The following is a 57671-nucleotide window of genomic DNA, read 5'->3' as shown; positions in this document are numbered from 1 at the left end:
ATATATGTCAAACATACTTTTTCAATGCTGTAGTGGCGGCAGAGACCTGGGCGGCTTGTTTGCTGGGGCCACTGCCTTTGCCGATGAGTTTGTCGTCTACATAGACACCTACGGTAAACTCTTTTTCGTGGTCGGGGCCTTCCTCGCTGAGCACGCGGTACGACGGTGTCGCCCCTACCTGCCCCTGTACAATCTCTTGCAGGCGCGATTTCGGGTCCATCCAGGAGCCAGTTTTCAAGATGTCATCGAACGTACTGAGAATGTTTTCGGTTATAAAGACCTTGCAGGCATCGTAGCCGCGCTCTAGGTACAGCGCGCCGATGATAGCTTCGAACGCATTTGCCAGTATCTGCGCCCGCGCCCGTTCTGTGCCATTCTTTTCGCCGCGGCTCAAGCGCAGTAGCGACTCAACACCAAGGCGTGCTCCAGCCGCACTAATACTTTCCGTGCGCACCAGCGAACTCCGCCAGTTGGTCAAAATTCCCTCTGGGTCTGGGTAGTTGGTGTAGAGAAATTCTGTGACTACCAGCTCAAGCACAGCATCACCCAGAAACTCCAGGCGTTCATTGTGTTCGCTGGCCGATTTTTTGTGTTCGTTTAGGTACGAACGGTGCGTAAACGCCGTTATAAGTACCTCTAGCCGCGTAAACGCGCCGCCCAAATACTTCTTGGCAAAATCTTGATACTGTGTCGTGTCCATAATGCGTGAGTTGTTAGTAGTTCGTAGTTAGCCCTTAGGGAAATCCCTAAATACCAAATACTAACTGCTAAATACTAGTTTGCTCTCCTTTCCCTTACTTTTTTCATACCAGCCAGCATAAGCTTGCCGATGTCCTCATAGGCAATTGCATCCACCGCTTCGGTGGCGGGCAGCCATTGAATATCACTCAGCCAATCTTCTGGGTGCAGGCGGTTTGTATTACCGAGCCCTTCCACCAAGTAGATGTGCATAGTCATAAGCACGAGTGTGTGGTTCCGCCTATAGCGAAAATTCACTTTTCCTAACCACTGCATAACCCGCATTTCTTGCAGGCCAGTTTCCTCACGAATCTCGCGTTCGGCGGTCGCTTTTGGCTCTTCGCCTTCTTCTACGTGACCTTTGGGGATAGTCCATCGGTTTTTTGCATCTTTAATAAGCAGTATTTCTACGCCACTCGTCTTTTCGTTGTGCCTAAATACTATGCCGCCAGATGTTGTTTCGCGCACCACCTCTTCTATAACGGGGCGGCGCGTTACAAACTTGCGAAAGCCCTCAATGGGTTTTTTTATGCCCTCCATAGCAGCGAGTCGTTTGCGCTTTGCTTCACCCATGGCTTAAGCCGCCTTCTTTGTAGGTTTTTTTGCTGTGGGTGATTTCTTTGCCGACTTTGCGGCCGTTTTCGTCTGGGATGAAGCCTTCTCCTCTGTGGGTTTTACTTCATTTGCGCCAGACTTGTTTTTCAGGGCCGTACCCAGTACGCCGTTAATAAACTTGCTACTATTGTCTCCACCAAAGGCCTTGGCGAGTTCAACGGCTTCATTTATAACCACTTTTGGCGGGACGTCTGGCTCGTGGTGCAGTTCGTACAGTCCCATACGCAAGACCACTCTGTCCATACGAGCAATTTGTTCTAGTGGCCACTCTGGCGCAAGCGGCCGGAGTTCGTCGTCGAGTTCTTTTTCGTACTTCTCGACACCTTTTACCAGTTCTTCTATGAAAAATACGTCGTCTACCGTAGATTCGTACCGTGCAATATTGCGTTTTAGCACTAAGCCGAGGTCAAAGGTTGTGTCGCCTGCTTCGCGGCGAAAATCTAGCTCATAGAGCGTTTGCAGCGCAACGATACGACCGAGGTGGCGGTTTGAAGCCATATGCTCGCTCCTTTAGTAATTACTTAGTAGCGGCCAGCTTCTTACCGCTTTCGCGGCGGGTCGTGTAGGCTTTTACTGGCGATTTTTTATTGACAGCTCGGGCGAGCTTAACTATGAGGTGGCTGCGACGCGCACCGGTAGCTCGGGGGCTGGTTCGTTTCTTTGGTTTACCCATAGATGTGCTAACTCCTTCTCGAAGTTTGTAGTTATTATTTGACCGTATTATACAGCAAATAGATAAACGTCTCAAGTACGAATTGACAAAAACTATACTTTTATGATATAATGCTATTTATGAAAAAAACTAAAGCTTATGAAAGTCCGGCTGCACTTCTTGCAGGAATTATCGATGGATTGACCGCCTCACAGCTTCGACATTCAAGTGCGGCCGGACGTGAACTTAGTATATTGCAAAGCACTGGAGTTAATGGCTTTGGTGGCAGACTACAACCCTTGTCACAAGAGAGCGCTGATGTCTTAGCCAGTGTAATACCTGCGAGTGAGCTGGAAACACGACGACAAAGACGAGCGAACGATGATGTTGTTGCGGTTGCAGTCGGTGCGGGGGTTATAAGAGCTATTCATGGGAGCTCAGCACCAGAAGCAGTTGATACATCATTTTTACAACACGCAGAGTCCGCACTAGACGTGGAGAATACACTACTTTCTAACCGTCCAGAGACTCATGAACCTTTCGACGCATCCGACGCATGTATTGTTGATACAGGGAGTCGTTCGCCACGTGTGCCAGTTGATGCCGACAAAGTACGTGGGGGGCTTTTCCTCCAAGGGCTTTTAGACCAAGGCTTCCGCCGAGGGTAGAACTTCAGATTATCTCACAACAAAACTAATAAGTTTTTTGGGGACGTAGATGATTTTTATGATTTCTTTGTCCTCAAGGTAGCCAGCGACTTTTTCGTCTCGTTTGGCGGTTTCTACAGAGGTGGCTTCATCGGCATTTGCCGCAACCTCTACGGTGCCGCGTAGTTTGCCATTTACCTGCACAGCTAGCGTAACGGTATCTTTTACCAAATACTGCTCGTCAAGTACGGGCCAGCTACCCCGCTGCACACTTGTGGTCCGCCCAAGGTCATGCCAGAGCTCGTCGGCAATATGCGGGGCAAAGGGCGCTACGAGCGCAACTAAGCTTTTGAGCGCAAAATTCCATGCATTCTGGTTCGCGAAGCCGTCTTTGGCTTTGAGCGCGTAAAGCGTATTCGTAACTTCCATCATGGCGGCAATTGCAGTGTTGTAGCGCTGCGCCTCTAGGTCGGCCGTCACCTTTTGGATAGCCTGATGAATGGCGCGCAAAACGGCCAATGACTGGGGTGTGCGGCTTTGGGTATCGGGCTTTGTTTGAACAGCAGGCGAACTTTGCTCTTTGCCCTCTGCGCTTTGCTCTAGGTATTCCTGCACAAGATTCCACACGCGGTTTAAAAAGCGGTAGGTTCCTGGCACACCCTGTGGGTCCCAGCGTACCCAGAGGTCAAGCGGCGCGGCAAACATGAGATACGTGCGCAGCGCGTCGGCACCGTAGCCCTGAGCAATAATTTCGAGCGGGTCAACACCGTTACCTTTGCTTTTACTAAACATGGTGCCGTCACTGGCTGTAACCTTACCGTTGAACAGAAAGCGTTTGAACGGTTCTGGGTCGGCCAGCATGCCGAGTTTATGGAAAAAGCGGGCAATAAAACGCACATATATGAGGTGTGCCGTGGCGTGGTCGCCACCGTTGTAAAAGTCTATGGGCATCCATTTGTTGGCCAATGCAGAGTCGAATGGCGCGTTACTATTTGCGGGGTCAAAATAGCGCAGCTCATACCAGCTACTGCAAATGTAGGTGTCGAGCGTGTCTGTTTCGCGCTCGGCCGGGCCGCCGCATTTGGGGCACGATGTGTTGAGCCATTCGCTAGCGCGGGCAAGCGCACTGCGGCCATCGCCACTCGGCGCAAAATCTTCCAGCTCGGGTAGTACAACCGGCAGCTCACTCTCTGGCACTGGTACAATGCCATCCACCGGACAATGCACAATGGGTATAGGCGCACCCCAGTACCGCTGCCGACTCACAGACCAATCACGGATTTTATACTGTGTTACCGCTTCTCCGGCTCCCTTCGCCACAAGTGCATCGAGCATTGCTTGACGGCCAACCTCAAAATCCATGCCATCGAATTCGCCAGAGTTAGCCAAGAAGTATTTTTTGCGATTTGGCTTAATCTCGTCTGTATAAGAGATAAATTCCTGTTGTTTTGTTGTATAGATAATGGGGAGACCAAATTTCTTCGCAAACTCATTATCTCGCTCGTCTTCGCCTGGTACACCCATAACGGCACCAGTTCCATAGCCCATAAGCACATAGTCAGCGGTCCAGATAGGAATCTTTGCTCCATTTAGAGGATTTATCGCATACAGACCTTCGATAGGTACGCCAGATTTGGTCTTATCTGCCAAACGCTCAAGTTCGGACTTGCGATTGACTCCCGCAATGTATTCCTCTATGTCCACTGCGTTATCTGCAAGCTGTCCGTAATGTGCTACCAGTGGGTGCTCCGGTGCCAGTACCATAAATGTAGTGCCAAATATCGTATCATGAGCCGTTGTGAATACCTCGACAAACTCATCTTTGGCCCCATGGCCCTCTACCACAAACCGGACGTTCGCGCCTTCGCTTTTACCTATCCAGTTTACCTGGGCGGTTTTGACCACGTCTGACCAGTCGAGGTCGTGGGTGGCCTGAAGCAGTTCATCGGCATAGTCGGTTATGCGGAAAAACCACTGTTTTACTTCGCGTTTTTGCACATCTGGGTCATCGGCTGCGTCGTGCCGCCAGCATTTGCCGTCCAAGACCTGTTCGTTTGCCAGCACCGTTTGGCACCTGGTGCACCACCACTGCATGCGAGCATCTTGGTACGCCATGCCCTGCTCGTACATCTTCCAGAAAATCCACTGCGTCCAGCGGTAATATTCCGGCAGGTGCGTGTTGATTTCTTTGCTCCAGTCGTTACTCCAGCCCATGGCTTTGTACTGGGTGTGGTAGCTTGGGATAATCTTCGCCATACTCTGCTGCGGCGACACACCAGCTTTAATGGCATAGTTTTCGGCAGGAAGGCCAAATGCATCCCAACCTACGGGGTGGTAGCTTTCAAAGCCCTGCTGGCGCTTGAACCGGGCCATGACGTCGCTGATGGTGTAGTTCATGGCATGGCCAATGTGTATACCCGCCCCGCTGGGGTAGTTGAACATGCTCATTGCGATGTATTTGGGCTTCGTGGAGTTTAGGTCGGCTTTGTAGACCTGCTCTTTGTCCCACTCACTTTGCCACTTTGGTTCGATTTCTTTCGGATTGTAGCGTTTCATAGACCTCTAGTATATCAGGGGTGGGTCAATTTCGCACCTTCTCGAGGGCGCTTAGAACTGTTTTAGGAAATTCGTAGTGAATGTGGTGGTGTGCGTGGCCTTTTCTGCGTGTCGAGCAAGCGCAAACGTAATCAGTTTTTCTACCAGCTCAACCCGACTAACGCCGGCCTGCTGCCAGTTGTGAGCATAGAGACTGCCAGGGAGCGGATTTACTTCGTTGAAATAGACTTTTTTAGCCTTGGTATCGACTAGCATATCGACACGGGCAATACCGTCGCAGCCAAGTGCTCGGTACACCCCTAGGCCTGTTTGTACAGCAGCGTCGAACAAGTCTTTTGGCAGGTTTGCAGGAATGTGGCTATAGCCCTGCGAGCCTTTTACGCTGGGCTTCCCGCCAGCTTTCGTGCCAAGTTTGCCGCCTTTTTTGCCACCGTGCATATACTTGCGCTCAAAATCAAAGAAATCTTCGTTGCGAGTGAGCGGCTGTTCAAGCACAGCAGGCTGCGGATTGGCATGCGGCCCCATAATGGGTAGCGTCACCTCAACCAAGTTGGGCACCGCTTCTTCGACAATGACTGTTGGGTCATAGTGCGCCGCAACCTCGAGCGCATTTGTCAGTTCTTTTTCATTCTTGACCCGGCTGACGCCAATGCTCGAACCAAGATGCGCTGGCTTCACAAACAATGGATAATGGAGTCCTTTGCACATGGTCTTCGTGGCAGCAGGATTTTTCGTAATGAGCACCGAGTCGGTATATATGCCCCTAGGGGTCAATATGCCCTCGGCGCTTGCAACCTTTTTGGCAAGCACTTTATCCATGGCAACCGCACTGGCCGCCACACCGCAACCAACATATGGTATGCCTGCAAGCTCAAACATCCCCATAAGTTCGCCGTCTTCGCCATGGGTACCGTGCATGGCGGGAAATGCAATGTCGACGGTAATTTCTTTGCGTTTCCCGAAACCGCTCGGGATGAGCAGTTTCATCCCATTGCCACAAATTACCCCTGTAGATTTCACCCGGGATAGTTTGTCCTGTACGGCTCCGTTCTGGTAGGTAGCTATATCTTTTAACTTTTCATGCACATACCAGCGCCCGTCTTTGGCGATATAAACTGGAATGACCGTATAGTTTTTAGCCAACTCCAGCGGCGCAATTACGCTTGTGAGGGCGGTAATAATAGATACATCGTGTTCGGCCGATTGGCCTCCGAAAAAGACTGCGACTGTTTTCATGATACTAGTATACCCTCCTATGCGTAGTTATCTGGCCAATCATTTTGCATAAGGACAAGGTCGCCCTTGGCCGTAAAGCTTGAAAGGTTCTGGTAAAAGCTAAGTGGGTCGGTTTCTATACGCACCTCACCGGCGAAGTCGGTGTCGCTCAATCCGGCCGCGATGTACTGGGTTACCGAATTTTTCATCAGCACAACTACGTCTGGCTCGGCCATTGCTATCGTACGGCCAAGAGCGCGGTGGATAGACGGCGAATCTTTACCCTGGTCTACAAGCCCAGGAGTTACGTATATTTTGCGCTTTGCCGGAAGTAGCTTCAGCAGCTCAGTTCCCGCCCGCACGCCCTCTAGATTACCGTTGTAGGTGTCGTCGATAATGGTCGCTCCGCCAAGCGAGTATGGTTGCATGCGGTGCTCAAATGGCTTCGTCTTCGCTATACCGCGTACGACCTGTTTTTCACTGAGACCGAGCTGCAAGGCAAACGCAGCAACAAACGCAAGCGGCCCAACCATATGCAAACCAACTAAACCGCTTTTCAGCTTTAGGCGTTTTTTGCCTTTCACCAGCTCAAACGACGTTCCTTCTAGGTTTGTCGTTGGCTTTTGGATACGCCAGCCCAGTGTGGTACTGCGGCTATAGATACGAAATTCTGGCCGCAGAAAACTATGGACTGCGTCTGAGTCAGCATTGACATATAGCTGCTCACTCGGCACAAAGCTGGCCAGTGAAAATATATCGTCTGCGGCCGCCTCAAGGGTTTTGTACTGGTCCAGGTGTGCCGGTGCGACCCCCGTTATGATAGCGTGAGTGGGCTGCACAACGCGGCTAAACAACGCGACGTCTCCGGGGCGACCTTCTCCGAATTCAACGATAACCACCTCTTCTTCTCCACTGAGGCTATGGGCAAAGCGCGCATGGGAACTAATGACATTCATATTACCCGGTGTGGCGGCTACTCGTTTTCCCTCTTGGAGCACCGTTGCTAGCAGCTCCTTCATACTGGTCTTACCGTAGCTGCCCGCGATGGCTATGCGCAAGCCCGGGTGAGCCTGAAATAGTTCGGCAGCCTGCTGGGCATTTTTCCGCTCGCGTGGCACACCTACCAAGATTCGACCCGCGACCACCCCAAGAGCTAATATGTGTGCCCAGACCACCGGGTATGCAACAAGCGCGGCCGCACCGTACCAAAATGCACCCGGACTATGGCTTATTCTGGCCGTACCCATATAGAGCAGAGCGAACGCAACGTGCCCAACAACACCGAGACTGATAATCAGCTGTATGAGACGTGCCGCCCGAGTATGCTCGAGCGTCCGACGGTGCATAACCCGCGAAAAATCTTGCGTTCGCCAGAACCACCGCAAGTATGGCAGCGGTTGGTATTCGGTATTTTGAAGCATGTACGCAAGTGTCGCGCTTAGGCGCGGGACCGAATACAGTGCCACGGCGCTACGGAGCCACTTATGCATGAAGGAAATCCTGAACCAACTGAAGTGTTTCCTCAGGCGCATCGACATACAGAAAATGCCCGGCATGTGGGATAACCTGCAACCGAGAGCCTTCTATGGCCTGCTCTAGCTGTTGAGCAATTGATAGCGGTGTCTGTTCGTCGCGGTCACCATACACGAGCAAGGTTGGCGTGCTTATGTATGCGGCGTCAGCTCTGACATCGTCACGAACAATTCGTTTAAAGGTTTCCTGCATATGCTCTGCGACCAGTAGGTCAGAACCCGCCTTGGCATACAATTTCGTGCGCAGTCTGCTGCGAACGCGGCGAGGAAGCGGTGATGCAACTATTTTTCCCACCTTGGCAATCACGTTCAAGCCATAGCTAGCGCGAGGGCTCCGCACGCCTGCACTCGCGAGCAGCACAAGCTTTTCAGCGGTAAAATGACCCTGGCCAATTCCTCGAACCGCAATCGCCCCACCGTTGGAGTGGCCAATTATTGCGTACGGCGAAAGTCCGAGTTTGTGTAAAAAATCTCGCACAAAAACGGCATACTCACTCAGGCTCCAAGCTTCTTTGGGCTGGCTGGTCCCCCCAAAACCCGGAAGGTCAGGTACGACGACATCGTACTGCGCAGCGAGTGACTGAGCTGTGCTATCCCAGCTAGCCCCTGTATCTCCCCAGCCATGGAGTAAGAGAATTACCTTACCTTTTCCGTGGCGTTTGTATTGCGTCACAATATCCTGTACGACAACCTGCATATGCTTCTAGTGTAGCAGCTGGGCTTACGCTTGTCTTGCCTTTTTGCGTAGCCACGCTGGGCTTTGCCGCACAAGGTTTTCCGCATCTTTGGGCTGGGCCAGAAGCTGCTTTACAACTTCCTCGGCAAAGACACCGTTTTGCGAACCCTTCACGAGCACCACCGCACGTTCCTGTAGGTGCTTTCTGACAAACGCCGCGCAAGCATCGGCCCCGGTAAAGCTGTGTACCCGGCAACCCCTCGCTTTCGCAGCCGGAGCTATCCAGCGCGCTGCATCGGCACCCAGCGTCAGAACGTAGTCGAGCTTATGAGCGTCACAGTATTCGCCCACTTCCTGGTGAGCCGTCTTTGCATACGCGCCCATTTCATTCATACTGCCCAGCACAGCGATACGCTGCGATGCCCGGGCCGCGTACAGAACATCGAGCGCCGCTTTTACGGCCACGGGCGAGGCGTTGTAGGTATCATCGATGATGCTCGTGTTCTTAATGCCGCCAAACACTCGCATTCGCCCCGCAAAGGGCTCAAGTTCTGAAAGCCCTTGCTTTATTGCAACCGTATCGAACCCAAGTAACCCCGCAACCGCTGCAGCGGCGAGCGCACACCGCGCGCCCTGTTCACCAAGGTACTGTATGTGTAGCGTGAGATTTCCCCCAGGAAGCACCATAGAAAGTTCCTGCCCGCTTAAACTCGATTTTGTCGTTTGCCCATAGTTCTCGGCGCTCCTGTCGCTGAGACTGTAGCGAAGGTAGGTTTCGCCTTGCACATAGCTGGCTGGGACGTCATCGCTACTAACGAGTACCTGTTTAGCGTAGTCAAAAATTTGTGTTTCTTCTGCTGCAACCGCAGCGAGGGAGCCAAAATTCTCCATGTGCTCGGGTGTTATTGCGGTGAGAACACATATGTCTGGGCGCAGATAGGCGAATTGCTTCATCTGGCCCGGTCCGTCTGTACCAATTTCGACCACGACAACATCATACGGATATGGCTGGGCAAGTGCGGCCGCATTTTCACCAAACACTTTCATCCAAGCAAATATGTTGTATAGAGCGGGCTGATTTTGCCCAAAAACACGAGCGGAACCGTCACCCTGTCGTTGTAGTTGCCCTTCTGGTATCGGACCCTTAGCCCCGTCCCCAGCAGCTCTGCAATCGCAAGTTTGGTGGATGTTTTGCCGACCGAACCGGCTACTGCAACCACCGTAAAGTGGTGTCTCCGTCGCAGCCGCATGACTTGCATTTCAAGCACTCTTGCAACTACTGCTTTCCCGGCTCGCTTTGGCGACGCTATGAAAGCGGTGGCTCGCCAAAGTCCCATCAAAAACGCAAATCCATATGCCGTTATGAGCGGATATGCCAGCAGAAGGGCCGCGCCAAAGGCCCAAACACCTGCGCTCCCTTGTGCAAACCAGTGTGTTAAAAGCCAAACACCACCCGTTATTTGACCAATCATGGCAGACACCAACACTACGACAAGCGGTATATCTGACCTATCTACTGCACTATGTACGCGGTATGTTTTTGTACGCGAAAACCATTTCACGTACGCTGCGAGTGAATCATCGTGCAGCCTGAGCGATGCAACCAGTTCTCGTGCAAGCCATAAGCTATAGAGTTTTCTGACCGTACGAACCAAATGTAGCCCCTTCACACAACCACCCCATCTCTGTGAGTTACTAAAGCGCTGAACCAGCAATATTCGGCAATAAGGTTTGCGCACCCAAAACGCTCTGGTCGAGTCCAAGCTGCTTCATAACATCGGCAACTGGCTTTGCTCCGGTTGGGGCGGTGATACTTACTTTTTTATCACTTGGTGTTACTTTTAGATTCATTTTTGCGGTGGTTCCAGTCATGTCAACGTCAAGTTTTACGGTCAGTTCGTTGGTTTTTGTGTTTACACTCATACCAATCATTGCCTTGCCTTTGTTGGCGCTATCACCAGAGTCAATCGTGAGCTCTAGTGGATAGACATCTCCCCCGGTATAATTTTGGGCAACGGTGAACGTACTTTTATCATCGCTAGAGGTAAACATCACGCTCTGAACCAGTTTGGTCTTCACATCGACATACATATCAAAGGTGTCATCTGCTTTCATTTTGTCGATAGAGCTCTTTAGCTCACTAACGTTCAGCATTTCACTTACTTTCTTGCCGCCATCTTGCTGTTTTGCCCAGTCGTTGAGCTTGCTTTCATCTAGTGCTTTCGCAACGGCTTCAACATATGCTTTTAAGTTATCTTTGTTATAGCCAGCCGTATAGTGGTTGACATCACGACCATTTTTGGTTTCTTTGCCTTCGTACTTTTTGTATGTTACAACCGCCTTTGCTTTGTCACCACTAAACAAATACTCTTTATTGACCTTTTGCATTCTGGTTAGGGCGTCTTTGAGCTGCTCTTCTGTGGGGGCTGCCGAGAGACTCGAATTTGTGCCAAGCTGTTCTTCCTGCAGATTCAAATAGGTGTCGAGCAAAGTATGATCTATACCAATCCACTGACTATCAAGTGCACCGTACTGCGGGCCACCGAGCCCTTCTAACATGCTCTTAACACCACTAACCTTCACATACATATCTGGCATGTCTGATTGCTCGGCATCCACTGCCACCATATCAGCGGTGAATTTTTGTCCCGAAACGTTTGCCTCAAGCATAAGTTTGGCATTTTTTTCGTCACCCTCACCTTTGATGGTTGCGTCTAGGCTCGCACCACTGCTTTGCAGAGTCATGGTACCATCGTACATTTGAGATGCCGAAGTTTTGGTATTTTCCATATAATCTACAAGTTTATCAACGGCCTGTCCGCTGCGCTGGAGGCTTGTGCTAAAGACTGACTCTGGTCGATTTGGTAGATACATAGCAAACACATAGCCACCGGCCAAAAGCAGCACTGCCGCCCCACCGACAAGCGCGGGTACAAACCATTTCTTCTTACCACCCGCCGACGCCCCGCCAGAGACTGGGCTAGACTGCATGCCATCAACAACAGGATTTCCGCTCACGGCTGGCGCAGATACTTGCGGTGCCGAAACAGAGCTCGCTTCTTGTGATTGTGGCGGTGCCACATCAGGGCTTACGGGTGCTGCAACCACCGGAGCTGTCGACTCCGTGCCATTTGCAGAACTGGTAGTATTAGTTGGCTTAGAAGGGTTTGTTGGCTCCATGCAAGTATATCTCCATACCGCTTACGTGATGATACAGCTAGTATACGCCTGTTTCTCAGGAATGGTAAAGAAAAAGCGCGTCTGGAAAATTCGCGCTATATGCGCTACACTACTCCTGTTGTTATTGAGGGGCTGTAGCTCAGTTGGCTAGAGCGCTTGCATGGCATGCAAGAGGTCTGGGGTTCGAGTCCCCATAGCTCCACCACTTAATTTGTTACACCAGAGGAACATTATGCCAACATCAGATAAGAACATTTCTTTTATGCGCGACGGAGAGTGGGGAACTTTTCATCCCGACGGGACATTAGTATTGCCTTCTGATGCAGATATAACCATCGTACGTGGCAACATGCCTCCGAGAGAAGATCTGGTCACAAAGGCACTACTCGACAGGCTTGGGTTTACACCGCCTAGCGATTAGCTGGCTTCGGGTGCTGGCATAACACCAGCACTTTTATCTTTGTGCTTCGTGCTTTCAAACCCGTGGAAACGTTCGAAGTGTACGTGGTTCACCACAGTGGTCATTTTGTGGCCGTCGTATTTGTGCAGTAGACTCCGGGCACGGCTAATACCTTTACGGTGATGGCCTCGGGCTTTTTCTCGTAGTGACATAGTCTTCCTCCTTTTGTTACACAAAATACAAAGCTGCTACTGCAGTACGGCAACCATTTTTCGCGGTAGTTCAGCGGTGATATCTTCTACAGACTCACGGTCAAATAGTTCGGTTATGGCCTGCCAAGCGGCTCGCACGTAGTCGCGAGCGCTGCGCTCATCAACATCATCTATATCCATAAACTGTTCAATAATATCGTCGTCAAGCGTGCTGGCCGTGGGCACCATGAGTGCTGCCGCACGAAGCTCCTCTGGGAGTTTTGCAGCAAAACCTCGGCGCGTGTGGTCGGTGAGGTGAACAGCCACGTTCTCTACCACAAGCTCAAGCGCATCTTGCGAGACTTCGTCATGCGCGTTTGCCATGTGTTTTATCTTTTTTATGAGAGAGTGATATTTCATTATGTATACCCCTTTCCATATACAACTATGCACCTTGTGGCTGAGTAAATGCTATGAGTTATATTACAAAATCCCAAAATAAAAACTCCATCTTTCGATGAAGTTCATATTTTGGTGGAGCTGGCGGGTACCGCCCCCGCGTCCGTCGGACGTATGGTCAGAATACTACAGGCATAGTCTATTTTAGTGTCTTAGCATTCGGGGTTAAAAACAGACAAACAAACCGAATGAGCAATCCTAATCTTAGCGCATGAGCCAGATGCTCTCACGCGAGCGTCCAGATATATAAAACGCTACTTTGGCTATCTGAAATCGTCAAAGGCGTTTCGTAGTGATTAAGCTACGAGATTAGCGGTAGCGCGAGTGCCAAAGAGGTTCAGAGCAACGCCCTGAAGACCAGCCTTAACACTAGCTACAGCTTGTTTGAAAGATTTTGCATCTATTCAATTTTGCCTATAACGCTGACAAGCGACCTGCAATCATAACCGAAAGGTACCAACGTCGAGCTTAAAATTCAGCCCCATCAGTCGGTATTATACCATAAGCTATAGCATTTAGGCAAGGGTTGTACCCTGGCGGTTTATACTAAGCCCCAATCCCTCCGACACCTCGGTGTGTAGAATTGGGGCATATGTGTATGAAGAAGAACCTAACCCGACATCAAGTTATTGCCTATCGTAAACGAGTGTTAACTGAAGCCGATGCGAAAGGCGCGGCAATCGCTGCCCGAATGTTTGGGATCCATCGGGATACTATCTATGCTTGGCGGATCGAACTGTTCCCGCAGAAGCCTGGACCAAAAGGCAGGGTATCCTGGCAGACGAATGAAGACATTGAGGATTTGGTGCTACAAATCAGGCTGGGACTATCCTATGGCCCGAAGCGAATCGTCGATGAGATGAGTGACTCTGGAATATCCATTGGCGAGAAAGCTGTCCGCGGATTATTGAACGAGCCGACCTCGTAAAGCACCAGAAACATCCAAAGAAAAAGCCAACGAGACCGTTCTACGCGCCCTATCCAGGCTACCGAGTGCAGATTGACACTAAGGCTGCACCGGTTCGTCCGGACGAAGATAAACGACGGAGTCGGAGACAGCAGTTTACAGCGATAGACATTGTCAGCAAGATCCGGTACCTGGCGGTCAAGGATGGCTTGTCGAATAGCAACTCAATCGCCTTTGTGCGTGAAGCCCTGGCGTTCTACGAATCGATTGGTATTACGGTGGAATGTGTCCAGACAGATAACCACTCCACGTTCACCAATTTGTCTACTGGCGGTAACAAAAAGCGTGACCATGAGCTCAGACGTATCCACCCGTTCACGCAGTACCTGCTCGACCGGGGCATCGAGCACAAGCTATCCCGACCGGGTACACCCCAACATAATGGTTTTGTCGAGCGGAGCCATCGGACAGACGAAGAAGAGTTTTACCACGTCACCAAAACGACCGAGCTTGATGTCGTCGCGTTCAACGAAGCAATGAAACTATGGCAGAACGAATACAATCGCGTGAGACGGCATAGCAGCTGCAATAACCTGCCGCCAATGGAGCACTATGAAGCGGTATGGAAAGGAACAGTAACTCATGTCTAAGTGTCTGGACAATTGGGGCTTAGTACATGTACCCTGGCGGTTCATTAAACTAAAACGGAACAACCCGTAAACTTGTAAGTGCAAACCTAACAAGTAAAGAGGAGTTGTTCCAATGTCTAAGCTACCAAAGTTTTCCAGTAATAAGAAGTACTGGATGTACCTTAACAGGTTAGTATTTGGTCAGCGGTGTCACTGTCCGCGCTGCGACGAGGTGCTACAGGAGAAGTATGTCCGCGGTTATCTGTGGTGCGCTGTTTGTCGCCACAAGTACCGGGCAACTGCCTGGCAGGGCTCCTGGCTGTATGGCATGAAGCTGAAGCCAAAACAACTGTTCGTCTTGCTCTGGTGCTGGCAACAGAAGAAAGGTCCGGAAGTAGCAACCCTCCTCGCGCAGGTGAGCTATACGACCGTCGCCCGCTGGTACGAACGGTTCCGGACGCAAATTCCGGACACAGCACCGCTTCTTACGCACCTTGTCCAGGTAGACGAGAGTTACTTTGGAAAACTGAAGAGCAAACAGCCGCAGCGCATCGTGGTCGGCGCAATCGAGCCTCATACTCGGAAACTTGCCCTCAGGATTACCGATAGCCGTGGCAAAGAAGCCTTAGAGCGGTTCGTCCAAGATTACGTCGTACACGGTAGTTTAGTCATCAGCGATAAATGGTGGGCATACGAAGAGCTGCCGCTCCTGGGCTATCTGCACGAGAGCCGTAACCACAGCAAAGGTGACTATGCCAGTACGAACCAAGGAGAGAATATCTGGAGCATCAGCAAACGACATGCCAGAAAGCTGTACGGCGGTAGGATACTGACACGACGTCTTGAAGCTCTGTGTCGGGAATGGATGGCGAGACACAACCAACCGTGGCTCTTTGAAAACCCAACGAACTTCTTACAGGCTACGCTTGTTCCATGTTAGTTGACTGAACCACCCTGGCCTGACTCGGCCTGCAGTACATCTTTCGGTATGCGGTAGAACACGTTAAACACAACTGCGCCAGCAAATACCAATGCCGCCGCGACAAGAACGGGCACGTTCACGCCCATGGTTGCGACGTATCCACCAATAACGGCTGGAATTGCCTGCGCAAGTGCCTGCACGCTAGCCTCAATGCCGAGCACTTCACCCTGCCGCTTCGGCCCAGCAGTCAGGCTCACTAGTGCCGAAGTGTTCGCTATAAACTGCCCGTTAAAAAGCGCAATAAACGGCGCTATTAAAAGAAGCTGTGCCGTATTCTCTGGGAGTACCTGCCCCAGCAGGGCTAGAGACATTCCGAACATCGCTACGCGAATGATGTTGTGCGGCAAAAACCGTTTGCTCAGGAAAGGTACGAGTACCCCCTGGCTTATGGCAATACATACCCCCAAATAGGCAAAGAAGTCACCAATGTTATTTGTCTTGAACCCAAGTTTCTCGATGAGCAGTATTTGAAAGAATGTGGTGAAAAACGTAAAACCACCCCAAAAGAGAAATTCGGCACTAAAAATAACCCGAAGACGCTTGTCAAGCGCGGCGCGGCGAATGTTGTCCAGCGACTTGTTCCAGACTAATTTTGCCTGTTTGTTTATGTGACGATGTGTCTCAGGTAACAGCAAGAGTAGTAGCGTTATATTCACAATACCCAGTCCAGCCGTAAACCAAAATGGCGTCGCCGGCCCGAACCATCCCGGTGAAGTAAACAGATTGAAAAAATCAACCCCGGGTGAAGCAAGCCGTGCGCCAATATAGGGGCCAAATACAAAGCCAATACCAAAGATTGCCCCTATCATGCCGAAATTCCGCGCTCGACGCTCCGGCGGCGTTATATCGGCTATGACAGCGCGCGCCACACTTATGTTACCGCCCGTTATGCCATCGAGTGCCCTGGCAGCGAACAAGAGCGGAATGTTTTTTGTTACAATCGCAAGCGCAAACAGCACATACCCAATAACTGTTCCGAGCAGACTAAACGCCAAAACTGGTCGACGCCCATACCTATCAGAAAGCTGGCCAAGTATAGGAGTTGCCAGAAACTGCATGAGTGGAAAGATTGCCGTAAGCCAGCCAAGCAAAATTAAGGAAGTGGAAAAGCTATAGCCCGCCGGTTCAAACATGTGGTAAATAAGCTGGGGCAGTACCGGAATAAGTATGCCCACACCCAGGACGTCTAGAAATAATGTCAGGGCCACAATAGGCAATGCCCGTTTTTCTGCGTTAGATACCGTTTGTTTTCTCTGCATCGTCTGATACTACGGTTTTTGCATACCCGAGTCAAACGCGACCAGGTAGAGCTGATGCCATTCCGTGAGCGAAAGTGTCTGGGCACGACGCGAAGGAGCCAGCTGTGCTGTCTCGAGCAAGACCGATACCTGTTGCTTATCGGCCCCAAGCCCGCCACTCAGGCTATTGAGAAGTGTTTTACGCTTTTGGCTAAAGCCAGCTTTTACTATTTTGAAGAACTGTTTTGTGTCGACATCATTAAAAAGTGGCTTTTCGCGGCGATGCAAAATAAGTACTTGGCTATCTACCTTTGGTGGTGGTGTAAATAACTTTGCGGGCACGAATGCGCCAAGGCTAACCTCACAGTAAAATTGGGTACTGACGCTCAAGAGAGACATCTTCCCGGGCTGCGCCACAACTCGCTCGGCCACTTCTTTTTGGATGAGCAGTGCCGCCGTACTGAAACGGTTTGGGCTTTCACACAAAACCCGTATAAGATTGCTTGTCAGGTAGTACGGTATATTTGCCACCACTTTGTATCCCTCTGGGAGCTGTTGTAAGTTAAACTGTAAAATATCCCCCTCTAACACCGTCAAATTCTGAATATCCTCCATTTTCAGAGGACTGTCCTTTGAGTGTCGGGTAAGGGTTTGTTTTAGGGTTTGCGCTAGGTGACTGTCGAACTCGACTGCGGTGACATGGGCACCCCGCTGCAGTAATCTGGCCGTGAGCGTACCAAGACCGGGGCCAATTTCTAGAACATTGTCTCCTATGGTCACCTGTGCGGCGTCACAGATTGAGTCAAGTGTAGGTTCGTCATGCAGCCAGTGCTGCCCGAGCGATTTTTTGGGAGACGTCTCTTTCACCTCTTCATTGTAGCAGTTTGCCCGTAATGCGCTTGCAAACCGGCTGTCTTACCACCAGTGTTTTGTCAGCCAAGCATTGTACGCCCCCTGCCAGCTACCATAGCGCCCAATGGCATAGCCACTAAAAAACTTCGTCTGACAAACAGCGTCGGCTTGCCAAGTAGGACACACTGCGGCCAGCTTGCCGGCAGGACAGGCCTGCCCCAAACCACCGCATCCTCCGGCATTCATGGCGGCCGCGTTCCATCGTGATTCTCGCGAGAAAATATAGTCAACATAGGCATAGTCGCTCTGTGATATTCCTGCAGCTGCCATTACGGCCACTTTATCGCTTGGAATATTTACCGTGTTACCTTTTGCAACTATCCGCTCCACCGGCTGCACCGTTACTACGGACTGCAATAGTTTACGACTTATCTCTTCGCCCTTTTGTACATTTATCTCGTAGGTTTGAACTCGTTTGCCAGCACTGCCTTCTTGCCGTACGGCCTGGCTGCCAAATGATAGCGACATATCTATGACATTTTTTACCGGAGCTGGTATGTCTTCTGTAACCGTAATCACCTGAACCCCATTACGCACTACCGCAACTTGCATGTTTGCGCTCAGAGGAGCAGTACTGGACGGCTTCACTGTGTCATCCGCACGGAGTGCTATGCCTTTTTCTCTGAGCAAATCGCCGACTGTTTCTGCCTGCGTGCGCAGCGAAAGCGGTTGCCCATATAACGTCAGCAGTATTGGTACCGCACGGTTCACTACAACGCGGTGACCTATGCCCTTCTGTAGCAAAAAATTCTTGGTAGGCTCGGCATCGACCGTATCTTCGCCGTAAAGATTAACCCCAGTTGCTGCTGCCATACTCCGGGGAGTCGCGGCGGCACTTTTTGCATACGTTACCTGCGCTCCATCGTACAGCGCAATCGGCACCGAGCGGTAGACATTTATTAGGAAATTATCTTGAGCAATGGCTTCATCTGCCGCAGGCTCAACGCGGTCACCCGGGGCCAGCGTAATATCAAGTTTTTTCAGTAAATCGCCGACTGTTTTTGCGGTAGTCGGTATAGTGGACTTTTGTCCGTCGTAGGAAACAATGGCAATAAAGGTATCTCTGGCAACGTACTCTGCCACCACTCCTTGACGGGTCGCATACCAAAACCCCGCACCGCTAAGCGCGAGAAGCAAAGCAAAAAGCACAAGCGGTAAGCCTGCCGGGTGCTGATGCACGCGCTGCGCACGCCGCTTACTAGCGTGATAAGACCGTTTGACGACGTGCTGTACCCTCTGCATAACTATTCTAGTATACCACTGAGGTCAGAAGGTATTTATGGCTACAGCTTCTCGAGAGGGGCGAAGGCGGTGTTTAGTTTTTTGAGACCTTTGCCTTTGAAGTAAATGGCCGCCATATCGCCGCTGAGCTCTACTACCGTTCCCGTGCCAAATATGTCGTGCCGAACGTGGTCACCTTCATGGAGTTCGGGGATATAGCGCGGTTCATCCGGGGTGAAACTGCTTGTCTGGCCTATCTGTTCTTCGGGTGAAAAATCATCAAATGAAGTGAAATCGGCTCGTCCAAAACTAGGCATAATGGTGGTTTCTTCCGCATGGTCATCGGCAATTTCACTAAGAAAGCGGCTGGGAATATTGTGCTGCATACCACCGTATAGCGAGCGTGAGGTCGCATACAGCATATATAGCTCCTCGCGGGCACGCGTCATGCCCACGTAACAAAGGCGGCGCTCTTCCTCCATTTCGCTCTGGTCGTACAAGGCGCGGCTATGGGGCAAAATTGACTCTTCGAGTCCAATCATAAATACCACTGGGAATTCGAGGCCTTTGGCGCTATGCAAAGTCATGAGCGTAACGGCGTTATCGTCCAGGTTTGTCGCATCGAGATCTGAAATGAGCGCTACTTCTTCCAAAAAACTGCTAAGGCCTTCTTCGTGGTAGCCTTGCGCCACCCCTATAAGCTCACGTACGTTTTCCTGCCGGCTTTCGCCTTGCGGCGTTTTATCATCGAGGTAGCGGAGGTAGTCCAGCCGCTTTACAAGGCTCTCGACCAGAATATCGGGCGGAAGTTCTTCTAGCTGCGCTCGCAGCGAACCAAGCACGTCCGCAAGCTCGACCAGCCCTTTGCGCGCCTTGCCCGTCACGGTGTCGCATTCGGCCACCCGACTCAAAGCGTCACTCAGGCTTAGCCGTTCGGCCAGCATCCAGCCAATGAAGTTCCCGAGGCTGACTGCACCGACACCCCTGCCCGGCACATTGGCAATCCGCTCAAAGCTAGTACGGTCATCTGGCTGATACAGCAAGCGCAAATAGGCAATGAGGTCTTTTATTTCTTTGCGGTCATAGAACCGTACGCCGCCGACAACACGGTATGGCAAACCGTACTGCACCATCACTTCTTCTATGGTGCGGCTCTGAGCATTCGTGCGGTAGAGGACGGCAAAGTCTTTGTACTGCCGAAGCCCCATATCCACGGCCGTGCGGATAGTACGCATGATGGTTTCAGCTTCGGCTCGCTCCGTCATAACCTGCATAAGCTGGACGTGGCGGCCATCGCCTTCGGCTGTCCAGAGCCGCTTGTCACTACGCTGCTGGTTTTTTGTCACGACACCATGAGCGGCATTTAGTATATGCCCGGTGCTGCGGTAGTTTTGCTCCAACTTGATGACCGTGCAATCTTTATAGTCTTTCTCAAACCGCAAAATATTGCGAAAGTCTGCGCCGCGCCAACTGTAAATCGAATTATGAACTACGATTCCACCCGCTATATAGTTGTGCACTCCTCGCACGTCAATGTCATACACCGGGCCGTCATACGGAAGCTTCTCTACAGCTACTATAACATCATCGATTATCTCTGTACCTGCGAGGCTCGGTACAAGCATACCTGCATGCAACTGCGCCGCTGGCATGAACTGGTACTTATGTGCCGAGATATACGCATAGCGGTTGAGTTCGATTGCAGGGGCATTTGCCGTGATATCCATGCCGATTGTTTCCAATTTTCCATAATCTTTGGCGTGGATTTCACTGCGAAAAGTCCCCGCCCTTCCGGCACGCACCGCATAACCTCGCTCTCGAAAAACAGCTAAATCTGCGGCGCTGGTTGTGTTTATGGATAGGCGGCTGCCTCCATCTTTTGCCCCAAAAAGCACCAGATTCAGCGCCACTCGTTTGCGGCCGCTCCTCACCGTTGCTTGCGGCACAAAGTGGGGATACTCAAACAAGATGTTTAGGTCGGCCATAAGTTTTTTTGCGCGTTCAGCGGTTGGGATGTCGGCATAAATACGATCAATGTGGTCTTGCGTAATTTGCATAGAACGATTCGCGTCTGCCCGAAAAACAAGCATCGGGAGGCCGTAATTATAGGAGAAAAATGCCTCCCAATATTCGGCATCGGCGCGGTTCTGACAGAGTTTTAATACCCACATTTTATCAGCACGTTCTTGGTTGGCTCGGACACGCAGGCCAATATCGTGCTTTTTACCATCATAACGAGATGACTTTGTCATACCTATGCGATACCCATGATGCTTCGAATACATAAGGTACACGAAATAGCTGTCTGGAATATGCTGCCAGTGCGCAAATAGCAAGTGATTTGGCGTAACGGTAATATCATGGCCTCTGGCTGTTTTAATAGCAACCAATTCACCCTGAAACAAAAATTCACGTTTAGTGTCTACGACAGCTGGCGCTGTTTTTCCTTGCCCAGCAGATGCAACTATGGTCTCGCCAGGCTGCAGCGATTCAATTGGCCTCATGCCGTCCGGTGTCTGGACCAGACTGCCCGGGGGGAAACATTGCCAGTCGTCGCCCACGACAGCCAGGTTTCGCTTTTCATTGACCAAATACTTTACCAGTTGGTACTGGGCAGCATTTGTATCTTGGTATTCGTCTATCATAATGTGGCTGAAACGAGTTTGCCATCTTTCGCGGATTTCCTTGTGGTTCTCTAGGAGTTGCACGGCACGCCAAATAAGGTCGTCGAAATCTAGCGCCTTGGCGTCATGGAGGGCGGCCTGGTAGAGCGGGTAGACTTTGGCGGCAACTTCAGCAGTGGGACTTTTGACGGTCTCACGGTATTCATCTGGTCCAATCATGTCGTTTTTGGCGCTGCTAATATAGCCGGAGATTGTGCGCGGCGGAAAGGATTTTTCATCGACATGCTGCTCTTTGCAAATACGCTTTATGGTACTGAGCCGGTCAGTTTCGTCAAAAATAACGTAGCTTGAGGGTATGCCGATATATTCGCCGTCCATGCGCAGGAGCCGCACGCAAATGGAGTGGAATGTCCCCATCCACGGCATAAAACTCCTCGGCACTTCCACCGAGGCATCGCTGCTCCGGGATGAACCCGGTTCATCGATGCCCCTAGCGGCAATCTGCTTCGTTGCCACCTGCGCTGCTCGTTCACCGTATTCTCGATACGATTCACTGCGCTGCTCGGTTGCGCCTTGCATATCGCTCGCTTGGAAATCCCGAGACCCTATGCTGGTCATGAGCCGCCAGACCCGCTCGCGCATTTCCCGGGCAGCTTTGTTCGTAAATGTCACCGCCAGAATGCTGTAGGGCGTGGCCTGGTGCGTTGCAATCAGGTAGGCGATGCGGTGCGTCAGCGTTTTCGTTTTGCCGCTACCGGCCCCGGCCTGAATAAGCAGCGGGCCCTCGGTAGTTACCACCGCCCGCCGCTGCTCCGGATTCAACCCCACGAGAAGACTAGCTTGCACCCATCTATTCTACCAGACTAGCACACATAAATTGCTTCAGTTACCCTGTTGGATGCAAGTCATAATTGCTTTTTCATATACAATTTAATTGGTTTTGCGGGATTCTAAAAGTATTTCTTAGAATTTTTTCTGATATACTCTGCTTATAATGTCAGAACTGATACATCCTATGGACCCAGCCTTTGGCATTGGGCGGTATACAGAGCTATTAGCAAGAGGGGCTCTTGGCTCAAGCACCGTCCAGCCCCTTCTAATGGCAGTTACCGGGGAGTACCTTACCGGCCATAATATACGTCACACATACCTTACACACGAGCCCCTCCTAGATAAACAAGCCTACTTGGAGACCATACGCGATGAAATAGCAAATTATATGGTCACCACCCTGCCGCCGCGCCCTTTAAGAACAATCACGCTTACTTTCGCAACTACAGTCGGCCCTCGTCGCTTTCTCTTGGGCGGCGTAGGGAGACGCATAGATAACAGTATGAAAACCTATGTAGCGAGAGATGCTGCAAGCACCTTTGGCATTACCATAACAAATAAACAAATTAAGGGAGCCGCTATCAACCAATCCGAGGGCTGGAATCCTTCGGCGGGGATAGAGCTCGAACCAGGCATAATTGGTCCTTTACTCGAAGTAGTACCCGATCAAAGTATTTTGGGATACTTTATGCTTGCTGAAGACCCGGCTTACGTTGCGCCTGAAACACCTGCTGAAATCGCACTGAGTCAGACCGAATCACTCATCTTGCCCTTTGGAGAAGTCGAATCGCTACTATCTGTTGCACAAGCCGCTTTCGTACGAAGATCACCCGAATCACCCTTTTTCAGAGGTATGATACCCCATAACCTCGACCAAATGACCTCCTAGGCAACGACCCTAATTAGTTGCTCGTTTTATTTGAAGAACGATGTGTGCGGGATGGAGTCTAGTTTTAGAATTTCCATGTCAAGTAGCAGGTCGAGTGCAAGTGTTGCCGCGAGCAAAATAAACACGGTAAAGACGACGGCCTTTCGGCGGCGGCGCTTGACCTGACCGATTGGGACAAAATAGGTGCCGGCAGCTATATGACGTTCGATCTCGATTTCACGAGCTGACTTGGGGTCTACCTCCGCTTCTTCTTTCTGGGTTTGTTCTGCAAACTCAGTGTTTGTAGGAATTTCTGACTCACCTTCCGTGCTCGGTTTTGCCTGGGATTCCTCATTTACAGAGGGGGTTTTCACCTCATTTTGTTCTTTTTCGGGCGTTGAGCCGTCTGCGGGTAGATCTGTGGCGGCTGTATTTTGGGACTTTACATTGTTGTGTTCGTCGGAAGTTGGTGCGGGTGGATCTGTTTCCTCTGTTCTTTCCTGAGGTGCTATGTTTTTACCAGTTAGCTTTGGTCTTGTGCTCGACTCGACGGCCGGCTCACCGGAGGGCTTCTCTGCTGACGTATCGACACCATCTATATTCAGCATCGGATCGGTCGCCAGAATAGGGCGATTGGTAATAATTACCGGCCGGCTTGATGACGCTGGAGGCGTATCGCCAAGATGAACTCCATCCATGACTTTGATAGGTTTCTTTTCGGCAGGCATGTGCTATTTCCTCTCTGTTTGAACCTGATGAGCAACTTTCACAATTTCGGAAAACTGGTGATAGTTCAGGCTGGCGGCTCCCACGAGGACACCGTCTACTTCTGGAAGTTCGAGATAGCTGCGAACGTCGTGCTCGTTCACACTGCCGCCATAAAGGACGTGCATGGCTCGCGCTGCTCGTTCGCCATAAAGCTCCCGAACTTGGTCGCGCATAAAACGAATCATTTCCTGGGCATCACCTGGCTTGGCAATAATACCATCGGCTGTACTGATAGCCCATACCGGCTCATAGGTGAGGACAATTTTTTCAATATCTTTGCTGGTAAGGTTCATGAGAGCAGTGGTGAGCTGGTCGTGAATGACTTGTTTCGCTTCACCCGCATCGCGTTCTTGCTTGGTTTCGCCTATGCATATGATGGGGGAGATATCGTTGCGGATAGCCGCCTGCACTTTGTCCCGCACAACATCCAGCGTGTCACCCGAGTTAAGTCGCCGCCACGAATGACCAACGATGGCGTAGTGCACGAGGTCACCGAGCATAGCAAAACTGACTTCGCCGGTACATGGGCCTTCGTCTTTATTGTAGGCGTCTTGGGCAGCCAAGCGGAAGCGCCGGCGGTCAATCTCAACGCTGAGGGGCTGTAGTGCAAGTATGCTGGGCGCAATGACAACCTCTACGTCGCGGTGAGAAGCAATCCGTTCACTCAGCCTATGAACAAGCAGACTTGACTGGTGCACACTGAGGTGCATTTTCCAGTTGCCGACGATGAGAAGTTTTTTGTCCATAGTGCTAGTGCTTTCCTATAGTGTAAGGCTTGTATGCTGAAAATTCCAAATTCCAAGCATCAAATCTCAAACAATTTTTAATAGCTAAAGTCCAAACTGGCCTCGTGTGAGCTATATTTATTAATTGGTCATTGGAATTTGTTTGGAATTTGGCATTTGGAATTTGGAATTTATTCACTTTTGTTCTCCAGTGCTTCTACGCCTGGTAGTTTCCTGCCACTCATAAGTTCAAGGCTCGCACCACCGCCGGTGGAAACATGGTCGAAACTCGCCGTCAAACCACGGTCTTGGACAAACCCGACCGTATCACCACCACCGACAATACTAAACGGCCGGTTGCCGAACTGCCCGAGCATAGCCTCTGTAAGCAGCTCTGTGCCATGCGCTGTCGGCCCAACCGGCCCCTGCAAACCTTTGGTTTCAGTCACTCCCATAGTGCCATTCCATACCACCGTTTCAGAAAGCTGTAGTAACCCTGCTATAAACGCGCCACTAAATGGGCCGATATCTAAAATCATTTCGTCTTCTGCAACTTGGCTCGCTTCATGAACTGGTCGCTTTGGGTAGGCTTCTATATCCGCAATGACATGGGCGCTCCAGTCGACAATTCTGGTCGGCGCGGCAGCATCGAGTTTTTTTGCAGCCACGCCGTCTTGCGGCAGGTAAAACACAAAATCGCGCTCTTTTTTTACTTCGCTCACCCTGTGCATAATTTCTTTCGCAAGCGGCAAATCATCTGGTTCTATCTTGCTTTTGCCTACCTTGAGACCGGTCGCATGCAGAAACGTGTTTGCCATAGCACCGCCCACCACGACCGCATCGGCAATATCGAGAAAACGCTGCAATATTTCAATTTTGTCGGCAATCTTGGCACCGCCTATCACTGCTACCAGTGGTCGTTTAGGGTTTTCCATAGAGCTAGTTATGGTGTCTACTTCTTTCTCTAGTAATAAGCCTGCTGCACTCGGTAAGCAGTGCGTCACTCCCTCGGTGCTGGCATGGGCTCGATGCACCACCCCAAAACCATCTTGCACAAATACATCGGCAAGGCTGGCGAGCTCCTTGGCAAATTCGGCGCCGTTTGTTTCTTCTTCGGCATGGAAACGGAGGTTTTCAAGCAACAGCACTTGACCGGCTTGCAGGTTTTGGGCGGCTTTTTTGGCGCGTTCTCCCACGCAATCCGGGACGAACTCCACCTCTGTATTTAAAAGCTTCCCAAGTGATTTAGCCACTGGGAACAGGCTGTATTTGGGGTCTGGTTTGCTGTCTGGGCGGCCAAGGTGCGAGCACAAAATGAGCGCCGCTCCGTGTTCGAGGAGGTAGCGCAGGGTTGGGACGCTTTGCTGCAAGCGATAATCGTCGGTAATTTGACCTTTTTCATCAAGCGGTACATTGTAGTCAGCTCGAACAAGCACTTTTTTGCCTGCTACATCAATATCGCGGATTGTTTTTTTCGTAAAACTCACTGCCCACCCATTCTTTTCCTCTGACACCCGATACAAATTTCGCCATGTCAGTGTTTATGGTTTTATTGTACATTCGAATACCGAAATTCCAAATTCTAAATTCTAATCTAACTGACGTATTTTGATAGTATCTGTTGCGCCGACGACCCCAGGATACTGACCGCTCACCAACATAACTATGTCGCCCTTTTCGAAAACGCGCTCCTTTAGCAGAAAGTCGGTAATCTTCTGAGCGGCATGAGCACTAACGGGACGTACGTAACTCTTTACGTCGTACACAATGGCGAGCTGCTGGGCGGTACGCACACTGTCGGTCACCGCTATGATGGGGACGTCGGGACGCTCGGAGGCAATCGTTAGCACCGTTGCTCCTGTTTTCGTTTCTGCAATAATCGCCTGGGCGTGTATACTCGTCGCCATGCCAATAACGGCGCGGCTTATAGCTAGCTGGCGGGTCGGTTCTTTTTCAAACTGACCCTTAAACGACACCCGTACCACACCATGCTGCTGCGAGTAGTTGATGATGCGTTTCATTATTTTCACCGCTTCGTGCGGGTACTTGCCCATAGCCGTTTCGTCACTGAGCATGACGCAATCTGCGCCTAAATACACTGCGGTCGCCACGTCGGACACTTCCGCGCGTGATGGTTCTGGTGATTCGGTCATACTACCAAGCATTTGGGTGGCGACGATGGTTGGCTTGCCGTACTGCAAGCCCATACTAATAATTTGGCGCTGCGCCACCGGCACAACCTCCGGGTTCACTTCTACCGCCATATCGCCTCGTGCGACCATGGCAACATCGGTCGCCTGCATAATTTCTTTTATGTTATCTATGGCGAGCTTGGTTTCGAGTTTGGCGATGATTTTTACATCTGAGCCAAGGTTTTTTAGGATAACGCGCATATTTTCAATGTCTTGAGCAGACTGAATGAAGCTCATAGCCACGTAGTCTATGTCCTGCGTACTGCCATAGGCGAGGTCGGCTTTGTCTTTTTCAGTTATCACGTCTCCGCCGAAGTCCGTATCTGGTAGGTTTATGCCCTTGCGCTTGAGTAAAATGCCGTCGTTGTGTGCCTCGCAGTAGACAATGCCGCTACGAACGCTGGTAATTTCCGTGCGCACCTTGCCGTCAAATATGTAGAGCCGTTCGCCTCGCTTTACCTTTGTACTTAAGTCGTACTGCGTAGGGATAATGCCAGTTTCAAGCCAGTCGGCTTCGTAACCGAGCTTGAGTGTTTCACCCTTTTTAACGGTGATAATATCATCAAATTCGCCAAGACGGATTTTGGGACCCTGTAAATCCTGGATGATGGCAACTGGTTTTTTTAGCTCGCGGCTGGCTTTACGTATCCATTTTATGTGCTGGGTTTTTTGCGGGTGGTCACCATGACTGAAATTTAGCCGCAGCCCATTCGCCCCGTCCGCAATAAGCCGCTTGATAGCCTCGTAACTATCTGTCGCTGGCCCAACAGTAGCAATTATTTTAGTGCGTTTATACCGCTTCAGCGGCACATGATGCTCGTGACCGTTTCGTGCTTCCATATAGATATTAGTTTACAGGCTTATGCTTACTACGCCAAATATGTATCCCTGCACATAGACGTATAAACCTAGACTTTTGTTTCTGGCAAAAATACCTACGCTTAACTCTATCTATCGGCCGAGGGATTCTTCGGTTTTCTTGAGGTCTATGGTGGTTTTGATGATAGTGTCGGGTGCAAGGGAGATGCTGTCTATGCCAGTTTCCACGAGGAAGCGAGCAAACTGCGGGTAGTCTGAAGGTGCCTGACCGCAAAGACCAATCTTTACGCCTTTTGCTTTAGCGACGCGCACTGCTTCGCGTATGAGTACCTTGACGGCTTCGTTGTTTTCATCGTACACATGCGCCACGGTGTGGTTGTCGCGGTCAACGCCAAGCGTCAGCTGGGTGAGGTCGTTACTGCCTATAGAGAAGCCATCGAACAGCTCTGCAAACTGTTCCGCCAGAATGACATTGGCCGGGATTTCGACCATAACATACAGCTCAAAGCCGTTTTCGCCGCGGCGCAGGCCCGTTTCGGCCATAACTTCTTGCACTTTGCGGGCTTCTTCGAGGCTGCGACAAAACGGTACCATAGCCTTAACGTTGGTTATGCCCATTTCGTTGCGCACTTTTAGGAACGCTTTGCACTCTAGTTTAAAGGCCTCGCGGTAATCGTCGCTGTAGTAGCGGCTGGCACCGCGCCACCCAATCATGGGGTTGTTTTCGAGCGGTTCAAACTGGGTACCGCCGATTAGATTAGCGTATTCGTTTGTCTTAAAGTCGCTAAAACGGACTATAACCGGGTTCGGGTAAAACGCCGCGCCGAGTATAGCAATACCTTCGGCAAGTTTGTCTACAAAGTACTGCGCTTTGTCGGTGTAGCCCTTGGTAAGGTCGTTGATTTGGGCACGTACGGCCTTGTCTTTTACTTGGTCGAAGTACAGCAGTGCCTTCGGGTGAATCTTGATATGGCTGTCTATAATGAACTCTTCACGAGCCAGCCCCACTCCGTCGTTCGGTATAAGCGAGTAGGCAAACGCTTGGTCCGGAGAGCCAATATTCATCATCATTTTGGTGTGCGGACGCTCGAGGTTCTGTATATCGGTGCGGTTGATATCGTATTTCAGAATTCCTTCGTATACAGTGCCTTCGTCGCCGCCCCCACCGCAACTCACGGTAACGTTCTGGCCATCGGCAATGAGTTCAGAAGCATTGCCCGTACCAACAACACAGGGTATGCCAAGCTCACGCGACACAATGGCAGCGTGACAGGTACGTCCGCCCTTATCTGTCACGATGGCACTGGCAATTTTCATAATTGGTACCCAGTCTGGGTCAGTCATTTCGGTCACCAGTACATCGCCTTCTTTGAAGTCGTCTATGTCTTTGACGCTCATAATCTTGCTGGCTTTGCCCTGGCCTATTTTGTTACCAACGCTGGTACCTTTAACGATAACGCGGCCTTCTTCGGCTAGTTTGTACTCTTCTATAACATTGACATCACGGCGCGACTGCACGGTTTCGGCGCGAGCCTGAACAATGTAAAGCTGCTTGTCATCTTCGTCAAGCGCCCACTCAATATCCATGGGGTGGCCATAGTGTTCCTCTATTTTGATACCCCAGTCGGCAAGCGTACGTACTTGGTCGTCGGTAATGGAAAAACGCTCTTGATCGTGAACGGGCACGGGGTTGTTTTTGGTCTGGCTGTTTGCCACTGGTACCATTTTCATCTTTTTGGTGCCGAGCTTTTTCTTCAAAATAGCGCGAGTTGGCTTGAAAACAATAAATTCATCTGGGCTCACGTGTCCCTGCACGATATTTTCGCCCAGTCCGTATATAGAGCTCACTACCACTGCGTTTTTGAAGCCGCTTTCGGTGTCTATGGTAAACATAACGCCCGCACATTCACTGCGCACCGCCACCATTTGCTGGATGCCAACAGAAAGAGCCACTTTCATGTGGTCAAAGCCGTTGGTCACGCGGTACACAATGGCGCGGTCGGTAAATAGACTGGCTATACACTCTTTAACCGACTCAAGGACGTGGTGTTCGCCCTTAATATTCAGGAAGGTTGCTTGCTGCCCAGCGAAAGAAGCGTTCGGCAAATCTTCGGCGGTGGCACTACTGCGAATGGCTACCACCAGGTCACCCTTGGGGTGGTTGCACTTTTCGCTCAGCTCTCGGTAGGCGCGAAGAATTTCGTCTTGAAAATCTTGTGGCAGCGTTGCGGCCACAATCATCTCGCGTATGGCAGCACCACGCCGGGCAAGGTCATGCACGTTCGTAACATCGAGCCCCTGCAGCGCCTCAGTAATCCCCTGGTTTAGCCCGGCTTGTTCAAGGAAATAGCGGTAGGCGTCGGCCGTGGTAGCAACACCATTTGGCAGGTTGACGCCCTGCGGGCGGAGGTGATGGTACATTTCGCCCAGGCTTGCGTTCTTGCCGCCCACTTGGGGAATGTCACCGATAGATAGTTCCTCGAAGAATTTGAGATATTTGTACATTTGGTCGCCCACCTTTCGCTATGTAAGATTTTTTACTTTTTTATTGTTATGCTTTTACTATACCGCTTGTGCTCAGGTATTTCAAATAACAAACACTACACGTCAACATATTTTATAATAGATAATAATATGTTATGATATGCAAATGTCACTAGCCTATATTCGAGAAGACCTTACGCCTTCGGATGAACCCGTATTTCGTGTTATATATCCTGACGGTACAACCGTTGAATATGGCGGTAAACCAATAGGAAAAGTGCACGAATCCGAAATACTGACAACCGAATCTATACACCGTGAATTCGGTTGCCTCGCGCTAGAGATACCCATGGAGCATCGTGGAGTCAATACCGATATACAAGATCCGTACACGAGGGCTCTGCAAGCGTCAGAATGGATCGGGATTCACTTCAAGGGTGGAAGAGAAGACATTAGACGAATAGCAACAGATGCCTTAAGCGTATGCGCATTCATACAGACACTTGGACATAACGCACCGCCCTATGTTGTTGGTATAACCCATCAGGACGCGGCGCGCATGGCCGGCCGCTTTGGTATGCGCCTCCACGAGGTTGTTATGATTGAAGAGCTGGCGTTCGATGACCTAGAGTTTGTATTCGAGTGCGCGCGTGAAACAAACCGCCCAGATAAACCGATCCCGCCGCTTGAGCTATGGGCTGCATCCCTCCCTACGGAAGAATTCATTCGACTCGTAACCAATCGCTTTGGAAATAGAACCCAAACTCGATAAAGTTCACCCTTTTCAATCGTTAAATCTTGTGATCTTTTCAAGAGTCTACGCGTTCGGGGGTGCCGAGTCTATGTGGGTGTCGTCTTTGGCGAGCATGTGGCCTTCGGGGTCGATATCGTACGCAATGATATTACCGAACGGCATTTCGAGTTCTTCAACACCTGCGTCAGAAATGTTTTCTATGTATTTCATGAGTGAGCGCAGGGTGTTACCGTGTGCGACCACCAGCACGTTTTTGCCCGCCATAAGCTGTGGTACGACTTCGTTCTGGTAAAACGGCACGGCACGTTCATAGACCGTCTTCAGCGTTTCGCCGCCTGGCACGGGGTGGTCCCAGCCGCGTCGAATGCCGTTGAACTCGTCTTCGCCGACAAGCTCCTTCATATCCCACTTGTTCTTGCCGGTGTACTCACCGTAATCGCGTTCGTTGATTTCGCGGCGGCGTTCGTAGGCTACATTGAACTGCTGGGAAGCGTTGAGCATACCCTCGAGTGTCTCAAGGGTACGGACTTGTTCTGAGCAATAGGCTTTGTCGAGCCGTATGTCGAGGTCTTTTAGCACTATACCAAGCAAGCTTGCCTCGTGAAAACCCTTTTCGCTCAGGTGAACATCGGTCAGACCGGTCCATTGGCCAGTCGCATTCCATTCGCTTTCGGCGTGGCGCGTCAGCAGCAGTCGGCCTGGGGTTGGTTTGAGCGGCTTCACCTTGTTCGGCACGTCGTCATACCAAAAACGGATGATATTCTGGCAGGTTGTCGCATTTATGCGGCCGATAGCTTCTTCGGTATTAAAGGCATTGTGTGGGGTAATGATAACGTTGGGCAGTTTGTTGAGCGCCATGAGTGCCACGCTCTGCTCGCCGGTGCTTTGTGGCAACTGGTTACTGCGGAGCAGTCCGACCTCTTCTTCCATTTTGAAGAGCTGTTCGCCCTCCAGAACGTCGAGCGCAGCCCCGGCGAGACGGTCGTGCATAAGGGCATCGGCTAGAGCGGTCGTGTCAACCAGCTCGCCACGGGCGGTGTTGACCAGCAGTGCTGTTGGCTTCATGAGCTCAAGCCGCTCGACATTTATGAGGTGCTTGTTTTCGGGGGTAAACGGCGCGTGCAGCGTGACGATGTCGCTCACTTTCAGCAGCTCCTCAAGCGGTAGGTATTCAAACCCATACTCTTTGGCCAGCTCATCTTTGGCGTACGGGTCAAATGCCACCACGCGCATCTCAAAGCCTTTGGCAATTTTGATGACATGCTGGCCTATGTGCCCCGTCCCGACCACGCCGAGTGTCTTTTCATGCAGGTCGGTGCCCATGAGCGTCTCGACTTCTACCTGCTTGCTCAAAAAACCAAGGCTGGGCGCGAGCTTGCGCGTCAGCGCCAGCATGAGGGTAAATGTGTACTCTGCCACCGTAGATTCACCATACGTCGGTACGTTTACGACCGTGACGCCATGTGCTTCGGCCGAAGCCAGGTCAATGTTGTTAAAGCCGGTCGAGCGACACGCAATGAGCTTGAGTTTTGGCAGTTTTTCAATAATCTCGCTCGTCACAACCGAGCTCACAAACACAGAGATAACCTCTGTTTCGGGGTCAAGATTGTCCGGCGCAATGCCCTCCTCTACGTATTTCCAGCGGTGGTCAGTTTGTTTGAGACCGGCTTCGAGCTGCCGCTTATCCAGCTCGGACGCGTCGTAAAAATAGATTAATGCCATGATGCGTTTTAGTATGGCATAAGCGGAATGGAAAATATAGAACCCAAGGGGGAGAAATTCCAAATTACAAGTTCCAAATGACAAACAAATTCCAATATTTATAGCCCTAAATCCCAAACGAAAAAAGCACACACCGGTTTACTGGTAGATGCTGCTTATTCGGAATTTAGGATTTGTAATTTCGATATTGTTTGGGATTTGTTATTTGGTACTTGGGATTTCCCTAAGTCTTTGTGCTTGGATATTGGTCATTTCCTCCCCCCAGTGGCACAAACATAAGCATTGTGAGAAGATAAATATATGAATATATCTTCCATACACGCACGACAAATTTTAGATAGCCGCGGCAACCCGACCGTAGAGGCAGATGTTACCCTAGACAGCGGCATGGTTGGCCGCGCGGCAGTACCAAGTGGAGCCAGTACGGGCAGCCACGAAGCTTGTGAACTCCGCGACGGCGATAGCACGCGCTACGGCGGACAATCGGTTTTGAAGGCAGTTGATGCAGTGAACGGCGAACTCCAGCAAGCCTTACTAGGCAAGCTGGCGGACGACCAGTTTGCACTCGACCGCCTTATGATTGCGCTTGACGGCACCGAAAACAAATCGCGCGTTGGCGCGAACGCTATTCTGGCAATCTCGCTGGCCAGCGCCCGTGCCGCCGCTCTTGAACGCGGCGTACCTCTGTACCATCACCTCAACGACATTGCTGGTACGCCTGCAATGTCCCTGCCTATGCCCATGATGAACATTGTCAACGGTGGCAAACACGCCTTGGGCGGCGCTGACTTCCAGGAAGGCATGATTATCCCCCACGGCGCCAGCAGCTTTGCAGACGTCATCCGCATGGGTAGCGAGGTGTTTCATGCGCTGCAAAAACACCTTGCCGCACAAGGACTTTCAACCCAGGTTGGCGATGAAGGCGGTTTTGCTGTGGCGGTCAGACATAACGAAGAAGTACTGCAGCTCCTCGAGCTCGCCGTTCAAAAAGCTGGGTACAAGCCAGGTGAAGATGTGCTGTTCGCACTTGATGTCGCCGCAAGTGAACTATACAAGGACAATGCCTACCATCTTGCGCGAGAAAATGCCACGCTCAGCTCTGCCGAAATGATTGCTCGCTACGACGAGCTTACACAAAGATATCCGCTCGTTTCTATAGAAGATGGCCTTGCCGAAGACGACTGGGATAACTGGGTCGAACTCACCACAAAACTCTCGCGTACGCAACTCGTCGGTGATGACCTGCTCGTGACAAACGTACAGCGGTTGAAAAAAGGTATTGAGCTCAAAGCCGGCAATGCCATTCTCATTAAGGTCAACCAGATTGGTACGCTCACCGAAACCATAGAAACTATCAACACTGCTCAGGCAGCTGGCTGGCGTACCATCATCTCCCACCGCAGCGGTGAAACCGAAGACACGTTCATTTCGCACCTGGCCGTCAGCACGGGCGCCGGGCAAATCAAAACCGGCAGCCTGAGCCGCACCGACCGCGTTGCCAAATACAACGAACTCCTCCGCATAGCCGAACTCAACCCCACTCTCCCCCTTGCCCACCCGTTCACGAAATGAAGTTAAACCGCTCTCTGTTTCTCTATTGAACCAAGTAAAATTACTCGTGTTAGCATTGCGACCATCAAAAAGACCCATCAAATGCCGATGAGTCTCTTGTGGTGACCTCACGGAGAATACTCTGTTATATTCTTGCGACGTGCTCGGAGCTTTAGCTCCTGCGCGCGTCCTCGATTATCGAACTCCCCATTCGCTTCGCTCATTCTGCGGAGTTCGCTTCAGCCTGAAGAAACCAAGTAAAAACCCCAGCCTTTGGCTGAGGTTTTTACTTGGTGACCTCACGGAGAATCGAACTCCGATTGCCGGGATGAAAACCCGATTTCCTAACCGTTAGAAGATGAGGCCAAATTGCTGCGTTTTAAGCTGGATATTGAAAGTATCCTTCAGTAAACGAATACAACGAAAATAGTATAGCATAACAGGGGCGAAATGAAAACCCCGCCAATAAATGAGCGGGGCATCACACAAGTCTAGAGCGGTCAGTCATTACTACCCTGAAACGTATTTACCGAAGTATAGCACACTTTCGACCAAAAAGCTAGGCCCTCTTCAGCTTCTAGTACTGACGCCGTCGGCGCATACTAAACCGTCCACGGGGTTGGGGTGCAAGTGGCGTTGCGGCGAGTGGATCTGGTGATTCGAGTGGTTCTGCGAGGGGTAATGGTGAGGTACCAAAGTCAGCCGCTAAATAGGCTCGTTTGTGTCTGCGGAACAGGATGTGTCTATACCAGAGGAATCCGCCAACCAGTGCCGCTGAAGCAAGGGCAATGATGTTACCGGCACCCGTGTTCGGGAGGGTTGCAACAGGGGCAACACAGCGAGGGTCATCTTTGGGAATGCTTGCGTCATACTCACAAGGGTTACAGCGGATGTCGCCAACGGGGATGCCGGGTTTGCATTCGGGGGCTGGTGGAGCCTCTGGCTTCACAGACGCTCGGCAGCCAGGTGCAGTGTACATCTTACCATCAGACGTAAAACGAAGTGTTGCAACGGCACTATAGGTTCCAGATGCTGCATAGGTATGCGTAGCAGTCACGGTTGAGCCAGCTGCCGCGACACCATTTTGGGTCTTGCCGTCGCCAAAGTCAAAGTCTCCGCTCACTAGTGAAACTCCTTCTCCAAAGCTGCCCGTGGCAATAAAGGTATAGGCTAGACCGTTCGGGCTAGGGCCATCGAGCTTTGCGCAGAGTGGAGGATTCACCGTAACAGATGCTGTATCACAGGCGTCAGGTGTACTAGGGGTACTCGGTGCATCAACACAGGCCTTGTTCACGATGGACGTAGGCGTATATATGACAGCTTTCGCAGTGATCGTAATAGTTACTGTTTGGTTGAGAGCAAGGCTCGGAATGGTATAGGTCAATTTATTGTTCGCAATAGTTCCAAGGCTCGTACTGATAAATTTGACTCCATTTGGTGCTTCGTCAGTAACTAGAACACTATTTAGAACAACATTACCGGTATTTTTAACATTGAGCTCATAGGTAAAATTCTTGCCTGTATCTGTCTTGAGTGTCTCTGTTTTGTTTACTGTCTTGGTGATGGTAACTTTCGGAGCCGGCGGTGGGGCAACCGGAATGACCTGTTCGCACGTTTTTGCTGTCGCTGTGATGGTTGTTCCGCCTGGGGCAGATGCGTAGACGGTAAGTTTTGCCGTAAACGTGCCGACCTTTGTATATTCATGCGGAACTATCTGTGTTGGGCTAGTAGTGGTCACCATCGGCGTTCCATCACCAAAGTCATACACATACTTTGTTATCTTAGCGAGGCCGCTGACATTAGCGGTTGCCGTAAAATTGTATGTGTTTACCTTTCCAGATACAGGCGATTTATTAAGCATTCCGCAAGTAGCGCCAGAAACAACCTTGCTGCCCCAGACTGGATTACCACAAGTAGGCATAACCGTAAATAGTGGAGTACCATTGCTATCGAAAAGTACTTTAACGCCAATTGTGTTGACACCGGACGCCCAGCGTACCGAGGGTGCACCAGCATAATAATTTTTACCGCTAATCGCATAAGCGTAGCTACCGGCAGTGCTTTGGCGCCCAAGACTTTGCCCGCCAGTCATGATAGTGTCGCTACCTACCACAACGCGCCCATCGCGGTACATCGTACCGTCTTTCGCATTAGAGACAAATGTGCCATATGCACTGGATGTGAGGCCGAAATGTGCATAGATTGTCTGCAGATCATTAAATCCATTGCCGCTGTTGTTAAGGTTCACTTTGTCAATAAAACTTTGATTAGAAGTAAACCCGCAGTATATGATGGCATTGGCGTCACAATCTGCAGCGAAGACTTTTGGTATGTTGTTTCCAGCACCTACTGCAACAAATAGAAGTCCTAGTGCAACTACTATTAACTTTTTTTGCCTCTTGATACGCGGTAGCGAGATACGCATATGGTTCCTTTTGTTAGATATTCTGAGGGAATTGTCCCATAAGTATCGGACGAGCGCAAGTGCAACACACTAAAAAACTCACGCGCCCATACATTTCAGCATAGATAACCCTTTTCACGGGGACGGACCGGCCTACTAACACAAAAACCCCGCTTCTCTTTTTCGGAGAGCGGGGTTTTTTGCGAGCGGTCAGTCTTGTCGTTTTTATAGCGTATGATGCTTTTTAGCGAGCAGGCTTACGGCTCAGGAACAACCGATACGCTAGAGCGCTCAGGACACTTACGAGTCCGAACAGCCCAATCACACTACCTGCACCCGTGTCAGGAAGAACCTGCGGGCTATCTGGCTTTTGCGTTGGAGGAGTTGGAGTTGTAAAGGTCACTGATTTCACACAGCTCTGGTTTTCTGCAGCATACTTGTCAGTACCGTTGACACTGAAGAGGAGCTTGAGGCTCACGCTAAATGTGCCGTCACTACCATAGGTATGCGTTGCAGTTGTTTTATCGGTAACAAGTGGCGTAGCACCATCACCCCAGTTGTATGTGACCATCTTCAGCTTGGCACCGTCTTTGCCGGTGTAGTCAACTTTGGCCGTCAGGGTGCGGTTTGCGCCAGCGGTCAGGGTTAGCGCGTCACAGCTGTATACAGGTGTTACTGGCTTTTTGACCGTAACAGGGACGCTTGAACAGTCGTCGTCCTTGGCTGGGTTCTCTGGGTTAACCTCTGGCGCATTCACGCACGCCGTATTAACCAGATTTCCTTCGGTGTAAGCTGTAACCTTTGCGGTTAGCGTAAAGCTCTTACTTTCACCGACCTTCAGACTTGGGATTGTGTAGCTCCATGTGTTACCACTAATGCTACCGACGCCGTTTGCGCTGACAAGCTTGATGTTTGAAGCATCTGCAGGGGTGTCATGGACCTTAACGTTGGTAAGGTCAACCTCGCCATCGTTGGTAACCCTGACTGTGTACTTGAACTCTTCGTTCACATTCACAACAGATTTTTCAACCATCTTCTCAATCTTGACACTTGGCGTCTTGGAAGTCGTACTAAAGGTAACTGTTTTACTACAAGCTGCATTTACAGCTGGAGCTTTATCGACACCGTTTACGCTGAAGAGCATGTTCGCCTTCACTGTGTACGTACCGTCGGCAGCATAGGTATGCGTGCCAGTTGTACCAGTAATGACATCTTGCTTACTGTCACCCCAAACGAGGGTGGTGTTCTTGTATGTTGCACCGTCTTTGGCGGTGTATTTCACTGTTGCCGTAACGGTACGGTTATCACCCTTGGTGACCGTGAGGTCGTCGCAGGAGTAAACCGGTGTTGGCGTTGTGCAGGTCTTGTTTACTGTCACGTCAGCCGTGTTGTAGTAGTAGTTCATGCCTTTTGGCTGTACAAAGGCTAGGTTCCGTAGCAGATTGCTACCACAAGCAAGTTTGTCAACTGTAGGCAGTACTGCTTCAAACATCACGTAGCCTGCCCCGCCAGGTAGGTAGGTACCGACGATAACCCCATTACTCGCAACAATACTGTCGCTTATGGCAGTTCCGTTCGGGAAGTTAGTGTTCTTTAGTTTGGCTGAACCAGGCACGTAGGTAACACCAGCCGGTAGTTGGTCACGGAAGGCTACATCTGACTGAGTAGTGTTGCCCGTGTTTTTGTAGGCTATCTGGTACTGTACTGTCTGACCGGGCTGACCAGCCATGCTACGTACCCACTCAGTTGAACCCTTGGCACGTACATACTTATCAACGCTCACTCCAGGCACCATCACGCGTGCAAGCACCGTGACCGTAGCCGAAAAGTTATAGCAGGGCTTTTCATTTTCCAATACTACACCGGTTCCACTGGTTACGACACCGTCAGAAATGACAGTATCGACCCAGTTTGGAGCATCGTTAGTACCAGTATTGTGGCGCCACACAGCGCTCCCTGGTAAATACTGCAGGTAGGCATCGGCACGGTCGAGGGTTACTGAAGTCGTAGCCGTTACCGTATTGGTATTATCACCACTTATGGTTGCGGTTTGGGTTTGAGCCGTACCTGGCGTGCTTGGGATGTTGATCTTCACACGAAGGTTTTGGGCTATTTTGCCACTATCTGGCAGTTCGCGGTTGTGGTAGTAGACTTCTACCTTCACAACGTCGTTGTACTTTGCATTTATTGATTTGCTGTACGTTGTATCGCCAGCAGTCTTGTTGGCCACACCCATAGTGCCTTCTATGCTGACATCGGCTGCCATAGTAGTAGCCGGTATCAGTACTGCAAGTGCTATCGCAGTTGCAGTTGCAAGACGCTTTGGGAGGGTACTGAATAGTTTAGAAAACCATTTCATATCTTTCTCCTTCTTAACTTACTTAAATTACTCATGACTCAATTCTCTTGACTCATGTCTCTAGTTCATATCGGTTGTTCGGTTGTTAAATAACCATTTGCCGCATAACTTCCACCTCACACAGCTTATTCTTAGCCATTTTATCATAAACACTATTTATTGTCAATATTATTATACAATATCCATAAGCACTTTCGTATTGACATCGTTGTCATTCCCGCGCAAGCGGGAATGACAAGACTATTGTCAGTGTCGAGGTGTGGATTGTGGTTATTGCTCAAAGACTATGGCACGGCTAAAGAGCACCCCGATGCACGCAGGACTCACCTCAAGAAACAGCTATCCTGGTTCCGGGCCATCTGGGACGTTAACAATTTGGAAGTGAATGTGGGTCAGATATTTCGCTTATCGAAAACAGACACTGTTCTTGACGCTATCGCTAGAACCCGCCCGGGTCACCTTGAACAGGGGGCTGTGACGGACCGGGGTTAGGAGTTCCCGTCTGTCCAGGCTGTGTAGTTGAGCCGCCGTTGTAGCCACCGTTCGTAGGCGCAGGGGGAGCAGCAGGAGCCACGGGAACCTCTGGCTGCGAGGCGGGTGTCGTGTCGACTACACCCTCTTGTTGCTGAGCGCCGCCCTGGTCACCACGATCTGTCTGAATCCCCTGATTCTGAGGGCCACTATTCAGCGATGATCCCTGAATAACCCATCTTACGACGCAGCCATTTCTCATAACAGGCGTATAGGTGTGTTCTGGGTCTTGCGGTTTTGAGGCGTTGTTGCATGCGCTTGTGCTTGGTGATGTAGATTCTGACGGGGTGCTTGTGCTTGGTGATGTAGATTCTGACGGGGTGCTTGTGCTTGATGGCGATGGATTCGTTGCCTTAGTTTCTTCCTTACATGGGAGTATAGCAAAGCGTTGGTCGCCGCCATCTACTTTATCTTTACCCACATTGAAACCGACGTTTAGGGCGCATTTACCGGTCTTTAGAACATATTTTGCACTTATAAAGTAGCCCGTATATTGTTCATGATTCCAAGCAACTTCAGGCAAGGAACCTTCTTTTACGCCTTCTGCATTAGGAAGATGCGCGTTTGCCAATGTGGTGTCTTTAGTTACTCCATTTGGGTGAAGCTTACCAAACATAGCAGCCGCACGCGCCATTACCTCTTGAGCCTCGTTGTGCGTTTTGACATTATCTGTCATCGCTTTAGCCGCCCAATCATTTACCCCATCCATGGTGCGAAGTTCTTCTGGTATCCACGCAGCGTTTACTTGCCCCGGCGTTTTATCGCCTATTTTTAGTCGCTCGTCATGCATACCTGCAACGAATATCCCTGCCTCAAGCGGGTCTTGGCATATGCTGGCCTGCATACCTTCTGTTGTTCTGTTTTGCAGTGGAACGTTGGGACCATCTTGATAGAGCCTTCGAGTTCCGTCTTCTCCCGCACCAGCTCGGAAGCGAACATACGTTTTTCCACCCGATTCAATCGTGCTGGGGCCTTGACCGTCATACATTGGCTGGCCATGTTCCTGCACAAGCTTTACACAATCAACTCCTTGGTCAATAGTCAAATCTAACTGAGCAACCGCGTCGACAGTTAAATCAGCCTCCGCGCCTGCTTGACGTGATATACCCCAACCACCGACTCCTATGGCAACCGCCGTGCCGACTGCCACTAGCCCTTTGTTCATATTTCTCATACTTCTTACTCCTTTCGGAACTATCCGTGTTCCGGTCTACATTAACCCTAATATGTAATTCTATCATTGAAATAATATAATGTCAAGTTTATTGTCAAATTTTTATATACTAAGCCCCAATCCCTCCGACACCTCGGTGTGTAGAATTGGGGCATATGTGTATGAAGAAGAACCTAACCCGACATCAAGTTATTGCCTATCGTAAACGAGTGTTAACTGAAGCCGATGCGAAAGGCGCGGCAATCGCTGCCCGAATGTTTGGGATCCATCGGGATACTATCTATGCTTGGCGGATCGAACTGTTCCCGCAGAAGCCTGGACCAAAAGGCAGGGTATCCTGGCAGACGAATGAAGACATTGAGGATTTGGTGCTACAAATCAGGCTGGGACTATCCTATGGCCCGAAGCGAATCGTCGATGAGATGAGTGACTCTGGAATATCCATTGGCGAGAAAGCTGTCCGCGGCATTATTGAACGAGCCGACCTCGTAAAGCACCAGAAACATCCAAAGAAAAAGCCAACGAGACCGTTCTACGCGCCCTATCCAGGCTACCGAGTGCAGATTGACACTAAGGCTGCACCGGTTCGTCCGGACGAAGATAAACGACGGAGTCGGAGACAGCAGTTTACAGCGATAGACATTGTCAGCAAGATCCGGTACCTGGCGGTCAAGGATGGCTTGTCGAATAGCAACTCAATCGCCTTTGTGCGTGAAGCCCTGGCGTTCTACGAATCGATTGGTATTACGGTGGAATGTGTCCAGACAGATAACCACTCCACGTTCACCAATTTGTCTACTGGCGGTAACAAAAAGCGTGACCATGAGCTCAGACGTATCCACCCGTTCACGCAGTACCTGCTCGACCGGGGCATCGAGCACAAGCTATCCCGACCGGGTACACCCCAACATAATGGTTTTGTCGAGCGGAGCCATCGGACAGACGAAGAAGAGTTTTACCACGTCACCAAAACGACCGAGCTTGATGTCGTCGCGTTCAACGAAGCAATGAAACTATGGCAGAACGAATACAATCGCGTGAGACGGCATAGCAGCTGCAATAACCTGCCGCCAATGGAGCACTATGAAGCGGTATGGAAAGGAACAGTAACTCATGTCTAAGTGTCTGGACAATTGGGGCTTAGTACAATTGTCAAATTTTTATTAACTTAAATTTGCTTATGCAATAATCATGTGATGGGAGCCAGGGCTTGCAATGGACGCCTGCCGATTAGGAGGGTGCAGAATGCTTCGAGTAATAAGGGGCTTACAGGCGTTGAGATGCTACCCGACTATTAAAGCCCTGCTAAACGTACTGGCAGAGATAAATACTGGCCATATATTACTAGCTAGACGCATGTCGCTTCGTCATTCAAACTAATGCACATATCACCCTCCAGCGCTACGCCTTGGTGTCTCGTAGCAACTAAATGTAAATTATATTGCGTCTAATGCCATAATCTTGCATCCGCTTTGATTTGGTTCAGTAGCAACAGGCGAACGACATAAAAGTCCAGTTGTAGGGCAAAAGGATAACTCTCTTTAGTTAACCCTAAAACAGCGATGTGAGCAAGGGTGTCCTTAGCTACTTACATTCTAGACTGATTGATTTGTAAATTGTGAATGATCGTTTGCTGGCGGAGAGTCAGGATCATATAGGTTCGCAAACGTGCAAATAGTACAGCCTCCTTCAGGCTGCTGCCTTACTTACTCGATTTCCGACCTGTGAATGTCCGGTTATGGAATTATATGTGTGCGTCCTTACAACAAAGGATGTATACATATTGGAACTAAATTGCAAAAAAGTCAATACATAGCACAAGCGTTTTGACGCTTGTGCAAGTTGGATGCAACAACTAACAACAGACTATCAACGCCCAAGTTACCAAAAAACAATCAAACACCAACGAATTAGACAATACAATTAACGAGAAATGAATGCGGCCGCAGGCCGTTTAGAAATCATCGCGTCAGCGATACAGCTAAGACGGCCATGCGAATACTCCTGGCTGGCATGTTGTCGGGTTTGACAACTCCCGTCAGGCGACGCAAGTTGTTTGAGGAACGAGGTGCATTGCCAGTGGCAATGCCGGAGTGACGAGTCCTTGCGTCGGTTGTTAAAACGAACAACTATGACACTAAGAGTTGGAGCCTCTGGCCTAGTTTTAGGTCCAGGACCTTTTGGCAGCAAAAGGTCCTGGTCGCCTGCAGGTGAGAGTCGCCGGTGGCGAATCGCAAGGGAACCTTCCGGGTCAAGCTATGCCTGACACCGTGAAGTTCCGGGTTCGCGGAACGTGAGCGAGAGCCTGCATCCGTAAGAAGGAGATCTTTCGACTTCGTCCGACCATCCTAAGGATAGCCGGGCTTCGCTCAAGATGACAGGGATGTGGGTGTAGTGCCTCTCTGGCGAACCGGCATGATTGCGACGCGTTCGTGCCTGAGGCGAGAGTGAAATTGTGACGCCTACCTTTTCGCGAAGCGGAACCCAAAAGTGCTTCCCTTGCCTTCTTCACTTTCAAACACTATTGAGCCGCCCTGCGCAATCACGACTTTTTTAGCCATATATAGCCCCAGCCCCGTACCATCTGGGCGCATACGGCGCGCGTTGTCGGCGCGGTAGAACTTGGAAAAAAGATGCCGCTGTAGTTCACGCGGCACCCCTATACCGCTGTCGGTGACCTTAAATTCGACCGCATTTGCAGACTCTGTCAGGCTTAGTGTTATCGTACCGCCCTCGGGAGTGTAGTACAGTGCATTGTCGACAAAGTTCATTACTACCTGATGAATTTTGCCTTCGTCCAGCGGTAGCAGGCTAAACGTTGTAGGCGTGACCCACTGAAGAGTGATATTTTTTGCGTTGGCAGATTCTTTCAGCTGTGCAACTTCCTGGTCTATCACCATGCGAAGGTCGGTAGGCTGAGCATCTATGACAAATTTGCCCGTGTTAATGCGTGAAAGATTCAGTAGATCGGCTATAAGATTCACCATGCGCTGACTACTCATGTAGGACTGCTTCAGCAGCTCTTCTTGCTGCGGCTTCAGCGCTCCAGCATCCCCCTCCAGCACCATACTCAGGTAGCCCTTTACGCTCGTCAGGGGCGTACGCAATTGGTGACTTGCCATAGAAATGAACTCATCTTTTGTCTCATCAAGCTTTTTGAGCTTTTCGTTCGCTGTCCGATACTTCCGCGTCTGCTCTTCAACCTGGGAACGAAGGGTTGTGTTAAAGTGTTGTATCTCCTCAAAATGAAGTGCGTTCTGCATTGCAATTACCAAAGTATTTGATACGGCCCCTAGAACTTGTGCGTCTTGCAGATCATAACCCTTACCGCTCTTGCGCTGTCCCAGCAACATATAGCCGATTAACTCCTTTTTTGTGCCTCGTCCAGAAGTCAACCGTGCTACGGCAAAAATATCAGACTCGTGAAGAACTGTTTTGAGCCCAGAGTCTTCTTCAGTCAACAACGATGTTATGACAATATTTTCGGTAATCTGCCGCAGAGCACGCTCTAGCCGCTCTGCGCTAAAATCCCTCGATCCAATAGAAGGATCACCTACGACCCTCAGGCTTGTTTTATCTACGCCTTTGAGCACAAAACAACAGTACTCAGGATGCACATGGTGCTCGAGAAGATTTGTTGTATCTCTTAATAACTGCTGTAGATCGATTGTAGCCACAAGAGCCTTGTTTAGCTCCGCAATTAGTTTCGTCGGATCATATGCGTCCCTGAAAAAAATTTTATTAGTGGTCCTATCAAACCATTGTCGCAGTCTGTTGTAATTTGTTGACGATATGGTTCCTATGATTACAGCTATAATAAAATCTTTTATATGAAATTTCAAATCAAATACTACCAACATCAATAATATAATCGGCGCAACATATAGCACCGCCAGTATTAAAGCAGTAAGTGAATAAACACCAGCACGCAACACAAAGCCGCGAATATCAAACAGCTTGTGGCGTAATATAGCCATAGCCGTTATGCCAACGTAGAGCATTGTAAAAAGCGGCCCGAGCCAAATATAATCTGTCTGCCCTCTTAACGGTAGGCCGAGATTCGTAATGGAAGCAAAAATGCTCGTTAGAAATACTCCAGCAAAGACATATTCAAGCTGTACTTTCTGTACCACTCCAGATCTGCGTGCTCTTTTAATTAGCGCGAGATACGAGATGGCAAAATAGGTAGTGAAGTAGACAGTATATACCAGCCACCCCTTAGGGTTAACGACAACGACATTCCTCCCATAACCCGCTATATGTATATCGGCGACGAGTATTGTTTGCTGAAGTGCAATAACGACGGACAAGCCGATGCTTACAACAGAAAGAACTGCTCCAAATAAACCAATTGTAACCTGTTTTTGGGAATGAAAGTTCAACGAAAACAGCACTAGAAACAGCGCCGTGAACATAGGCCCAATATAGAATAGTCTTGACCCGAGCCCGATTGATAAATCACTAGACCCATAAAGTAAAAGGGCATCACCTAAAGCCCAAATACAAAGAAATAATATAGATGCACTGAAAAATATATTGGAAAGTAACTTACGATCGCGCAATAGTATCAAAGCCCCGAGCGCGAGGTTTACTGGAATGATAGCAAGTAGTGATATTAGGACAGGCTGCATTATTGTTACGCAAAGAACATCACAACTAGTGTACCACAAAAAGAATGATTATATCTGACGCGCAGCTTTTATGTTCAATGGCTATCGTGTGATAACCGGCAAGTCAACTGGTTTTCCAAAACTTTGGAAGGGAGCGACCCTTATGCCAGCACCCTTTAGTAGCTCACCAATTTTCTGTGCCGCCTGGGGTGTGACTGCCGATCGTAAGGCTAGGTCATATCGTCCAGTCCTCGCTATGGCTGCCGCTTCAGCTTCACATCCCCAAACATTTGAATCAGTCATAAGACCAGTATGATCACCGAAAAGATAGCCTCCAAGCCGCGTCGTCGTTCTATCGGTGCTAGTGTCGTCCCCTACCACCCACACCACTTTTCCTCCACGCGACTCAACTTCGTCTCTGTCAAATGCCCCTGGCTGACTGTCGTCAATGATTACTTTCTTCGATAAATCAATTGCAGGAAAATCTCGAGCAAAATTAACTGTACTTGTTATTGCAGACACGACCACATTAGATTCACTAAAGACGCCATCGATTGCACCCGCTACGTATACTCTTGCCTTGTCAGTGGGACTCAGAGAATTCATCACACGCTCCATTGTCCTCACATCGTGAACAATAAATTTCGTTGACGGGTATTTCTGGAGCAATAGCGCCAGACTTGACCTTCCAATCGAGCCTGCGCTGCCAATTACGCCTATCTTATCTTTTGATAGGCCGGTATCCTCTATTACTTTGTCAACGGTGCCTCCTATCAGAGCGACTGTCCCGCCGTGACCTGTTGTAGTCGTAAGCCCATTTACGCGTATCCTTCTGCCATAGTCAGTTAAAGCTGGAAGTACAGCCCCAAGCCCCATTACCTCAGCACCGAGTCTTTTTTTTGCGAAAGAGGCGGCTTGGTTGATGACAGTAAGAGCAATCAGCCCTGCAACCTTATTGCCTACTTCCACTCCTCGATTCCCGAGGAATTTTCTGGGGATTCGCTGCATATCACCAACAATATCACCAAATAGTGGCACGAAAAGAACGTGTCCCTGCCTACCAGTGCCGTCTGGTGCATATGACTCGATTACGCTTGGCGGCATATCGTCAAGAAGATACAGCATCTCCCGCCCGCTACATTGCTTCACCATGGGCAAAAACGGTGTTATCTCGCTTGGGTATAGATGTCCATTTCCGCGCGTAACCCGAGTGGGCACGGCGAATACAAAGCTTCCGGCACTATCAGGCTCTTCCCGGCCAGCATAAACATCATGCGCACGCTCGGTAAAAGCCAGCGATCTTGCAACATCTTCATCGGTAGCACGACCCTGGCTAATGAGCAATGAGCCGGCTTTTTCCATTTTTTTAAGGTGTTCACCCCCTGGGTATCTAGGCAAATAACTAGGTACGTGCCCTTCCGGGCAAATAGAAGGCATATTTGTGGTACCTGATTCAAAAGTTTGTATCATACTCGTGTAATAATATCATTTATTATGTAATAGGTCAATAATGTATTATTTAAATTTCCAAATAAAAACACAACGTAAACATTCGACCTGGTCGAGTTTACGTTGCGCTTATTTCAAAATGTACTTTCTCTACGATACTAGCAAAAATCCCTCATAAAATCAATGCCGGGTAAGAGTTATGTTAGTATTACATCATATGGCATCTGTAAAGATTGCGGTTGTTGAGGACGAGGTTGCGATTCGGCGACTGTACGAGACAAAATTTCGGCTTGAGGGTTTTACTGTTTTGACCGCTGGCGATGGAGCGGCTGGGTACAGGTTGCTCAAAAATGAACAGCCAGATGTAGTTTTGCTAGATCTCCGTATGCCCGGCATGCAGGGCGAGGAGCTGCTGGCGAAGGTACGCGCTCAAGATTGGGGAGCCTCCATGCGAGTGATCATCCTGACGAACTTGAGTCGGGACGAAGCACCCTCTTCTCTGCGCTTTTTACACGTCGATCGCTACATCGTAAAAGCTCACTATACACCTTCACAGGTAGTGGACGTTGTCCGAGAAGTTCTGCGCCTCCCAAAGCACACTTAGGGTAATAGCAATAACGAAGGTTGTCGTTCGGCTGACCCACACTCACTTTTTACTCCTGTGTCATCCCGACCCCCGTATCAAGTACGGGGTAAACTCCGTGGAGGGATCTCGTTAGGCGTACATCAGACGGGATCTTTCGGCTTCGCTCAGGATGACATTCAAAAAGTGAGTGTGGGTCAGGTCGTTCGGCCTGACCCACACTCACTTTTTTGACACATAACAAAAACGACCCTACAGTTTTGGTTACAAAAGCTAAAACAGAAAGGTCGTTTTCTAATGACTACACTACAAAAGATGGCAACTGCTGTAAAGCGGCTGCGTGCGACATACATCCCAAAAGCTAAGGCTCGTCGCTTCTTCCTCGGAGTTGAACAGTTTTCCCTTCAGGAGTTCTGTTCGCTCAACGCTGCTGGTCGAACGCTTGGGCTGAATCGCTGGACTGGAGAAAACCGCATTCGTCGGTTAGTTACTGACGAGGAACTGCCAGTGCGCTTGCAGCGATTGTTGGTTAGCGAAGCGTTAGCTTCGCATACTGGTCGGTGGTACTGCTCTCTGGACCACTCTCAATTCGGCCCGTTTTGTATCGCCATCTTGGCGGTGTCGCATCGCAAGGGTCGAGCTATACCCATTTGGTGTCAGGTGAACCTCAGCGAAGCAGCTCTCATTGCGCCACTTCTAGTGGCGCTGGAGGGACTGTTCCATTTCCTTCAAGTTAATGCACCAGATCTGCAACTGGTACTTGTCATGGATCGCTGGTTTGCTAGTGACAAACTGTTCACTTTGTTTGCCCTGTACGATGTGCACTTCATCGCTCGTACCAAGAGCGACAAGCTCGTTCAGCTTCCCTGGGATCCCAGCTGGTGGAAGGAACCCATCCATGACATTAGTCATGAGGAATTACCCATCACGTACCATACACATAAGCTCCGACTTATTCGTTCGGATTACAATCCGAACATGAAGGATCCGGAGCCCTGGTTTTTGTTGACCAACCTACCGAGCGAGGGAACAGAGGCCCTCACCAGAAGACAAGTCCTGAACCGTTACGCAGAAAGGTTCGAAATTGAAGAAGCCTTCAAGGATGTGAAGTGGTTGCAACGATTGGAGTGGCAACGAGTCAGAAAACCACAAGTCATCCGTAACTTGCTGCTGTTTGTCTTCCTCGGTTGGTGGTTACTGTGGCGCTATGCGGTCAAAGTACTACCAAAACAACAGCAGAAGATTCATCCCAAGAAACGACTGAGCTGGTTCAAGCAAGCCTGGGAGTATATGCAACGGCTACTACGTACGCCGCTGCTACCACCGATACCGGTGGCTCATGTACGGGGAGGAGGAAAAAAGTGAGTGTGGGTCAGGTCGTTCGGCAATAATTTTGGCCGTATTGTATAATACAAAGTATGAGCAAAAAAGTAGCTATTGTAGAAGACGATCAAGCCATAAGTACCATGTACCGCATAAAGTTTGAGGCAGAGGGCTTTATAGTAGAGACTGCTGCCAATGGCAAACTTGGGCTGGAGCTGGCTGAATCGATGAAACCGAACATCATCCTCTTAGACCTCATGATGCCGGAAATGAACGGCGGCGAAATGCTCAAAAAACTCCGCAAAACCAGTTGGGGTAAAGACATTAAGGTTGTCATCCTCACAAACTCAGGTGAGGAGCAAGCACCCCCAGACCTAAAGGAACTCGGCATCCGTCGCTACATTGTCAAGGCAGAAATGACCCCCCGACAGGTTGCCGAAATGGTAAAAACCGAACTCGCCGCCTAACCTCCACCTCTCCAATAACCGTGAAAGCTCCGACCTTTCACGGTTATGGTTCGCGGTTCGAGCGTGAAAGGTCGGAGCTTTCACGGCGCTACCGAGGTAGTTTCATGGGGTGTCAGGATCATCTGGGTTATTGGCCAGCTGCCATTTGAGCAAAGAAAGTTCTCGCATTGAGTCTTGGTACTCGTCTACAAAATCCAGGTATTCGCGACGCGAATGGAATAAGTCAATGATCTTTTCGGTATGAAGCCACTCTGGTGGTGCTTGTGTACGCTGATAGTACTTGAGGCTCGAATAAGGCCACGTCTGGTGCTGCTCCGGATTGAGGTGGATATAACGGGATATATGGTGCAGGTATGCGCCTGCATTGATGTGTGATGCTTTGTATCGCCCCTGAAACAGGCCGCCTACGCGAGCATAACGACTATTGAAATACATAACGTAGCCAGTTGTCACCCGACGCATGAGCTTCGCGACACCCTCCTGGCTAACCTGATATAACAACAGGTGAAAATGATTTGGCATCAAGCAATATGCCAGCAACTGAACTTCAGAGCCAATGGTCACGGCTTTGTGCCGATTTGCTTTATTGTAGTTTTCGCCTACCAGATATTTTTTGAGGAGGCCAAGAAACACGGTGTAGTCTTGCTCGTCAAGGAAAATTACCCGCTTCTCAACACCCCTGTTGTACACATGGTAGTAGGCGTTTTCTGTAAATTCCCGAACCGTATTTCGACTTGCCATAGCGTGAAAGCTCCGACCTTTCACGCATGAATATAAGCCAAACAGATACAGTCATGCAAGCATAAGCGTGAAAGGTCGGAGCTTTCACGCAGGGGAAATGAGGTAAAATGGAGGGATGAAGATTGCGATTGTTGGTTTTGCGACAGAGGGTGTAGTAAGCGCTGCGTATTTTGCGGCGCAAGGGCACAGCGTGACCGTGTGCGACCAAAACACAGCGGTTGTGGTTCCCGAAGCATACGAGCCACAGCTTGGTGATGGCTATCTTGCAAACTTAGACCGGTTTGATGTAGTTGTGCGCAGCGCAGGAATACACCCGTCAATATTGCTGGCTGCGAACCCGAACTTAGAAAGCAAGATTACGACGGCTGTGGATGAGTTTCTGCGAGCGTGCCCGACCAAAAACGTCATAGGCATAACCGGTACCAAAGGCAAAGGCACAACCTCAACCCTGACCGCAAAAATGTTAGAAGCAGCCGAAAAAACAGTCTGGTTGGGCGGCAACATTGGCCGTTCCCCGCTTGAGTTTGTAAACGAAATTAAGCCAGACGACTGGGTTGTACTGGAACTCAGTAGTTTTCAGCTCTGCGACGTCCGGCACTCACCACATATCGCGGTATGCCTTATGGTTGTGCCCGAGCATCTGAACTGGCACGCAGATATGGCCGACTATACGGCTGCAAAAAGAAGGCTTTTCCTGCAGCAAAATCGCGACGATGTCGCAATTTATTTTGCGGGGAATGAAATATCTACAGAGATAGCCTCCCAGAGCCATGGGCAAAAAATCCCATATTTTCAAACGCCAGGTGCATTTGTAGAGAACGGCACAATTACTATTAGTGGGGCGGAAATTTGTACAACCAGCGAGCTCAAACTCCTGGGCAAACACAACTGGCAAAATGCCTGCGCGGCTACCACTGCCGTCTGGCAGGCCCTCCAGCCAACAATCCCAGGTGAAATCAACACCGTAAAAACCGCCATCCGCGGTGTATTGACTACTTTTTCAGGGCTTGAGCATCGTCTCGAATTTGTGCGTGAAATAGAAGGTGTCAAATACTACGATGACAGTTTCGGTACAACGCCCGAGACTGCCATTGTCGCCATAGAGGCCTTTGCACAGCCAAAAGTAGTTATCCTAGGCGGGTCGGATAAGGGCGCTCCCTACGACGAACTTGCACGCGCTGTTGCATCAAACGATGTTCGTAAAGCGCTTCTTATAGGCGACCAGGCCGGACGCATCCAGGCGGCGCTTGAACGCGTTGGGTTTCGCGACTTTATACCTGGTGGCGAAAGCATGACCGCAATCATTACAAATGCTCGCTCCTCCGCAGAACCAGGAGATGTGGTTCTACTCTCCACAGGTTGTGCAAGTTTTGGTATGTTTGAAAATTACAAAGATAGAGGAAATCAGTTCAAGCAAGTTCTGCAATCACTCGTCTAAGCTCGGCAACAATAGCTTCTTCTGGTTGCATAACTTGAGCTCGGTCGCGACATAGCGCCTGAATTTCGTCCTGTATCCAATGATAATGCGTACACCCAAGAACAAGGACGTCGGCACCCGCACGCAAAACGGGCTCAATCACTTCCTCTAAGCGTGCTCGGTTCATGGCGTCGTGTTCGATAAGCACGGACCAATCACTACAATCCGGTTCGAGTACAGTAAGGCCTTGGGCATGCAGCTGTTTTAGTTTGCTGTACCGAGGGCTGGCAAGTGTTGTCGGCGTTGCACAAACAGCAATGACGCCAGTCTTTGTCATTTTGGCGGCGGGCTTAATCATCGGCTCAACAGCGACAAGCGGCACGCTGAAATGTTCGCGTAATCTTGAGATAAGGGTTGTCGTTACTGTGTTGCATGCTATAACAACTACCTGGCACCCATCGTCTACGAGCGAGTGTACCACGGGCACAACGTACCCAAAAAGTTCATCTGGCGATTTTGTAGCATACGGAAAGTGCTCTGGAGAGTCATGGCGAAATACAACGGAGTGTTCAGGCAAAGCCCGCTCTATTGCTTGTGCGACGCTCAACCCGCCAATGCCCGAGTCAAATACACCTATTTTCATAGCACTATTTCGCGCTAGCCTCGGCGGCGCGGATAGTGTTTTCAAAGAGGGCACAAATGGTGAGCGGGCCAACACCGCCCTTGCGCGGGGTGAGCGTAATGTCGTCGCGTTCGTAGACATCGTCTGCAACATCGCCAACGGTTTTGCCCTTTTCGCCAGCCACTCCAGCATCGCATACCACCGCACCCGGCTTCACCATGTCTGAGGTAATGAGCCCGGCACGGCCGGTCGCGGTAATGATAACGTCTGCTTCCAAGCACAGTTCTTTCGTATTTGGCGTCTGACTATGAATGAGCACAAAGTTGTAGCCGCTTTCTGTAAACATCTTGATGAGCGGTGCGCCCACCAACTTGCCACGCCCAATGAGGGCAATGCGTGCGTTTTGGAGGTCAACATTATAGCCTGCCAAGAGCCAGAGTATAGCCATAGGTGTTGCTGGGGTGTACGGCGCTGTTTCGCCCAGCCCATCCACATCCTTTTCGGGGGCAATTGCGTTTACTACTTCATCTGTTTCGGATGCATCAGCCAGCGGTAGCTGCACGATTATACCGTGTACGTTCGTATCGGCGTTTAGGTTGGCAAGCAATCCTGTAACCTTTGCCTGCTCAACATAGTGTATGTCTACATCTACGCCAATATCCGCACCGTAACGCTGTTTCATGCCCATGTAGGTTAGGCTGGGGCCGTGTTCGAGAGTGTAGACTATGGCCAGCTTGGGCTGCACGCCCATTGTTTGCTTGACGCGCCGGACATCTTTTGCCTGCCGCTCTTTGATAAACCCTGCTAATTCGAGGCCATTGAGTAATTTCATGTCACTCATTGTATCAGTCGTGGCGTACTCTTGCCAAAACAGAGGTATTTTGGTACACTTTCGCCTGTTAAACCCGTATTAAAAAGGTGTAACACTACCCGGGTCAGTAGCTCAGCTGGTTAGAGCGTCTGCCTCTTAAGCAGAATGTCGAGGGTTCAAGTCCCTCCTGACCCTCCAAAGAAAAACACCCCCTCCCCAAGGATGGGGTGTTTTTCTTTGGAGAGAAATGACCTCACTAACAAAGCTGCCGTGCCGGTGAGTCCCTCCTTTCCGACTTTCATGGGAGATAGGTAGCGGCGCGGGTTAAAGAGCCTCTTACCACTTTGCCATTCATTAATCTATGGCTTCTGTGGAGATAGCTTTTGATATCATAAAACTATGCAATTTGCGTTCAGTTCTGAACTATGGCTTTACCCAGGAGAAGGAGCATGGGTTTTTGCCACCCTTCCCGCAAAGATTGCCCAGGACATAAAGCTGGTTACAAGTACATCACCGAAAAGGGGTTTCGGCTCAATACGAGTACGGGCAGCAGTAAACGATACCGAATGGTTTACATCGATATTCCCAGACAGAAAAACAGGTTCTTACCTACTTCCCATAAAGCAAGATGTACGAAAAAGGGCTAAAATATCGACCGGAGATAGGTGTAAATTTACTATTTACATCGAAGATGTTTTTTAGCTAATTCTTGTTGGGAAAAATGGGGTTGTTCCCGCGCAGCGTTCTCTTGAGCTACTTGCCACAAGGGTATTCCGGGTGCGGCGCATGATTTTATAGCGTTATATGCTACATTTATTCTATGAAGAAAATAACCGCGCGGTCACTCAAGAAACTCAATATCATCGCCGGCTGCTTGCATCTGGCGCAAGCCGTGGCGGTCCTCTTACTCAGCAAGTCATTGCCTGTGCCCGTTAGCGGTAACTACCTCGAGTTCGACAAAGCAACCCAGTCACTCCAACCGACAACAACGACGCTTTTTAACGTTGACCTGCCCTGGCTGATTGCTGCCTTCTTTTTCCTCTCGGCCTTTTTCCACTTTACTATCGCCACTGTGTACAACAGGCGCTATGCTGCCGACCTCAAACTCGGCATAAACAAACTACGCTGGGTCGAATACGCCATTTCGGCCAGCACCATGATGGTCGCCATTGGCATGTTAGTGGGTATCTACGATTTCAGTTCACTGCTGATGATGTTTAGCCTGACCGCCGTCATGAACCTGCTCGGGCTCGTCATGGAAGTGCACAACCAAACCACCAAAAAGACTAATTGGCTCAGCTTCAACCTTGGTACCTTCGCTGGCCTCATCCCTTGGGTAGTCGTGGCATTTTATATGTGGCTCGGAGCAGCCAATGGGAGTGCCGCCCCAACGTTTGTGTACTGGATATCTGTCTCTATTTTCGTATTTTTCAGCTGCTTTGCGCTGAATATGGTGCTGCAGTACAAGCAGGTTGGTAAATGGCGCGATTACCTCTACGGCGAACGCGCCTACATCATTTTGAGCCTTGTGGCCAAATCGCTCTTGGCGTGGCAGGTCTTTGGTGGCACGCTCCGTCCATAATCATTGCATTCTGCATGTTTTCGCTATACTCTGGAAGAAATAGGTTTAAAGAGAGGCTTAGCTCACTATGAACGGAACCAAGGTTACTATCAACCCAGATGATTTATATATAGTAACTGGTACGGTTCACCCAAAGCTTGCTGAGGAAAGTGTTAAACACATGGGGCTAGAGCTTGGTCCGGTCAACCGGAAGCGCTTTGCAAACAGTGAACTGTATGTCCAGTACGAGCAGTCGGTACGCGGCAAGCACGTCATTATTATTCAAACATTTGCGCATGATTATAAACGGCACCTTTCGGTGAATGACGCGCTTATGGAAACTATGCTGCTCATAGATGCAGCACGCCGTTCATCTGCCCGCGAAATAACAGTCGTCATACCATACCTTGGCTACAGCCGACAGGACCGAAAAGCAAAAGGGCGCGAACCAATTTCGGCTGCCGTGGTCACGCGCATGCTTGAGATGGCTGGTGCGCACCGCTTGGTCACTATAGACATGCACTCGTCGCAGGTACAGGGAACATTTCATGGACCGTTTGACCACCTCATAGCCGAACGACTCATTTTAGATGGGCTAAAAACTGAGATGGGCGACCGCGACCCAGAACTTTTTGCCATTGTTTCGCCAGACACCGGTCGAGCCAAAGATGCCGAGCGGGCTGCTGATATCCTGGGTGTTCGCTTGCGTCACCTGCAAAAGACCCGTGACCGGCACGACAGTAGCAAACTTATTCGCCCCAAGAAGCTTCAGGGCGTCGAGGGCCGTATATGCTTCATGACAGACGACATGATAGATACTGCTGGCACACTTGTAACGGCCGCCGAGACGCTCCGTAAGTCTGGCGCGACTGCGGTTATTGCGAGTGCAACACACGCCCTGCTCTCCGACCCAGCAATAGAGCGTCTTGAAGGTGGTGCTATAGACAAATTAATCGTAACCGATACAGTACCCATCGATTACGCCAAAAAGGTTCTTGGCGATAAACTCACCGTCATACCAGTTGCCCCCATGATAGCAACAGCCCTGCACGAAATAGCCACCGGCGGCTCCGTGTCTGACCTTTTTGACGGCCGTAATTATTCGTAGCGACTTGCTTTTGTGTCAGCAAGTAGTTGCCGAGCAGCTGCCGAGTGCTTGCACTCGTCGGGATACAGATTGAAGGTCATGGTTGCGCCAGCTACCACTATGTCTACCGTGCAGACGAGCGGCTTGATTTGCTGTGAAAAAGTTACTTGTTGTGCCGAGGCGGGTGCACAAGATGCAATGACGCACGCAAGCGCGTAACCAAAAATAAACAAGCGCCTCACCACATGTTTCATACCATACACTGTAGAGTATTTTAGCAGCGGGTCAAGCTAGTAGAGAACCCAAACACGAACTGGAACTAAATCGCGCTAGACACGCGTTTCGCACTTTGAGTTCATGTGCATTTTCTCCTTGAAGCATCCTGAATCAAGTTCAGGACAGGCTCCAGGAGCCGTACTGTACTACGGCGAGTGGTGTCGCAGTCGCGCAGGAAAGAAAGAAGTTTACTTTTTCTTTCCGAGCAGTGAGAAAAGAGGCGAAGCCGATGTACCGGAGAGGAAAAATGTGCAGGAGTCGAACCGGGGCTCCCAAGGTATCGGAACGATTCATTGGGGTGGGGAGAAGCCAGCGGTGCGGCCAACTTCGCTGGGCGGGAGGCTGGCTGGTGCGAAATTCGTGCTAGATAAAGATGATTTGGCTACCTGGCACATAGCGTTCGTAAAACTGGCCGACGGTAAGCACGCCGTCCGTGTCATCCCACAGGTCGCTTTGTTCTAGTTTAAACATTTCCATGGCAAGCTTGCAGGCATACACGTGCCCGCCAGCCGCCTTGATAATGTCGAGGAATTCGCTTACGCCCGGTATATCAAGCTCGGCCATGCGCTTTTGCATCATGTGTGTTGCAAAGGTCTCCATGCCAGGTACGACCCCGGCAATTTCCGGCATATGCATACCTGGGTTACCACTCATAGCAACCTTTAAGTGCTCCATGCGTTTTTTGGTGATGGCGTCGAGGCCAAAGAACGTAAAGAACATGTCGCACTCTATGCCTTCGCTGCGAGCGCCGTTCGCCAGGATGAGCGCGGCGTACACGCTGTCTATACCTGCCTTGCTCACAATAATCATCATTTTTTTCAGTGCTGGGCCCTGCTGCGTTTCGCAGCGGCAGGCATGACAGTCTTTGCATTGGTTGCAGACATGACACATTTCGTGGCCAGTGTGTTCAGTTTTGTGCGGGTGTTGTTCTGACATAGTGCCTCCTACAGACAGCTTGTTGGTTTATGTAATCCGGCAATTTTGCTGGCATTTTTTAGTGGGCCGCCGGGAAACAGCTGGTAGAACTCCTTTATGTCGACAATTCCGGAACTACCAACTTTGCGAATGTTGAGTTCAACCCCTTGCGCAACCTGTTCACGGAGCCAGTTCAGCACATCCCAGTGCTTTTGCGAAAGTTCATGTATGCCCAGTTCCGCAGCAATTGCCGTGGCAATTTCGCCGTTCCAGGCATCTTTGTTCGTCATGTAGCCTTCTACGTCGACATCGACTTCTTGGCCAGCAATGGTTTTATTCACGACCACCCTCCTTCGGTTGATTTAGTTGATTTGGTTGTTCATTTGGCACACTAGAAACTTGTGGTTGTTCCACCTGGGATGGTTCATTTTCCTCTGGTGGTTTCACCTGGGATTGCGCCGGTACATCTTGACTCATGTCTCTTGTCTCATAACTCTCTGATACTCTAGTATCGGCTGGAATATTCTTCCCTTTCAAACTCATTTGTTCAGGGATAAACGGAATCCTGCGGCCAGGCAAAAGCATGTGCCAGTAGATCCAGCGAAAAGCCAGTTTCCCCCAGTGGTTCAACCGGCTGGGGTTAAGCAGCTTCATCGGGCCAATGCCTGCAAACGGGAAGGTACCTTCGTATGGCTGCGTGTCGTAGTTAAAATCAAGCAGCAGCGCCTTACCACCGCCACATTCTACAAAGCAATTACTGTGGCCATCAAATGTTTCTTCCACTGGGCGACCAGCCAAAAAGTGGTCGATGTTTCGCCGGAGTGTGTGAGCCTCGAAGTGCCCGACCGACCCCGCCTTACTTGTTGGTACATCAGCGGCGTCGCCTATAGCAAAAATATGTGGGTACTTAGTAGACTGTAGGCTGTGGTGATTTACTTCCACAAACTCCACATCATTCACGAGCTCATTGCCTTGCAAAAACTTCGCACCAACGTTCATAGGCACGCAAACAAGCAGGTCATACGGCACTTCGCGGCCATCGTAACACACGACTTTTTTGGCTGCTTGGTCCACCTTTTCGGTAAGAAAATCTGTTACCACTTCGACGCTACGGTCTGAGAGCATGTGGCTAAGCTTGGCAGCGGCGACTGGCTTGGTGAAAGCCCCGGGAAGCGGCGTTACGTATGTTAACTTTACTTTCTCGCGCATCTTACGGCGCTTGAAGTAATCATCTGCCAAGAAGGTGAACTCCA

General features: G+C 50.2%; 51 protein-coding genes, 3 tRNA genes and 1 other RNA gene (1 of these 55 only partly in view). 18 read left to right on the top strand and 37 right to left on the bottom strand.

The features are described 5' to 3' along the window. Nucleotides 1-7 precede the first annotated feature (7 nt). The 4 genes from rnc to IPP75_06200 form a co-directional block, all read right to left on the bottom strand. The gene (rnc, locus tag IPP75_06215) at nt 8-700 is read right to left on the bottom strand and encodes a ribonuclease III (GenBank protein ID QQS69469.1); all 693 of its coding nucleotides are present in this window, start codon (nt 698-700) and stop codon (nt 8-10) included. A 74-nt stretch (nt 701-774) separates the two neighbouring features. After that, nucleotides 775-1311 (bottom strand): NUDIX domain-containing protein, encoded by a 537-nt coding sequence (locus IPP75_06210; protein ID QQS69468.1) that lies wholly within the window; start codon nt 1309-1311, stop codon nt 775-777. 3 nt (nt 1312-1314) lie between these two features. Then, complete coding sequence (gene nusB, locus IPP75_06205) at nt 1315-1851, bottom strand: transcription antitermination factor NusB (GenBank protein QQS69467.1); 537 nt, start codon at nt 1849-1851, stop codon at nt 1315-1317. 19 nt (nt 1852-1870) lie between these two features. After that, nucleotides 1871-2026 (bottom strand): hypothetical protein, encoded by a 156-nt coding sequence (locus IPP75_06200; GenBank protein ID QQS69466.1) that lies wholly within the window; start codon nt 2024-2026, stop codon nt 1871-1873. A gap of 119 nt (nt 2027-2145) precedes the next feature. Here IPP75_06200 and IPP75_06195 point away from each other — a divergent pair, with 119 nt between their 5' ends. Beyond that, nucleotides 2146-2673: a hypothetical protein gene (locus IPP75_06195; GenBank protein ID QQS69465.1), complete on the top strand. Its 528-nt coding sequence runs from the start codon at nt 2146-2148 to the stop codon at nt 2671-2673. 9 nt (nt 2674-2682) lie between these two features. Here IPP75_06195 and IPP75_06190 read toward each other — a convergent pair whose 3' ends face one another. From IPP75_06190 to IPP75_06160, 7 genes are read right to left on the bottom strand one after another with little or no spacing between them, the layout of a single operon-like run. Beyond that, complete coding sequence (locus IPP75_06190; GenBank protein ID QQS69464.1) at nt 2683-5208, bottom strand: leucine--tRNA ligase; 2526 nt, start codon at nt 5206-5208, stop codon at nt 2683-2685. 51 nt (nt 5209-5259) lie between these two features. Beyond that, nucleotides 5260-6444 (bottom strand): D-alanine--D-alanine ligase, encoded by a 1185-nt coding sequence (locus tag IPP75_06185; protein QQS69463.1) that lies wholly within the window; start codon nt 6442-6444, stop codon nt 5260-5262. A 17-nt stretch (nt 6445-6461) separates the two neighbouring features. After that, entirely contained in the window at nt 6462-7913 is a 1452-nt protein-coding gene (locus tag IPP75_06180; GenBank protein ID QQS69462.1) for a hypothetical protein, read from the bottom strand. Beyond that, nucleotides 7906-8652, bottom strand: coding sequence for an alpha/beta hydrolase (locus IPP75_06175; GenBank protein QQS69461.1), 747 nt, complete (start codon nt 8650-8652; stop codon nt 7906-7908). Before IPP75_06175 ends, IPP75_06180 begins: the two co-directional genes overlap by 8 nt. Nucleotides 8653-8676: 24 nt before the next feature. After that, nucleotides 8677-9678, bottom strand: coding sequence for a hypothetical protein (locus tag IPP75_06170; protein QQS69460.1), 1002 nt, complete (start codon nt 9676-9678; stop codon nt 8677-8679). Beyond that, the gene (locus IPP75_06165; GenBank protein QQS69459.1) at nt 9675-10301 is read right to left on the bottom strand and encodes a hypothetical protein; all 627 of its coding nucleotides are present in this window, start codon (nt 10299-10301) and stop codon (nt 9675-9677) included. Before IPP75_06165 ends, IPP75_06170 begins: the two co-directional genes overlap by 4 nt. A gap of 25 nt (nt 10302-10326) precedes the next feature. Further along, nucleotides 10327-11811 carry a hypothetical protein gene (locus tag IPP75_06160; protein ID QQS69458.1) on the bottom strand — a complete coding sequence of 495 codons (1485 nt, stop codon included), beginning with the start codon at nt 11809-11811 and terminating at the stop codon, nt 10327-10329. 128 nt (nt 11812-11939) lie between these two features. On the opposite strand from IPP75_06160, the gene IPP75_06155 reads away from it, so the two are divergent. Both IPP75_06155 and IPP75_06150 read left to right on the top strand, forming a co-directional pair. Continuing rightward, a tRNA-Ala gene (locus tag IPP75_06155) sits at nt 11940-12016 on the top strand. A 27-nt stretch (nt 12017-12043) separates the two neighbouring features. Then, complete coding sequence (locus IPP75_06150) at nt 12044-12232, top strand: hypothetical protein (GenBank protein ID QQS69457.1); 189 nt, start codon at nt 12044-12046, stop codon at nt 12230-12232. Here IPP75_06150 and IPP75_06145 read toward each other — a convergent pair. The 3 genes from IPP75_06145 to ssrA form a co-directional block, all read right to left on the bottom strand. After that, the gene (locus tag IPP75_06145; GenBank protein QQS69456.1) at nt 12229-12423 is read right to left on the bottom strand and encodes a hypothetical protein; all 195 of its coding nucleotides are present in this window, start codon (nt 12421-12423) and stop codon (nt 12229-12231) included. The genes IPP75_06150 and IPP75_06145 overlap by 4 nt on opposite strands. 36 nt (nt 12424-12459) lie before the next feature. Beyond that, nucleotides 12460-12822 (bottom strand): DUF2267 domain-containing protein, encoded by a 363-nt coding sequence (locus tag IPP75_06140; protein QQS69455.1) that lies wholly within the window; start codon nt 12820-12822, stop codon nt 12460-12462. A gap of 112 nt (nt 12823-12934) precedes the next feature. After that, nucleotides 12935-13344: a transfer-messenger RNA gene (gene ssrA, locus IPP75_06135) on the bottom strand. Nucleotides 13345-13459: 115 nt separating this feature from the next. On the opposite strand from ssrA, the gene IPP75_06130 reads away from it, so the two are divergent. The 3 genes from IPP75_06130 to IPP75_06120 all read left to right on the top strand — a co-directional run bounded on the left by IPP75_06130 (nt 13460) and on the right by IPP75_06120 (nt 15337). Next, nucleotides 13460-13789: a hypothetical protein gene (locus IPP75_06130; protein QQS69454.1), complete on the top strand. Its 330-nt coding sequence runs from the start codon at nt 13460-13462 to the stop codon at nt 13787-13789. 65 nt (nt 13790-13854) lie between these two features. Further along, nucleotides 13855-14418, top strand: coding sequence for a transposase family protein (locus IPP75_06125; GenBank protein QQS69453.1), 564 nt, complete (start codon nt 13855-13857; stop codon nt 14416-14418). Between the two features lie 112 nt (nt 14419-14530). Next, nucleotides 14531-15337, top strand: a complete 807-nt coding sequence (locus tag IPP75_06120) for an IS1595 family transposase (protein QQS69452.1) — start codon at nt 14531-14533, stop codon at nt 15335-15337. On the opposite strand, the gene IPP75_06115 is transcribed toward IPP75_06120, so the two are convergent. From IPP75_06115 to IPP75_06100, 4 genes are read right to left on the bottom strand one after another with little or no spacing between them, the layout of a single operon-like run. Continuing rightward, nucleotides 15334-16638 (bottom strand): MFS transporter, encoded by a 1305-nt coding sequence (locus tag IPP75_06115; GenBank protein QQS69451.1) that lies wholly within the window; start codon nt 16636-16638, stop codon nt 15334-15336. The genes IPP75_06120 and IPP75_06115 overlap by 4 nt on opposite strands. A gap of 9 nt (nt 16639-16647) precedes the next feature. Then, complete coding sequence (gene rsmA / locus IPP75_06110; GenBank protein QQS69450.1) at nt 16648-17484, bottom strand: ribosomal RNA small subunit methyltransferase A; 837 nt, start codon at nt 17482-17484, stop codon at nt 16648-16650. Between the two features lie 48 nt (nt 17485-17532). Continuing rightward, nucleotides 17533-18771 (bottom strand): DUF348 domain-containing protein, encoded by a 1239-nt coding sequence (locus IPP75_06105; GenBank protein QQS69449.1) that lies wholly within the window; start codon nt 18769-18771, stop codon nt 17533-17535. 41 nt (nt 18772-18812) lie between these two features. Next, nucleotides 18813-22220 carry a UvrD-helicase domain-containing protein gene (locus tag IPP75_06100; GenBank protein ID QQS69448.1) on the bottom strand — a complete coding sequence of 1136 codons (3408 nt, stop codon included), beginning with the start codon at nt 22218-22220 and terminating at the stop codon, nt 18813-18815. Nucleotides 22221-22368: 148 nt separating this feature from the next. Between IPP75_06100 and IPP75_06095 the strand changes: the two genes are divergently transcribed. Continuing rightward, on the top strand, nt 22369-23094 hold the full coding sequence (locus IPP75_06095; GenBank protein ID QQS69447.1) for a hypothetical protein: 726 nt from the start codon (nt 22369-22371) through the stop codon (nt 23092-23094). A gap of 26 nt (nt 23095-23120) precedes the next feature. On the opposite strand, the gene IPP75_06090 is transcribed toward IPP75_06095, so the two are convergent. From IPP75_06090 to ppsA, 5 genes are all read right to left on the bottom strand, one after another. Then, nucleotides 23121-23801: a hypothetical protein gene (locus IPP75_06090; GenBank protein QQS69446.1), complete on the bottom strand. Its 681-nt coding sequence runs from the start codon at nt 23799-23801 to the stop codon at nt 23121-23123. 3 nt (nt 23802-23804) lie between these two features. Beyond that, complete coding sequence (locus tag IPP75_06085) at nt 23805-24587, bottom strand: triose-phosphate isomerase (GenBank protein ID QQS69445.1); 783 nt, start codon at nt 24585-24587, stop codon at nt 23805-23807. 170 nt (nt 24588-24757) lie between these two features. Continuing rightward, on the bottom strand, nt 24758-26053 hold the full coding sequence (locus tag IPP75_06080) for a phosphoglycerate kinase (protein QQS69444.1): 1296 nt from the start codon (nt 26051-26053) through the stop codon (nt 24758-24760). A 102-nt stretch (nt 26054-26155) separates the two neighbouring features. Beyond that, entirely contained in the window at nt 26156-27562 is a 1407-nt protein-coding gene (pyk, locus tag IPP75_06075; protein QQS70168.1) for a pyruvate kinase, read from the bottom strand. Between the two features lie 147 nt (nt 27563-27709). Continuing rightward, on the bottom strand, nt 27710-30082 hold the full coding sequence (gene ppsA / locus IPP75_06070; protein QQS69443.1) for a phosphoenolpyruvate synthase: 2373 nt from the start codon (nt 30080-30082) through the stop codon (nt 27710-27712). 145 nt (nt 30083-30227) lie between these two features. Here ppsA and IPP75_06065 point away from each other — a divergent pair, with 145 nt between their 5' ends. Then, the gene (locus IPP75_06065; protein ID QQS69442.1) at nt 30228-30833 is read left to right on the top strand and encodes a hypothetical protein; all 606 of its coding nucleotides are present in this window, start codon (nt 30228-30230) and stop codon (nt 30831-30833) included. Nucleotides 30834-30878: 45 nt separating this feature from the next. Here IPP75_06065 and IPP75_06060 read toward each other — a convergent pair whose 3' ends face one another. Next, nucleotides 30879-32537, bottom strand: coding sequence for a 2,3-bisphosphoglycerate-dependent phosphoglycerate mutase (locus IPP75_06060; GenBank protein ID QQS69441.1), 1659 nt, complete (start codon nt 32535-32537; stop codon nt 30879-30881). A 300-nt stretch (nt 32538-32837) separates the two neighbouring features. On the opposite strand from IPP75_06060, the gene eno reads away from it, so the two are divergent. Next, entirely contained in the window at nt 32838-34109 is a 1272-nt protein-coding gene (eno, locus tag IPP75_06055; GenBank protein QQS69440.1) for a phosphopyruvate hydratase, read from the top strand. A 270-nt stretch (nt 34110-34379) separates the two neighbouring features. Here the strand turns inward: eno and IPP75_06050 are convergent. The 4 genes from IPP75_06050 to IPP75_06035 form a co-directional block, all read right to left on the bottom strand. Then, nucleotides 34380-34454: transfer RNA gene (locus tag IPP75_06050), tRNA-Glu, on the bottom strand. 211 nt (nt 34455-34665) lie between these two features. Next, nucleotides 34666-36513: a PKD domain-containing protein gene (locus IPP75_06045; GenBank protein QQS69439.1), complete on the bottom strand. Its 1848-nt coding sequence runs from the start codon at nt 36511-36513 to the stop codon at nt 34666-34668. A 223-nt stretch (nt 36514-36736) separates the two neighbouring features. Next, nucleotides 36737-38851, bottom strand: coding sequence for a DUF11 domain-containing protein (locus IPP75_06040; GenBank protein QQS69438.1), 2115 nt, complete (start codon nt 38849-38851; stop codon nt 36737-36739). A gap of 439 nt (nt 38852-39290) precedes the next feature. Continuing rightward, nucleotides 39291-40556, bottom strand: coding sequence for a hypothetical protein (locus IPP75_06035; GenBank protein ID QQS69437.1), 1266 nt, complete (start codon nt 40554-40556; stop codon nt 39291-39293). A 161-nt stretch (nt 40557-40717) separates the two neighbouring features. Here IPP75_06035 and IPP75_06030 point away from each other — a divergent pair, with 161 nt between their 5' ends. Continuing rightward, entirely contained in the window at nt 40718-41677 is a 960-nt protein-coding gene (locus tag IPP75_06030; GenBank protein ID QQS69436.1) for a transposase family protein, read from the top strand. 1341 nt (nt 41678-43018) lie between these two features. Here IPP75_06030 and IPP75_06025 read toward each other — a convergent pair. Together IPP75_06025 and IPP75_06020 are read right to left on the bottom strand one after the other, a co-directional pair. Beyond that, a complete protein-coding gene (locus IPP75_06025) occupies nt 43019-45187 on the bottom strand; it encodes a hypothetical protein (GenBank protein QQS69435.1) in 2169 nt (722 codons plus the stop codon). 81 nt (nt 45188-45268) lie between these two features. Then, nucleotides 45269-46636, bottom strand: coding sequence for a hypothetical protein (locus tag IPP75_06020; protein QQS69434.1), 1368 nt, complete (start codon nt 46634-46636; stop codon nt 45269-45271). 196 nt (nt 46637-46832) lie between these two features. Between IPP75_06020 and IPP75_06015 the strand changes: the two genes are divergently transcribed. The 3 genes from IPP75_06015 to IPP75_06005 all read left to right on the top strand — a co-directional run bounded on the left by IPP75_06015 (nt 46833) and on the right by IPP75_06005 (nt 48988). Beyond that, complete coding sequence (locus IPP75_06015; GenBank protein ID QQS69433.1) at nt 46833-47219, top strand: response regulator; 387 nt, start codon at nt 46833-46835, stop codon at nt 47217-47219. Between the two features lie 276 nt (nt 47220-47495). Beyond that, nucleotides 47496-48563 (top strand): transposase, encoded by a 1068-nt coding sequence (locus IPP75_06010; protein ID QQS69432.1) that lies wholly within the window; start codon nt 47496-47498, stop codon nt 48561-48563. Between the two features lie 53 nt (nt 48564-48616). Beyond that, a complete protein-coding gene (locus IPP75_06005) occupies nt 48617-48988 on the top strand; it encodes a response regulator (GenBank protein QQS69431.1) in 372 nt (123 codons plus the stop codon). Between the two features lie 102 nt (nt 48989-49090). Here IPP75_06005 and IPP75_06000 read toward each other — a convergent pair whose 3' ends face one another. After that, nucleotides 49091-49729 (bottom strand): transposase, encoded by a 639-nt coding sequence (locus IPP75_06000; GenBank protein QQS69430.1) that lies wholly within the window; start codon nt 49727-49729, stop codon nt 49091-49093. Nucleotides 49730-49844: 115 nt separating this feature from the next. Between IPP75_06000 and murD the strand changes: the two genes are divergently transcribed. Next, entirely contained in the window at nt 49845-51167 is a 1323-nt protein-coding gene (murD, locus tag IPP75_05995) for a UDP-N-acetylmuramoyl-L-alanine--D-glutamate ligase (GenBank protein QQS69429.1), read from the top strand. Here murD and murI read toward each other — a convergent pair. Together murI and IPP75_05985 are read right to left on the bottom strand one after the other, a co-directional pair. Next, nucleotides 51139-51789 (bottom strand): glutamate racemase, encoded by a 651-nt coding sequence (gene murI / locus IPP75_05990; protein QQS69428.1) that lies wholly within the window; start codon nt 51787-51789, stop codon nt 51139-51141. The genes murD and murI overlap by 29 nt on opposite strands. Before the next feature lie 4 nt (nt 51790-51793). Then, entirely contained in the window at nt 51794-52600 is an 807-nt protein-coding gene (locus IPP75_05985) for a bifunctional 5,10-methylenetetrahydrofolate dehydrogenase/5,10-methenyltetrahydrofolate cyclohydrolase (GenBank protein ID QQS69427.1), read from the bottom strand. Nucleotides 52601-52700: 100 nt separating this feature from the next. Between IPP75_05985 and IPP75_05980 the strand changes: the two genes are divergently transcribed. From IPP75_05980 to IPP75_05965, 4 genes are all read left to right on the top strand, one after another. Next, nucleotides 52701-52777 (top strand) — tRNA-Lys (locus tag IPP75_05980). Nucleotides 52778-52978: 201 nt separating this feature from the next. Then, nucleotides 52979-53281 carry a DUF1905 domain-containing protein gene (locus tag IPP75_05975; protein ID QQS69426.1) on the top strand — a complete coding sequence of 101 codons (303 nt, stop codon included), beginning with the start codon at nt 52979-52981 and terminating at the stop codon, nt 53279-53281. Nucleotides 53282-53399: 118 nt separating this feature from the next. Then, complete coding sequence (gene heR, locus IPP75_05970; protein ID QQS69425.1) at nt 53400-54161, top strand: heliorhodopsin HeR; 762 nt, start codon at nt 53400-53402, stop codon at nt 54159-54161. A 67-nt stretch (nt 54162-54228) separates the two neighbouring features. Further along, on the top strand, nt 54229-55248 hold the full coding sequence (locus IPP75_05965) for a ribose-phosphate pyrophosphokinase (GenBank protein ID QQS69424.1): 1020 nt from the start codon (nt 54229-54231) through the stop codon (nt 55246-55248). Here the strand turns inward: IPP75_05965 and IPP75_05960 are convergent. The 4 genes from IPP75_05960 to IPP75_05945 all read right to left on the bottom strand — a co-directional run. Beyond that, nucleotides 55239-55481 carry a hypothetical protein gene (locus tag IPP75_05960; GenBank protein QQS69423.1) on the bottom strand — a complete coding sequence of 81 codons (243 nt, stop codon included), beginning with the start codon at nt 55479-55481 and terminating at the stop codon, nt 55239-55241. The genes IPP75_05965 and IPP75_05960 overlap by 10 nt on opposite strands. A 385-nt stretch (nt 55482-55866) precedes the next feature. Further along, on the bottom strand, nt 55867-56394 hold the full coding sequence (locus tag IPP75_05955; GenBank protein ID QQS70167.1) for a DsrE/DsrF/DrsH-like family protein: 528 nt from the start codon (nt 56392-56394) through the stop codon (nt 55867-55869). Between the two features lie 53 nt (nt 56395-56447). Beyond that, the gene (locus IPP75_05950) at nt 56448-56759 is read right to left on the bottom strand and encodes a TusE/DsrC/DsvC family sulfur relay protein (protein ID QQS69422.1); all 312 of its coding nucleotides are present in this window, start codon (nt 56757-56759) and stop codon (nt 56448-56450) included. Beyond that, a protein-coding gene (locus IPP75_05945; GenBank protein QQS69421.1) for an NAD(P)/FAD-dependent oxidoreductase crosses the window boundary here: on the bottom strand, nt 56752-57671 show its 3' portion. The gene runs 505 nt beyond the window's last position; only the last 920 of its 1425 coding nucleotides appear in the window; the start codon falls outside the window, past its right edge; the stop codon is at nt 56752-56754. Before IPP75_05945 ends, IPP75_05950 begins: the two co-directional genes overlap by 8 nt.

The organism is Candidatus Saccharibacteria bacterium (genome assembly GCA_016700375.1).
Taxonomy (GTDB): domain Bacteria; phylum Patescibacteriota; class Saccharimonadia; order Saccharimonadales; family UBA4665; genus JAGXIT01.
This window is presented reverse-complemented; position numbering and strand designations above follow the sequence as displayed.

What these genes read in the sequence shown, in the direction of transcription:
- rnc (QQS69469.1), bottom strand. Translation starts at nt 700, where the DNA reads ATGGACACGACACAGTATCAAGATTTTGCCAAGAAGTATTTGGGCGGC.
- IPP75_06210 (QQS69468.1), bottom strand. Translation starts at nt 1,311, where the DNA reads ATGGGTGAAGCAAAGCGCAAACGACTCGCTGCTATGGAGGGCATAAAA.
- nusB (QQS69467.1), bottom strand. Translation starts at nt 1,851, where the DNA reads ATGGCTTCAAACCGCCACCTCGGTCGTATCGTTGCGCTGCAAACGCTC.
- IPP75_06200 (QQS69466.1), bottom strand. Translation starts at nt 2,026, where the DNA reads ATGGGTAAACCAAAGAAACGAACCAGCCCCCGAGCTACCGGTGCGCGT.
- IPP75_06195 (QQS69465.1), top strand. Translation starts at nt 2,146, where the DNA reads ATGAAAAAAACTAAAGCTTATGAAAGTCCGGCTGCACTTCTTGCAGGA.
- IPP75_06190 (QQS69464.1), bottom strand. Translation starts at nt 5,208, where the DNA reads ATGAAACGCTACAATCCGAAAGAAATCGAACCAAAGTGGCAAAGTGAG.
- IPP75_06185 (QQS69463.1), bottom strand. Translation starts at nt 6,444, where the DNA reads ATGAAAACAGTCGCAGTCTTTTTCGGAGGCCAATCGGCCGAACACGAT.
- IPP75_06180 (QQS69462.1), bottom strand. Translation starts at nt 7,913, where the DNA reads ATGCATAAGTGGCTCCGTAGCGCCGTGGCACTGTATTCGGTCCCGCGC.
- IPP75_06175 (QQS69461.1), bottom strand. Translation starts at nt 8,652, where the DNA reads ATGCAGGTTGTCGTACAGGATATTGTGACGCAATACAAACGCCACGGA.
- IPP75_06170 (QQS69460.1), bottom strand. Translation starts at nt 9,678, where the DNA reads ATGAAAGTGTTTGGTGAAAATGCGGCCGCACTTGCCCAGCCATATCCG.
- IPP75_06160 (QQS69458.1), bottom strand. Translation starts at nt 11,811, where the DNA reads ATGGAGCCAACAAACCCTTCTAAGCCAACTAATACTACCAGTTCTGCA.
- IPP75_06150 (QQS69457.1), top strand. Translation starts at nt 12,044, where the DNA reads ATGCCAACATCAGATAAGAACATTTCTTTTATGCGCGACGGAGAGTGG.
- IPP75_06145 (QQS69456.1), bottom strand. Translation starts at nt 12,423, where the DNA reads ATGTCACTACGAGAAAAAGCCCGAGGCCATCACCGTAAAGGTATTAGC.
- IPP75_06140 (QQS69455.1), bottom strand. Translation starts at nt 12,822, where the DNA reads ATGAAATATCACTCTCTCATAAAAAAGATAAAACACATGGCAAACGCG.
- IPP75_06130 (QQS69454.1), top strand. Translation starts at nt 13,460, where the DNA reads ATGAAGAAGAACCTAACCCGACATCAAGTTATTGCCTATCGTAAACGA.
- IPP75_06120 (QQS69452.1), top strand. Translation starts at nt 14,531, where the DNA reads ATGTCTAAGCTACCAAAGTTTTCCAGTAATAAGAAGTACTGGATGTAC.
- IPP75_06115 (QQS69451.1), bottom strand. Translation starts at nt 16,638, where the DNA reads ATGCAGAGAAAACAAACGGTATCTAACGCAGAAAAACGGGCATTGCCT.
- IPP75_06105 (QQS69449.1), bottom strand. Translation starts at nt 18,771, where the DNA reads ATGCAGAGGGTACAGCACGTCGTCAAACGGTCTTATCACGCTAGTAAG.
- IPP75_06095 (QQS69447.1), top strand. Translation starts at nt 22,369, where the DNA reads ATGTCAGAACTGATACATCCTATGGACCCAGCCTTTGGCATTGGGCGG.
- IPP75_06090 (QQS69446.1), bottom strand. Translation starts at nt 23,801, where the DNA reads ATGCCTGCCGAAAAGAAACCTATCAAAGTCATGGATGGAGTTCATCTT.
- IPP75_06085 (QQS69445.1), bottom strand. Translation starts at nt 24,587, where the DNA reads ATGGACAAAAAACTTCTCATCGTCGGCAACTGGAAAATGCACCTCAGT.
- ppsA (QQS69443.1), bottom strand. Translation starts at nt 30,082, where the DNA reads ATGTACAAATATCTCAAATTCTTCGAGGAACTATCTATCGGTGACATT.
- IPP75_06065 (QQS69442.1), top strand. Translation starts at nt 30,228, where the DNA reads ATGTCACTAGCCTATATTCGAGAAGACCTTACGCCTTCGGATGAACCC.
- IPP75_06060 (QQS69441.1), bottom strand. Translation starts at nt 32,537, where the DNA reads ATGGCATTAATCTATTTTTACGACGCGTCCGAGCTGGATAAGCGGCAG.
- eno (QQS69440.1), top strand. Translation starts at nt 32,838, where the DNA reads ATGAATATATCTTCCATACACGCACGACAAATTTTAGATAGCCGCGGC.
- IPP75_06045 (QQS69439.1), bottom strand. Translation starts at nt 36,513, where the DNA reads ATGCGTATCTCGCTACCGCGTATCAAGAGGCAAAAAAAGTTAATAGTA.
- IPP75_06040 (QQS69438.1), bottom strand. Translation starts at nt 38,851, where the DNA reads ATGAAATGGTTTTCTAAACTATTCAGTACCCTCCCAAAGCGTCTTGCA.
- IPP75_06035 (QQS69437.1), bottom strand. Translation starts at nt 40,556, where the DNA reads ATGAGAAATATGAACAAAGGGCTAGTGGCAGTCGGCACGGCGGTTGCC.
- IPP75_06030 (QQS69436.1), top strand. Translation starts at nt 40,718, where the DNA reads ATGAAGAAGAACCTAACCCGACATCAAGTTATTGCCTATCGTAAACGA.
- IPP75_06025 (QQS69435.1), bottom strand. Translation starts at nt 45,187, where the DNA reads ATGCAGCCTGTCCTAATATCACTACTTGCTATCATTCCAGTAAACCTC.
- IPP75_06020 (QQS69434.1), bottom strand. Translation starts at nt 46,636, where the DNA reads ATGATACAAACTTTTGAATCAGGTACCACAAATATGCCTTCTATTTGC.
- IPP75_06015 (QQS69433.1), top strand. Translation starts at nt 46,833, where the DNA reads ATGGCATCTGTAAAGATTGCGGTTGTTGAGGACGAGGTTGCGATTCGG.
- IPP75_06010 (QQS69432.1), top strand. Translation starts at nt 47,496, where the DNA reads ATGACTACACTACAAAAGATGGCAACTGCTGTAAAGCGGCTGCGTGCG.
- IPP75_06005 (QQS69431.1), top strand. Translation starts at nt 48,617, where the DNA reads ATGAGCAAAAAAGTAGCTATTGTAGAAGACGATCAAGCCATAAGTACC.
- IPP75_06000 (QQS69430.1), bottom strand. Translation starts at nt 49,729, where the DNA reads ATGGCAAGTCGAAATACGGTTCGGGAATTTACAGAAAACGCCTACTAC.
- murD (QQS69429.1), top strand. Translation starts at nt 49,845, where the DNA reads ATGAAGATTGCGATTGTTGGTTTTGCGACAGAGGGTGTAGTAAGCGCT.
- murI (QQS69428.1), bottom strand. Translation starts at nt 51,789, where the DNA reads ATGAAAATAGGTGTATTTGACTCGGGCATTGGCGGGTTGAGCGTCGCA.
- IPP75_05985 (QQS69427.1), bottom strand. Translation starts at nt 52,600, where the DNA reads ATGAAATTACTCAATGGCCTCGAATTAGCAGGGTTTATCAAAGAGCGG.
- IPP75_05975 (QQS69426.1), top strand. Translation starts at nt 52,979, where the DNA reads ATGCAATTTGCGTTCAGTTCTGAACTATGGCTTTACCCAGGAGAAGGA.
- heR (QQS69425.1), top strand. Translation starts at nt 53,400, where the DNA reads ATGAAGAAAATAACCGCGCGGTCACTCAAGAAACTCAATATCATCGCC.
- IPP75_05965 (QQS69424.1), top strand. Translation starts at nt 54,229, where the DNA reads ATGAACGGAACCAAGGTTACTATCAACCCAGATGATTTATATATAGTA.
- IPP75_05960 (QQS69423.1), bottom strand. Translation starts at nt 55,481, where the DNA reads ATGAAACATGTGGTGAGGCGCTTGTTTATTTTTGGTTACGCGCTTGCG.
- IPP75_05955 (QQS70167.1), bottom strand. Translation starts at nt 56,394, where the DNA reads ATGTGTCATGTCTGCAACCAATGCAAAGACTGTCATGCCTGCCGCTGC.